This is a genomic window from Synechococcus sp. W60.1, from assembly GCF_047461575.1.
Classification (GTDB): domain Bacteria; phylum Cyanobacteriota; class Cyanobacteriia; order Thermostichales; family Thermostichaceae; genus Thermostichus.
In genome coordinates this window covers 112580-170250 of the sequence record NZ_JANSHL010000004.1, presented here as the reverse complement: position 1 = coordinate 170250, position 57671 = coordinate 112580, and the positions used below count along the sequence as shown (strand labels likewise).

49 protein-coding genes, 1 pseudogene and 2 CRISPR repeat arrays (1 of these 52 cut by a window edge) are annotated in these 57671 nt (G+C 56.2%); of the genes and pseudogenes, 27 read left to right on the top strand and 23 right to left on the bottom strand.

The window, feature by feature from the left end; all coding sequences use genetic code 11:
• Positions 1–985, bottom strand: the 5' portion of a protein-coding gene (locus NW805_RS06295; protein WP_414421990.1) for a S8 family serine peptidase. Its footprint begins 869 nt before the window's first position; the window shows 985 of its 1854 coding nt (coding positions 1–985); it begins with the start codon at positions 983–985; its stop codon lies off the left edge, out of view.
• Positions 986–1208: 223 nt separating this feature from the next.
• Here NW805_RS06295 and NW805_RS06290 point away from each other — a divergent pair, with 223 nt between their 5' ends.
• Both NW805_RS06290 and NW805_RS06285 read left to right on the top strand, forming a co-directional pair.
• Positions 1209–1901 carry a MotA/TolQ/ExbB proton channel family protein gene (locus NW805_RS06290; RefSeq protein ID WP_414422000.1) on the top strand — a complete coding sequence of 231 codons (693 nt, stop codon included), beginning with the start codon at positions 1209–1211 and terminating at the stop codon, positions 1899–1901.
• A gap of 3 nt (positions 1902–1904) precedes the next feature.
• The gene (locus NW805_RS06285) at positions 1905–2330 is read left to right on the top strand and encodes an ExbD/TolR family protein (RefSeq protein ID WP_414421989.1); all 426 of its coding nucleotides are present in this window, start codon (positions 1905–1907) and stop codon (positions 2328–2330) included.
• Between the two features lie 120 nt (positions 2331–2450).
• On the opposite strand, the gene argF is transcribed toward NW805_RS06285, so the two are convergent.
• A complete protein-coding gene (gene argF / locus NW805_RS06280) occupies positions 2451–3368 on the bottom strand; it encodes an ornithine carbamoyltransferase (protein WP_414421999.1) in 918 nt (305 codons plus the stop codon).
• On the opposite strand from argF, the gene NW805_RS06275 reads away from it, so the two are divergent.
• Entirely contained in the window at positions 3340–3540 is a 201-nt protein-coding gene (locus NW805_RS06275; RefSeq protein ID WP_414383898.1) for a hypothetical protein, read from the top strand. The two genes, argF and NW805_RS06275, sit on opposite strands and share 29 nt — an antisense overlap.
• On the opposite strand, the gene ctpC is transcribed toward NW805_RS06275, so the two are convergent.
• On the bottom strand, positions 3537–4832 hold the full coding sequence (gene ctpC / locus NW805_RS06270) for a carboxyl-terminal processing protease CtpC (protein WP_414421988.1): 1296 nt from the start codon (positions 4830–4832) through the stop codon (positions 3537–3539). The two genes, NW805_RS06275 and ctpC, sit on opposite strands and share 4 nt — an antisense overlap.
• A gap of 321 nt (positions 4833–5153) precedes the next feature.
• Between ctpC and NW805_RS06265 the strand changes: the two genes are divergently transcribed.
• The 3 genes from NW805_RS06265 to NW805_RS06255 all read left to right on the top strand — a co-directional run bounded on the left by NW805_RS06265 (position 5154) and on the right by NW805_RS06255 (position 8200).
• Positions 5154–6521: a glutamate-5-semialdehyde dehydrogenase gene (locus NW805_RS06265; protein WP_414421987.1), complete on the top strand. Its 1368-nt coding sequence runs from the start codon at positions 5154–5156 to the stop codon at positions 6519–6521.
• Positions 6522–6774: 253 nt separating this feature from the next.
• Positions 6775–7302, top strand: a complete 528-nt coding sequence (locus tag NW805_RS06260; RefSeq protein WP_011432462.1) for an RNA recognition motif domain-containing protein — start codon at positions 6775–6777, stop codon at positions 7300–7302.
• Positions 7303–7405: 103 nt separating this feature from the next.
• Positions 7406–8200 (top strand): DsbA family protein, encoded by a 795-nt coding sequence (locus NW805_RS06255; protein ID WP_414421986.1) that lies wholly within the window; start codon positions 7406–7408, stop codon positions 8198–8200.
• A gap of 313 nt (positions 8201–8513) precedes the next feature.
• On the opposite strand, the gene NW805_RS06250 is transcribed toward NW805_RS06255, so the two are convergent.
• Both NW805_RS06250 and NW805_RS06245 read right to left on the bottom strand, forming a co-directional pair.
• Positions 8514–9932 carry an SPOR domain-containing protein gene (locus tag NW805_RS06250; RefSeq protein WP_414421985.1) on the bottom strand — a complete coding sequence of 473 codons (1419 nt, stop codon included), beginning with the start codon at positions 9930–9932 and terminating at the stop codon, positions 8514–8516.
• A 109-nt stretch (positions 9933–10041) separates the two neighbouring features.
• On the bottom strand, positions 10042–10470 hold the full coding sequence (locus NW805_RS06245) for a hypothetical protein (protein ID WP_414331038.1): 429 nt from the start codon (positions 10468–10470) through the stop codon (positions 10042–10044).
• A 112-nt stretch (positions 10471–10582) separates the two neighbouring features.
• On the opposite strand from NW805_RS06245, the gene recJ reads away from it, so the two are divergent.
• The 6 genes from recJ to NW805_RS06215 all read left to right on the top strand — a co-directional run bounded on the left by recJ (position 10583) and on the right by NW805_RS06215 (position 17763).
• Entirely contained in the window at positions 10583–13243 is a 2661-nt protein-coding gene (gene recJ, locus NW805_RS06240; RefSeq protein WP_414421984.1) for a single-stranded-DNA-specific exonuclease RecJ, read from the top strand.
• Positions 13233–13898: a metallophosphoesterase family protein gene (locus NW805_RS06235; protein WP_414421983.1), complete on the top strand. Its 666-nt coding sequence runs from the start codon at positions 13233–13235 to the stop codon at positions 13896–13898. Before recJ ends, NW805_RS06235 begins: the two co-directional genes overlap by 11 nt.
• A gap of 73 nt (positions 13899–13971) precedes the next feature.
• Positions 13972–14583: an RdgB/HAM1 family non-canonical purine NTP pyrophosphatase gene (gene rdgB, locus NW805_RS06230; RefSeq protein ID WP_414421982.1), complete on the top strand. Its 612-nt coding sequence runs from the start codon at positions 13972–13974 to the stop codon at positions 14581–14583.
• 111 nt (positions 14584–14694) lie between these two features.
• Entirely contained in the window at positions 14695–15945 is a 1251-nt protein-coding gene (locus NW805_RS06225) for a hypothetical protein (RefSeq protein ID WP_414421981.1), read from the top strand.
• Positions 15946–15967: 22 nt separating this feature from the next.
• Complete coding sequence (gene tmk, locus NW805_RS06220; protein WP_414421980.1) at positions 15968–16588, top strand: dTMP kinase; 621 nt, start codon at positions 15968–15970, stop codon at positions 16586–16588.
• Between the two features lie 197 nt (positions 16589–16785).
• Complete coding sequence (locus NW805_RS06215) at positions 16786–17763, top strand: CHAD domain-containing protein (protein ID WP_011432471.1); 978 nt, start codon at positions 16786–16788, stop codon at positions 17761–17763.
• A gap of 72 nt (positions 17764–17835) precedes the next feature.
• A CRISPR array of direct repeats spans positions 17836–22843; the repeat unit is 36 nt; unit sequence ATTTCCAATTTCTAAGGATCCCCCCGAAGGGGGAAC.
• A gap of 251 nt (positions 22844–23094) precedes the next feature.
• On the opposite strand, the gene cas2 is transcribed toward NW805_RS06215, so the two are convergent.
• The 10 genes from cas2 to csx2 all read right to left on the bottom strand — a co-directional run bounded on the left by cas2 (position 23095) and on the right by csx2 (position 34004).
• A complete protein-coding gene (cas2, locus tag NW805_RS06210; protein ID WP_414329659.1) occupies positions 23095–23373 on the bottom strand; it encodes a CRISPR-associated endonuclease Cas2 in 279 nt (92 codons plus the stop codon).
• Positions 23373–24362, bottom strand: a complete 990-nt coding sequence (gene cas1 / locus NW805_RS06205; RefSeq protein ID WP_414383084.1) for a CRISPR-associated endonuclease Cas1 — start codon at positions 24360–24362, stop codon at positions 23373–23375. The genes cas2 and cas1 overlap by 1 nt, the downstream gene beginning before the upstream one ends.
• Positions 24362–24661, bottom strand: coding sequence for a CRISPR-associated protein Csx18 (csx18, locus tag NW805_RS06200; RefSeq protein ID WP_414421979.1), 300 nt, complete (start codon positions 24659–24661; stop codon positions 24362–24364). The genes cas1 and csx18 overlap by 1 nt, the downstream gene beginning before the upstream one ends.
• Positions 24662–24690: 29 nt before the next feature.
• A complete protein-coding gene (locus NW805_RS06195) occupies positions 24691–26499 on the bottom strand; it encodes an RAMP superfamily CRISPR-associated protein (RefSeq protein WP_414421978.1) in 1809 nt (602 codons plus the stop codon).
• A gap of 30 nt (positions 26500–26529) precedes the next feature.
• Complete coding sequence (locus NW805_RS06190) at positions 26530–27171, bottom strand: Uma2 family endonuclease (RefSeq protein WP_414383078.1); 642 nt, start codon at positions 27169–27171, stop codon at positions 26530–26532.
• Entirely contained in the window at positions 27171–27563 is a 393-nt protein-coding gene (locus NW805_RS06185) for a hypothetical protein (protein WP_414383076.1), read from the bottom strand. Before NW805_RS06185 ends, NW805_RS06190 begins: the two co-directional genes overlap by 1 nt.
• Before the next feature lie 24 nt (positions 27564–27587).
• Positions 27588–28358 carry a type III-B CRISPR module RAMP protein Cmr4 gene (gene cmr4 / locus NW805_RS06180; RefSeq protein WP_414383074.1) on the bottom strand — a complete coding sequence of 257 codons (771 nt, stop codon included), beginning with the start codon at positions 28356–28358 and terminating at the stop codon, positions 27588–27590.
• Between the two features lie 48 nt (positions 28359–28406).
• The gene (locus NW805_RS06175; protein WP_414421977.1) at positions 28407–29546 is read right to left on the bottom strand and encodes a type III-B CRISPR module-associated protein Cmr3; all 1140 of its coding nucleotides are present in this window, start codon (positions 29544–29546) and stop codon (positions 28407–28409) included.
• On the bottom strand, positions 29543–32530 hold the full coding sequence (gene cas10, locus NW805_RS06170) for a type III-B CRISPR-associated protein Cas10/Cmr2 (RefSeq protein ID WP_414421976.1): 2988 nt from the start codon (positions 32528–32530) through the stop codon (positions 29543–29545). Before cas10 ends, NW805_RS06175 begins: the two co-directional genes overlap by 4 nt.
• Before the next feature lie 202 nt (positions 32531–32732).
• Positions 32733–34004 (bottom strand): TIGR02221 family CRISPR-associated protein, encoded by a 1272-nt coding sequence (gene csx2, locus NW805_RS06165; RefSeq protein ID WP_414328895.1) that lies wholly within the window; start codon positions 34002–34004, stop codon positions 32733–32735.
• A gap of 316 nt (positions 34005–34320) precedes the next feature.
• Between csx2 and NW805_RS06160 the strand changes: the two genes are divergently transcribed.
• Complete coding sequence (locus NW805_RS06160) at positions 34321–34920, top strand: Uma2 family endonuclease (protein ID WP_414399424.1); 600 nt, start codon at positions 34321–34323, stop codon at positions 34918–34920.
• 132 nt (positions 34921–35052) lie between these two features.
• On the opposite strand, the gene NW805_RS06155 is transcribed toward NW805_RS06160, so the two are convergent.
• A complete protein-coding gene (locus NW805_RS06155) occupies positions 35053–35613 on the bottom strand; it encodes a formylmethanofuran dehydrogenase subunit E family protein (RefSeq protein ID WP_414421975.1) in 561 nt (186 codons plus the stop codon).
• A 348-nt stretch (positions 35614–35961) separates the two neighbouring features.
• On the opposite strand from NW805_RS06155, the gene cas6 reads away from it, so the two are divergent.
• The 5 genes from cas6 to cas5 all read left to right on the top strand — a co-directional run bounded on the left by cas6 (position 35962) and on the right by cas5 (position 42210).
• On the top strand, positions 35962–36621 hold the full coding sequence (gene cas6 / locus NW805_RS06150) for a type I-MYXAN CRISPR-associated protein Cas6/Cmx6 (protein ID WP_414352074.1): 660 nt from the start codon (positions 35962–35964) through the stop codon (positions 36619–36621).
• Between the two features lie 13 nt (positions 36622–36634).
• A complete protein-coding gene (gene cas3, locus NW805_RS06145) occupies positions 36635–39046 on the top strand; it encodes a CRISPR-associated helicase Cas3' (RefSeq protein ID WP_414421974.1) in 2412 nt (803 codons plus the stop codon).
• Positions 39043–40602, top strand: a complete 1560-nt coding sequence (gene cas8a1, locus NW805_RS06140) for a type I-MYXAN CRISPR-associated Cas8a1/Cmx1 (RefSeq protein ID WP_414421973.1) — start codon at positions 39043–39045, stop codon at positions 40600–40602. The genes cas3 and cas8a1 overlap by 4 nt, the downstream gene beginning before the upstream one ends.
• A 91-nt stretch (positions 40603–40693) precedes the next feature.
• Entirely contained in the window at positions 40694–41614 is a 921-nt protein-coding gene (gene cas7i, locus NW805_RS06135) for a type I-B CRISPR-associated protein Cas7/Cst2/DevR (protein ID WP_414421972.1), read from the top strand.
• Positions 41611–42210 carry a type I-MYXAN CRISPR-associated protein Cas5/Cmx5/DevS gene (gene cas5 / locus NW805_RS06130; protein ID WP_414419138.1) on the top strand — a complete coding sequence of 200 codons (600 nt, stop codon included), beginning with the start codon at positions 41611–41613 and terminating at the stop codon, positions 42208–42210. The genes cas7i and cas5 overlap by 4 nt, the downstream gene beginning before the upstream one ends.
• A 461-nt stretch (positions 42211–42671) precedes the next feature.
• Positions 42672–42989: direct repeats of the CRISPR family, unit length 35 nt; unit sequence TGATTTTCCTCTGATTGCCGTAAGGCGTTGAGCAC.
• 43 nt (positions 42990–43032) lie between these two features.
• On the opposite strand, the gene NW805_RS06125 is transcribed toward cas5, so the two are convergent.
• Complete coding sequence (locus tag NW805_RS06125) at positions 43033–43947, bottom strand: S1 RNA-binding domain-containing protein (protein WP_414351627.1); 915 nt, start codon at positions 43945–43947, stop codon at positions 43033–43035.
• Positions 43948–44024: 77 nt separating this feature from the next.
• Positions 44025–44465: an RrF2 family transcriptional regulator gene (locus tag NW805_RS06120; RefSeq protein WP_414421971.1), complete on the bottom strand. Its 441-nt coding sequence runs from the start codon at positions 44463–44465 to the stop codon at positions 44025–44027.
• Between the two features lie 130 nt (positions 44466–44595).
• Between NW805_RS06120 and NW805_RS06115 the strand changes: the two are divergent.
• Positions 44596–45159, top strand: a pseudogene (locus NW805_RS06115) (AAA family ATPase); the annotation flags it as partial.
• A 169-nt stretch (positions 45160–45328) separates the two neighbouring features.
• Complete coding sequence (locus tag NW805_RS06110; RefSeq protein ID WP_414421970.1) at positions 45329–45592, top strand: hypothetical protein; 264 nt, start codon at positions 45329–45331, stop codon at positions 45590–45592.
• A gap of 24 nt (positions 45593–45616) precedes the next feature.
• Here NW805_RS06110 and NW805_RS06105 read toward each other — a convergent pair whose 3' ends face one another.
• Positions 45617–46645 (bottom strand): ABC transporter permease, encoded by a 1029-nt coding sequence (locus tag NW805_RS06105; RefSeq protein WP_011432487.1) that lies wholly within the window; start codon positions 46643–46645, stop codon positions 45617–45619.
• 209 nt (positions 46646–46854) lie between these two features.
• On the opposite strand from NW805_RS06105, the gene NW805_RS06100 reads away from it, so the two are divergent.
• Complete coding sequence (locus NW805_RS06100) at positions 46855–47811, top strand: NAD-dependent epimerase/dehydratase family protein (protein ID WP_414358402.1); 957 nt, start codon at positions 46855–46857, stop codon at positions 47809–47811.
• Positions 47812–47914: 103 nt separating this feature from the next.
• Here NW805_RS06100 and cobW read toward each other — a convergent pair whose 3' ends face one another.
• From cobW to psbD, 3 genes are all read right to left on the bottom strand, one after another.
• A complete protein-coding gene (cobW, locus tag NW805_RS06095; RefSeq protein WP_414421969.1) occupies positions 47915–48973 on the bottom strand; it encodes a cobalamin biosynthesis protein CobW in 1059 nt (352 codons plus the stop codon).
• A 137-nt stretch (positions 48974–49110) separates the two neighbouring features.
• Positions 49111–50490, bottom strand: coding sequence for a photosystem II reaction center protein CP43 (gene psbC, locus NW805_RS06090; RefSeq protein ID WP_414383044.1), 1380 nt, complete (start codon positions 50488–50490; stop codon positions 49111–49113).
• 193 nt (positions 50491–50683) lie between these two features.
• Entirely contained in the window at positions 50684–51742 is a 1059-nt protein-coding gene (gene psbD, locus NW805_RS06085; RefSeq protein ID WP_414332488.1) for a photosystem II D2 protein (photosystem q(a) protein), read from the bottom strand.
• Positions 51743–52218: 476 nt separating this feature from the next.
• Here psbD and NW805_RS06080 point away from each other — a divergent pair, with 476 nt between their 5' ends.
• The 6 genes from NW805_RS06080 to NW805_RS06055 all read left to right on the top strand — a co-directional run bounded on the left by NW805_RS06080 (position 52219) and on the right by NW805_RS06055 (position 56530).
• Positions 52219–52326, top strand: a complete 108-nt coding sequence (locus NW805_RS06080; protein ID WP_011432492.1) for a PetM family cytochrome b6-f complex subunit 7 — start codon at positions 52219–52221, stop codon at positions 52324–52326.
• A 113-nt stretch (positions 52327–52439) separates the two neighbouring features.
• Positions 52440–53414, top strand: a complete 975-nt coding sequence (locus NW805_RS06075) for a ketopantoate reductase family protein (RefSeq protein ID WP_414421968.1) — start codon at positions 52440–52442, stop codon at positions 53412–53414.
• A 194-nt stretch (positions 53415–53608) separates the two neighbouring features.
• Positions 53609–54376: an SDR family oxidoreductase gene (locus NW805_RS06070; protein ID WP_011432494.1), complete on the top strand. Its 768-nt coding sequence runs from the start codon at positions 53609–53611 to the stop codon at positions 54374–54376.
• Between the two features lie 72 nt (positions 54377–54448).
• Positions 54449–55708 carry a sensor histidine kinase gene (locus tag NW805_RS06065; RefSeq protein WP_414421967.1) on the top strand — a complete coding sequence of 420 codons (1260 nt, stop codon included), beginning with the start codon at positions 54449–54451 and terminating at the stop codon, positions 55706–55708.
• A gap of 154 nt (positions 55709–55862) precedes the next feature.
• Positions 55863–56126, top strand: coding sequence for a helix-turn-helix domain-containing protein (locus NW805_RS06060; RefSeq protein WP_011432496.1), 264 nt, complete (start codon positions 55863–55865; stop codon positions 56124–56126).
• A gap of 143 nt (positions 56127–56269) precedes the next feature.
• Positions 56270–56530, top strand: coding sequence for a hypothetical protein (locus NW805_RS06055; protein WP_414421966.1), 261 nt, complete (start codon positions 56270–56272; stop codon positions 56528–56530).
• 79 nt (positions 56531–56609) lie between these two features.
• On the opposite strand, the gene NW805_RS06050 is transcribed toward NW805_RS06055, so the two are convergent.
• Entirely contained in the window at positions 56610–57494 is an 885-nt protein-coding gene (locus NW805_RS06050; RefSeq protein ID WP_414421965.1) for an acyl-CoA desaturase, read from the bottom strand.
• Between the last annotated feature and the right edge of the window lie 177 nt (positions 57495–57671).

Genomic DNA, 57671 nt, shown 5'->3' with positions numbered 1-57671 from the left:
TTTGCTGCAGAATGCCGTACTCGGGGTGATCAGGCGTTTTGGCTCCGCCGGGAGCAGAGATGTCCACCCCCACCCCATAGTTGGAGTAGGGGGCTTTCTCCCCGTTGGGCCCCGTGGCCGAGACAGCGATCACATGCGGGTAGCGGGCCGGGTAGCTCACCTGGTTGGAGTTTTCGTTGCCGGCGGCTGCGATCACCGTCACCCCTTTGCTATGGGCATAGGCCACTGCCTCTTCCATCAGTTGGGCAGAAGCGCGGCTACCCAGGCTGAGGTTGATGATCGTAGCCCCGTGGTCGGCAGCATAGCGGATCCCTTCCACCACATCCGACAGGGATCCGAAGCCGTTGGCATCCAACACCCGCACCGGCATGATCTTGGCCTTGAAGGCGATGCCGGCTACACCCAAGACATTGTTGGTGGACTGGGCAATGGTTCCCGCCACATGGGTGCCGTGGCCGTTGAGGTCTTCCGGCTCCTCATCGTCGTCCACAAAGTCATAGCCCTTCACAAATTGGGTTTGGGCCAGGTCGGGAACTCGGGTTACTCCTGTGTCCACCACGGCTACCGTCACCCCTTCCCCTTGGGAGATGTCCCAGGCTTCTGGCATGTGGATGGCCCTGAGATTCCATTGCTGGGGATAGAGGCGGTCATTGGGCACGAAAGCCGCCTGGAATTGATAGTTGGGGTGAGCATACTCGATCAAAGCTTCGTCGGTGAGCCGCTTAACCAGCCGCCGCGTGGATCCCAGGTGGTCGGCATCCACGTCAAACAGATAGATCGCTTCTTGGCGGGCAAAAGCGCTGTCGCTGCTGGGGCGGAGCGTCAAATGATACTCTTTAGCGATAGCGGCAATCTGACTGGGGGTGGCTGTGTTCACAAAGTTGACCACGATGCTGTCGTAGGGGGTAGATCCCTTGCCGCAAGCCGTCAACAGCAAGGCCATCAAGCCGGCGCAGCAAAGACCCAACCAGCGTCTGAATTTCATAATTCACGCCCTCGGGATCCAAAAAATGTTGCAACCAGTATGCCCTCTGGATTGACAATTGACGAGATGAGAGCCGGCATGGGGGCAAAATTGCCAGAAGGTGCAACCTTCGCCGCGCAAGAAGGGATCCCAGCCCTGCCGAGAAAGTGCTATGACAAGATGAGCGTAAATTGCTGCTTGGAGGGGGGAATCAGGATCGATGGATAGAGTCTTGCAGCTCATGATCCAGGGTTGGTATTACTCCATCCCCCTGTTGACGTTCTCGGTCTTCTCAGTGGCCTGTTGCATTGAGCGGGTGCTGTTTTGGTGGAAGATCACCCATCGGCAGGAGGAGGTGGTGCAGCAAGCCCTGAGCCAGTACCGCCGCAACCCACGCGCTGCCCAGTATTTGCTGGAGCAAAATGCCGATCTGCCGATTGCCCGCATCTTTTTGGCCGGGTTGGAGCTGAACGAGGCCAGCCCGGAAGATTTTAAGCTGGCTCTGGAAACGGCCCTGGCGGCAGAAGTGCCTCTGCTGAAGCGCTTCAACACGGTCTTCGACACCGTAATCACCGTTGCCCCCTTCTTGGGCTTGTTGGGCACCGTCACCGGCATCATCCAGATCCTCAGCTCCATTCAACTGGGGGATATCGGCGGCACCGATACCCAGGGGGTAGGTCAGGGGATCGCCGAAGCCTTGTACTCGACGGCCTTTGGGCTGATCGTGGCCATTCCCACCCTGCTGATCTCCAATGTCTTCCGCTCTTTGTACCTGCGGCAACTCTCTAAGATCCAAGAGTACGGCGGCATGCTGGAGCTGCTGCATCGGCAGCGGCAAGAAATGCAGGCCCAGCAGCTTTCTCAGTACCCCTACACAAAGCCCAGCCCCAGCGGCAGCTCTACCCTTCCCCCTTACTCGTCGCTTGAGCCCTCGTAGCCTATGCGAATCCCGGAAGAAAACTTTAGATCCGGCGAGATCAACATCGTGCCTTTGATCGATGTCATTTTTTCGATCTTGGTGTTTTTCGTGATCGCCAGCTTGGTGCTCACCCGCTCCGAGGCTCTGGATGTGAACCTGCCGGACGCGACCACAGCCGAAGTTCGTCTGCAGCCGGATGTAACGGTGAGCGTGACGGCGGAAGGACAGATTGCCGTCAATCAGGAGAAAATTGCCGATATTTCTGCCCTGATCCCGGCAGTGGAACGCATCCTGGCCGAGAAGCCGGCTGAAGGGCGGCGCTTGGTGGTGATCAACGCTGATTTGGCCCTCTCCCACGGCAAGGTGGTGGAGGTGATGGATACTCTGCAGAGGGTGCCCAATGTCAGCCTGGCAATTGCCGCCCGCCGTCCTGCCAATAGCCGGTAGCTAGGTCTGGGCTAATTTGGGCCTCGGACCAAGTCCTGACGAGACAGAGGAACACGACGAGGCCATCCTCAACGACCGCAAAGCTGTTCGCTACGCCCCTCTCTGGCTCCCCAAAGGCTGTTATCCTGGGCCCAGCACCTGAATCAGGAGTGCCTTTTGCACATGTAGGCGATTTTCCGCCTGATCCCACACGCGGGACTGGGATCCCTCCAGTACTTCAGTGGTGATTTCCTCTTCCCGGTGGGCCGGCAGGCAGTGCAGCACAATGGCTTGCGGATCCGCCCGTTGCAGCAGCTCGGCATTGACCTGGTAGGGCAGAAAGGTGGCCTTGCGGGCCTCGGCCTCAGCTTCTTGACCCATGCTGGCCCACACGTCGGTATAGACCACCTGAGCTCCAGAGACGGCTTCCTGGGGATCCTGCAGCACCAACACCTGGGATCCCTGGGCCAGAGTGCGGGCTTGCTCCACCACTGCCGCATCCGGCTCGTAACCGGGGGGGGTGGCGACGCGGATGTGGATCCCGCTCATGGCACAGCCCAGCAGCAGGGAGTGGGCAACGTTATTGCCATCGCCGCAATAGGCCAGGGTCAGGCCCGCCAGTTGGCCAAAGTTCTCCTGAATGGTGAGCAGATCGGCCAACACCTGACAGGGGTGAAACTGATCGGTGAGGGCGTTGATCACCGGAATATCGGCATACTCGGCAAAGGTTTCCAGTTCCTTCTGGTCGTAGGTGCGAATGGCGATCACATCCAGGTAGCGGGAGAGGACGCGGGCCGTATCCTGCAGGGGTTCGCCGCGGCTCACCTGCATCACCGTCGGCACCAGATCCAGAGTGCTGCCTCCGCATTGGGCCATGGCTGCCGTAAAACTGGCGCGGGTGCGGGTAGAAGCTTTCTGAAACAACAGCCCCAACACCCGACCCCGCAGCTCCACCCGATAAGGATCCCGCTTTAATTCAGCCGCCTGGGCTAGCAGGGCCGACAGCTCTGCCGGGGTTAGGTCGCTGAGCTTGAGCAGATCCCGTCCGGCCAAGTTTATGGATCCCGCGATCTTCGACCCCGCCATTGTGCTACGCGCCACCTACAGAAACAATAAAAGCATTTTCAACCCAGGGTTGGTGGACAGTCCTCAAGGGTTTGGCCATTCCCTCAACCACGGCTTCAGGAATGTCCATCTCAAACCCATCAAAACCGCTCCCAACACCGGCTAACGTGAAGAAGAACGAATGGCCTCTTGGGCCTGCTGCCGACGGGCAGAGATCTGAGCCTGCAGAGCCTGGATGGCAGCAGCATACTGTGGGTCGGCTGGGGTGGCCACCAGCTCTCGGTTCTGGCTGAGCCGCTTCAGATCTTCCTCGGACAATTCCACCAAAATGTCGGGGGTAATGCCCTTGTGGTCAATGTCGTTGCCGTTGGGAGTGCGATAGCGGGCGATGGTCACCGCCAGCCCCGAGCCATCGGACAGGGGATGCACCGACTGCACCAGGCCCTTGCCGAAAGTTTGCGTGCCGACGATCACGGCGCGCCGGTTATCCTGCAGAGCCCCCGACAGAATCTCGCTGGCGCTGGCCGAGCCACCATCCACCAAAACGGCCAAAGGTTTATCGGTAAGGGCCGTGTTGTTGGCCGTCAGGCGATCCTGCTCCCCTTGGCGGTTCACCGTCGAGCCAATGCTGCCCCGGTTAATCCACATGCGGGCAATCTCGGCGCTGGAGTAGAGCAGGCCCCCTGGGTTGGCGCGCAAATCCAGAACGTAGGCGGCTACCCCTTGTTTTTCCAGCTCGCGAATGGCTTGGCGCATCTTCTCGGCGGCGTTGCCGGAAAACTGGGTAATCCGGATATAGCCAATGGGCAGGCCGCTTTCCTCGTGAACCTCGTAGCGCACGGTGGCCAGCTCAATTCTTTCCCGCACCAAATCGAACACCTTCAGCCCTTCCCCCTCGCGGCGAATGGTCAGCCGCACCCGCGTACCCGGCTCGCCCCGAATGAGGTTGACTGCAGCGTTGGTGTCCATGCCTTCGGTGGACTTGTCGTCGATGCGCACGATCACGTCTTTGGATTTGATCCCAGCCCGGTCGGCAGGAGACCCTTCAATGGGGGAGATCACCACCAGCTCGTTTGTCTCCTGATCCATGCCCAGCGTGATCCCCACCCCGGTCAGCTCACCGGATGTATCGATTTGCATGCTGGCAAACTGATCCGGATCCAGAAAGCGGGTGTAGGGATCGTTGAGTTTCTTCAAGGCTTCCCGGATGGCCTCATAGGCATCTTCTCGGGTGGCATACTCTCGGCTGAGCAGATCCCGCCGCACCGCTTCCCAATCCAGGGAATTAAAAGACGGATCCACATATTCCCGATTGACAATTTGCCAAACCTCGTCCACCACTTCCTTGGGATCCCGGCGAAACCCCGCCCAACCCGGCATAGATAGCTGCACGCCGACCAGCGACACCGCTGTCATCACCGCAGCCGTTGCACTAACCACAAACCCACGCTTTCTCATTGGCTCTCCTGGAAGGCGCTAAAAGTCAAGGTTGACGAGGTGGATCTCCAGAGGTGGATCTCTAATTGTCAGGGAACTGGGTTTCGAGCAAGGGTCTTCCCCTATCCAAACTTCAGCTTAGAAGCATCGAGAGCAAGGAAAGGCTCCCCTGCTGCAGCAAGTGGGATCCAGACTTTGGTAGGCTACAGATACCCCCAAGCGACTGTGCCCAACCTAGCATAGGGATCCCTTCTGGGGGTGCTCCTGGGATCACAGTTCAACACAACTTATCCTCACAGCTCTTCTTCATATCAATGGGCACCTTTGCCCCTGTTTGACTCTATGTCCCTCGCCACCGATTGCCCCAGCTCGCTTGCCTCTGCTTCAGACCGCCCGCTGCTGTCCCAAGTGCAGTTGGCCCGCGCTGCTGCCCAACACACGGCCACCTTGCCCACGGCTATTAAGAATGCCGCTCTAGAGGCCATGGCCACTGCCTTGGTGGAGCACCAAGAGCCTATCTTGGCCGCCAACCGGGCGGACTTGGAGCGGGCAGCAGAGATGGTGAAAGCCGGGGAGTTGTCGGCATCTGCCTATGCCCGCCTGAAGCTGGACGCCCACAAACTGGCAGATATGGTGGCCGGAGTGCGGCAGGTGATCCGGCTGGGGGATCCGGTGGGCCGAGCTTTGCTGATCCGGGAACTGGACGAGGGGCTAATTTTGGAACGGCGCACCTACCCTTTGGGGGTGCTGGGGGTGATCTTCGAGTCGCGGCCCGATGCTCTGGTGCAAATTGCTGCCCTGGCGGTGAAAACCGGCAATAGCGTCTTGCTCAAGGGGGGATCCGAAGCTTTGCTCTCCTGTCAAGCCTTGATGGCGGCCATCCAGGCGGGCCTGCAGCAGATCCCAGAGTTTCCCCAGGGATCCCTGCAGTTGCTCACCAGCCGCGCCGAGGTCAAGGCCCTACTGCAACTGGAGGGGCTGGTAGACCTGATCATCCCCCGCGGCTCCAGCAGCTTTGTCCGCTACATCCTGGAGAATACCCGCATCCCGGTATTGGGCCATGCCGATGGCCTGTGTCACCTGTACGTGGATCGGGCAGCGGATGTGGACATGGCGATCAAGCTGACGGTGGACAGCAAAACCCAGTACCCCGCTGCCTGCAATGCCATCGAGACCCTGTTGGTCCACAAGGCCATAGCCCCCCACTTTTTACCTCTAGCGGTCAAGGCCCTGCGGGAAAAGGGGGTGGAATTGCGGGGGGATCCCCTCTGCCGCGAGCTGGTGCCGGATCTGATCCCGGCCAGCGAAGCCGACTGGAGCACCGAGTATGCCGACTTGATCCTCGCGATCAAGATGGTTGACTCCCTTGACGAGGCCATTGCCCACATCCAGCAGTACGGATCCCGCCATACCGAAGCGATTGTAACCGAGGATGCCGCTGCTGCCCGGCGATTTTTGGATGAAGTGGATGCGGCAGGGGTCTTTCACAATGCTTCCACCCGCTTTGCCGACGGGTTTCGCTACGGCTTTGGGGCAGAAGTGGGCATCAGCACCCAAAAACTGCCGCCGCGCGGCCCGGTGGGCTTGGAAGGCTTGGTGACTTACCGCTACCAACTGCGAGGGCAAGGACATCTTGTAGCCGACTACACAGGCCCCCAGGCGCGACCTTTTCAACATCGGGATCGCCTGAACAACACCGGCTTAGCTTAGCTGCAAAAGCCGGCTGTACAAACCGGCTGTACAAAGCAGTCGTTCACAAAAACCGTTCTCCTCGTCTTCGCGGCTCCAGGTTGAGGTAAATTAAAAAATAGCTTCGTGATTGCCAAGGGTTGCGCTTTGCGGCGCGCTATGGTGTGACAATGGACTACCGGGTTCCGGGTTTGATGTTATGGGCTTGAGCGCCCTAGATGTAGCGCTTTGCATTTTGGCCTTTTGTTATTTCGATTAGGAGCTTCGCTGGATCATGCCTGTGCGTCTGTATGTTGGAAATCTGCCGGAAGAGGTGGATCGTCAGGCACTGGAGAAGCTCTTTCGCTCTGCCGGTGAGGTCATTTCCACCAAGGTGATCCGGGATCGGAAGACAGGCAAATGCCGCGGCTTCGGCTTTGTAACGGTGAACACCGAAGAGCAGGCGCAGCAGTACATCGAAAAGTTCAACGGCCACAGCTTTGGGGATGTCAACTTGCGCATTGAGCTCGCCCAGCCGCGCGACCGAGGGGAAGAAGGCGAATCCAAAACAGCGACCTCTGAGCCTTCATCCAAAGAGTCCAGAGGTTCCAAAGATTCCAGAGCGTCCAGAGATTCTGAGGCCAAGGGCTCTAAAGAGTCGGCAGAAAACCCTGCCCCCAGCAAAAAGCAACGCCAGCGCGGCAATAAGGGTGGGCGCTCCACCGTCGTCGCCGAAAGTGAGGCAGCCTCTGAGCCGGATCCCCGCTGGGCCAGCCAGTTGCAGCGGATCAAGGAGCAGCTTCTGCAGGTCACCAATTCCTAACCCCCCCGAACGAGTGATAGACACTGTTGGGATCTGACGGTAGGCTGGGTGAGTTGCGACGGCTTTAGGCATGTTTGAGAGGGGGGTTGGGATGCATAGGCTGGTGAGGATTTTTCGCGCTTGGGGGCGGAGCTTGGCCCGGGCTGGACTTTTGTTCGGGCTGACGGTTCTGCTGGGAGTGGGAAGTGGAGCTCCGGTTTTCCTACCAGCGGCGGCGGCTGCCCCGGCAGATTTGGAAGAGCAGGTGCTGCAGATCATTCGAAAGAACCCCCAGGTGATTCTGGAGGCCGTACAGGAATACCAGCAGCGACAGTACCAGGAGCAGCAGCAACAACAGCAGCGGCTGGCGGAAGAATTTGGCCATCAACTGCGGGAGAACCCACGCGCCGTCATCGGAGATTCCCCTCGACTGGGATCCGACGCTCTGCGGTTAGTGTTGGTGGAGTTCTCCGATTTTCAATGCCCCTTCTGCGCCCGCGCCCACAGCACCCTCAAGCAGTTCATGGCCGACCACGGGGATGAGGTGACCTTGGTGTACAAGCACCTGCCCCTGACCAGCATCCACCCAGAAGCGATGTCGGCTGCCCGGGCTGCTTGGGCCGCCCAACGTCAAGGTAAGTTCTGGGAGTTTCACGACGAGCTGTTTGCCAACCAATCTCAGCTTGGGGATGGGTTTTATGTGGCCACTGCTGAGAAGCTGGGCCTGAATATAGAAAAATTCAATCGGGATCGGCGCAGTCGGGCGGCAGAACGCGCCATTCAGCGAGATATTGACTTGGCCTCTCAACTGGGCATCGGTGGCACTCCCCATTTCATCTTGAACGGCATTGCCTTCTCCGGTGCGCAGCCGCTGGAGGTGTTTGAGCAGACGCTGCAGCAGGCTAAGCAAGCCCTCTAGGAAAAATGCTCCGCACTGCTATTGAAACAGGTGGTGTATTGCAAACAGGTGGTGCAACGGCTGGCCTATCCTTCTTACCAGCCTCGCCCAGTTGCCCAAACGCTCCGTCCTTGAGGAGGGCTTTACGGTAGGCTCAGGGCAGTGGCAGGGTAGTCAACCGCTCTATTCGCCCAAGCGGGCTGTAGGCTTTGACAAGCCAGTAGGGTGGGGAGTATGTCAAAAGCAGAAACTCACCCAAGTCGCCATTTGGGCCGAATGGGGATCCCCAACGGCAGGGAAGGAGGAGAGCGTTTATGGCGGAAGTGGCTCTTGGCTACTCCACGGGCAGGATGCGGGCATCGAACCCTGCTTCGGCCAGAGAGCGCCGCGCCTGTTCGGCGTTGGCCCGTTGCCGGTAGGTGCCCACCTGAATCACTGAGCCCCGCAGGAAGGCATCAGGGGCAAACTGTTGCAGCTTGGGTAGGGCCTCTTCCCCAGCCGGCACCACCACCCAAAATCCGCTGCCACCTTCTTCCCCAGGAGGAACAGCCTGGGCAGGCGAGGAGGAGACGGGATCCGCTTGCAAAAGAGGCTGAGAGCGGCGCAGATCGGCGGGGAAGATCCCCGCTTCATAGCCTTGGCCGGCCAAGTAACGCACCTGCTCGGCGGCAGCAGCAGGGTCGGCAAACCCACCTGTGCGCACCACCCGCAGGTCATCGTAGATCAAGGGCAGGGATCCTTCTAGGAGTTGTTTTAGCGCAGGCCATTTCTCCCCGGTGGGATCGGCCACCAACACCCAATAGCGCTCTCCTTGTGCTAGGTTGGAGATGGGATCCTGGCCAGCATTTTCTCCTACCAGCGACACCGCCACTGCCGGTAACCCCTGAGCGGTTAGCCAGCGGGCTTGATCCTGGGCCAACGACAGGCGGGAGAAGGTTCCCGTTTGCAAAGCAACCTGGCCGCGGTACTGCACCACAGTGGCTCCTGGAAAGAAGCGGCGCACCCGTTCCTCCAAACGGGGATCACCGGTGGGGTTGGGCACGTGGGTGGCAAAGGGACGCTGGGGATCCAAGGGGGGAGCCGTTGGCGTCGGCGGCACAGAGGCTTTTGAGCTGGCAGCAGGGCGGCTGGGTGCTGCTTGGGCAGGAAAAGCAGGGGGCAGAGGGGGATCCGTCTCTTGGCGGCTCACCACCCGCACCGATAACCCCAGCCGTTCCAAGTCGGCCTGACGGCGTTGAGCATGGCTACGGTTGATGAACGTCCCTGCCAGAATGAAAACCTGCCCATCCCCTTGCACAAAATAGGCATCCGGCACCTGGGTGCGCACCTGAGCCAACTCCGCCGCCCCATCCGCCAGTACATGCACTTGGTAACGGGTCAGGGCCAAAGCAGCCGGCAGGACGTTCCCATTAACGGCGTGGAGCACAAGGGCAAAGGCCGCCAGGGATCCGGCAAAGAGGGCCGGTTGCGCTGGCAACAGGAGTGCGGAGCACTTTGGCCAGCCGTAGTCCTTACGGGCGTTGCACATGGGATCCATCTCCTCTGGCGGGATTGGCGGCAACTCAAACCTCTGCATCCGGGATGGAGTCTTTGCCTGGGCCTGCGGGGATCCCCCACAGTGCCAGAGCTCGCAGTTCACCCCCTTGCGGGAAGGACAACTCAAAGCTAGCGTAAGCCGAAGTTTGGGCAAGGCTGTGCCAGGGATGGGCTTGCAGATGCCGCCCACCACCGATAGAATGCTCCGCACTGCCACCGCAAAGATGCAGCCCAGTTGGGTTCACGGGAGAAACACAGATCTAGTGCATCTCCAGTATAGATAGGCTGGCAAGACTCTATCGCTATGGCTTGTCGGGGAGTTTGTTTCAGAGGCGACGGCGGCGGGATGGAGTCCTCGCCACAAGGGTGCGGGATCCCCCCAGGGCAAAGCGGATGATCTCCGTCTTGTACTGCTGCGAGCCCTCTGTGTAGCGGGCAAGCTGAATGGCAGATCCCTGGCCGGAAGGAAGCAAGAACCGTTCGCGACAGTGGTGGGCAGCACTCTCTGGAGTTTCCGCTTCGAGGGCAATGAAAAACCGCAGACGCAGCAGCACTTCCAACTTGGACAAGTGCTCGGTTTGCTCTGGCACCAAGCGGCCTAACGAGATTTGTAGGCGCGGCCTGCGTCGCCGAGATCCGGGGCGGCCCCAAAGCTGCTGGGCCAGTGTCCACAGAGAGGTCTGCTCAGAGGACTTGACCAACAGCTTTAAGCCTGTCAGCGGGTTAAGACCATAGGTAAGCAGCAGAGAATACATCGGCGGCAGGAAAGATTCAGAGGAGCGTTTTGAGCTAACGTCAAAAGGATACCCTATAGGCCAACTGTAGCACTGCCTACCCTCTATCCCCATCCAAGCCCCACCCTTCCCTATGGCCGGGATCCCTGCTCAACGCTGGCTGTTTCATCCGGTGGACAAGTTGACTGCCCAGAGCTTGGCCGAGGCAGTGGGGATCTCGCCTGTGTTGGCCCAGATCTTGCTCAATCGCGGCCTCTCCAGCCCTGCTGCCGTGCAGCAGTACCTGCAGCCGGATCCCGCCCACCTGCCTCCACCCAGCCAGGATTTTGCCGATTTGCCCCTGGCGGTGGACTTGCTGGACGAGGCGATTCGCCGACAAGAGCCCATCGCCATTTGCGGCGACTACGATGCCGACGGCATGACCAGCACGGCCCTGCTGCTGCGGGCTTTGCAGGACGCTCCAGTGCATTACCGCATCCCCAGCCGCATGACGGAGGGCTATGGCCTCAACAGCCGCATGGTGCAAGAGCTGCACCGAGAGGGGGTGCGCCTCATTCTCACCGTGGACAACGGCATCTCCGCCCACGAGCCCATCCAACTGGCCAAAGCTCTGGGCTTGACGGTAATCGTGACGGATCACCACGATTTGCCGCCCCAGTTGCCCCCTGCCGATGCCATCCTCAATCCCAAGCAGCTCCCCGTTTCTTCTCCCTATCGGGGGATGGCCGGGGTGGGAGTTGCCTACCTCCTGGCCCAAGCGCTGGCCGAGCGCCGCGGTGATGGCCATCTGCAGCGGGTGGCCCTGGAACTGTTTACCGTGGGCACCATTGCCGATCTGGCGCCGCTGACGGGGGTTAACCGCCTTTGGGTGCGGCAGGGGCTGAACCTTTTGCCCACCTCCCAGGTGGCAGGGATCCGCGCCCTTCTGCAGGTGATGGGCATGCAGGGATCCCTGGAGGGGTTGCGGCCTGAGTGGATTGGGTTTGGCCTGGGGCCGCGCATCAATGCCGTTGGGCGAATTGGCCGGGCGAGAATGGGGATCCAGTTGCTGACCACCGACGATCCCCAGCAGGCAGAGAAGCTGGCCCGCCGCTGCGAACGGCTCAACCAGGTACGACAGCAGATGTGCGGGCGCATCGAGGCAGAAGCCCTCGAGCAAATTGCCCAGCAAGGCCGAGATCTGCAACAGGAGCGGGTGTTAACAATTTTGGGATCCCCTCAGCAGAAATGGCATAAAGGGGTGATCGGCATTGTGGCCTCGCGGTTGGCAGAGCGTTTTGGCTGTCCGGTGTTCATCGGCAGCCAGTCGCGGCAAGGGGAGATCAGTGGCTCGGCGCGGCAGGGGATCCCCGAGTTTGACGTGTTTCAAGCGTTGGAGTTTTGCAAGGATCTGTTCACCAAGCACGGCGGCCACCCCGCTGCCGGGGGATTTAGCCTGAGAGCAGAAGACTGGCCTTTTTTTGAAGAACGGTTGCGGCAGTTTGCCCAACAGCAGTTGCAGCCGGAGCAGATCCAGCCGCTGGTGCAAATCGATGCCGAAGTGTCGCTGTCAGATCTCACCCTTGACCTCTATCGAGAGCTCCAGCATCTGCAGCCCTGTGGCATCGGCAATCCTGAGCCGGTCTTCTACAGCCGCAACCTGCAGGTTCTGCAACAGCAGCGATTTGGTTCAGGGCCCGCCGAGTCCCTTCGCCCCCACCTGAAGCTGCTGCTCCGGGATCCTGCTCTCCCTACGCAACGCTCCCATGGGTTACGTGCTACTCGGACGGAGTCCTCTTGTCCGGGCAGGAGCGACTCAGCCGCCAAAACCCCCAGTGATGACTGCGGAGTGGCCAGCATCACCGATGCGTTGGTGGGGATCACAAACGCGAAGCCCCAGCGCCCTCTTTGGGCCATCCGTTGGCGGGGAGCGGAAACCCATCCGCTGCCGGAGCGAGTTGATGTAGCCTACACGCTCAAGGCCAAAACATGGCAGGGAGAAACCCAACTGGAGCTGGAAATTGTCGGGATCCGACCTGCCCAAGAGGCTGCCACTGCCGGCAACCCCCCTCTCGAGAAAACAGCGCACCGCACCCCTGATGGGAGCAAGTCTCCCATCTCCCCCGCCTCTCTGGATGCCACTCCTCCCATGCCCAACTCCAAGCCCTCGACTGGCTCCCAGAGGGGGACAGAGCCCTCACCTCTGTTGATCTGGCGCCCCACCCCCCAGCCCACCCAGCCTTTGCGTTGGCAAGCTGTAGACCGATTTTCTGTCCTCTGGCCTCAGGCGCAGGGAACCATCCTGTTCTACGGCTTCCGCCGCCCCTCGCTGGTCTTGTCTTCAAGGCCTACGGCCCGCTATCGCGAACGGCGGTACCTGACTCTCCACTACGACCGTCCCCAAGCCGGCCACCGCTATGATCAACTCTGGTTGTGGAGCTGGCCCCCTTCTCTGGATCACCTCAAGTGGCTGCTCTGTTGCACCCCCAGCAGCGAGCTGTTGATTGCCGTCCATCAGCAAGCGGTGCCCCTGCCCTCCGCCACCGGCTTGCAACGCCAGCTCCGCCAATACCTGCAAACCCACAGCCAGGTGGATCTGCTGCGCTTGGCCCAGCAGTGGTGGCTGTCTCCGGCAGTGTTGGTGGCAGGATTACGCTCCCTGGGGTACACCTGCCCAGATTTTGGCCCCACGGGATCCCTCGGCGAAGAACTGGAAGCCCAGCAAGCTTGGTACAGCAGCTCCTGGCAGCAGGTTGCCGCCCTGCTTCAGCGATCCCACCTGGATTCTTCTGCTGCAGAGGTCCATGGGGATTAAACTGCTGCTCGGCTCTGACTACCACGGCAGCGCTCGGCTGATCCGGCAGGCCCTTGCCCATCTGCCGGAGGTGGATGCTTACATCAACTGCGGGGATTTCTGTTCCAAGGCCGGCAAACCTTCCCGCAAGGCCACCCAGGGCTTTCATCCGGCAGCCCAAGCAGAGGTGGTTCATCTGCAATCCTTTTTGGCGGCAGTGGAGAGCCTGGGCAAACCCTGGCTCTTTTTACCTGGCAACCACGATCCAGCAGCTTCGGTTTTGAATTCGCTGGTTGGCCGTTGGGGACGGGCCATCACCCAGTCCTGCTGCTTTGAGTGGCTGGGGTTACAGGTTTTGGCTGTGCCCTGGACTCCCCCCTGTGGTTGGAGCTGGTCTCTGACCTCTGCCCATTTGCAGGAGCTGCTCACCCTCTACAGTCAGCCCCCCCGACCCATTGACCTGCTGCTGACCCACGCTCCGCCGCGAGGCTTTTTGGATGAAGGCGGGAAGTGGTATCACCGTCGCACACCCACCTTGCGCCCCCTTTTGGAACAGCTGCAGCCCCGCTACTACATCTGCGGACACATGCATTGGGATGGGGGCAAGGTAGAGCGATGGGGATCCACCCTGGTGATTAACACAGCCCTGCACAACATGGTTCTCGAGATCCATTAGGTAGGGATCCCTTGAGTCGTCTTCCGCCTCCTCAGCTTTCCGCTACATCCATACGATTCGTAGAAACCCTTCCATGCCCCGTCCTTTGATCTTGGCCAGCAGCAGCCCTGGCAAATGGCGCGAGTTCAACGCCTTCTTCCAGACCCATGCCCCCACTTGGGAGCTGCGCCGCATGCCTTCAGCAATCCAGGTGGAAGAAACCGGCACCACCTTTGCCGAAAATGCCCTTCTCAAAGCCAGAGCCGTGGCCAAGTCTCTGGGGGAGTGGGCCATTGCCGACGATTCCGGCCTAGCGGTAGAAGCCCTTGGCGGCGTCCCTGGGATCCGCTCGGCTCGCTATGCCCCCAACGATGCTGCCCGCATCGAGCGGTTGCTCAGGGAAATGGAAGGGATCCCAAATCGCCGGGCCACCTTTCACTGCGCCATCGCCCTGGTGGATCCCCAAGGTGTAGTGCATGCCCTGGTGGAAGGGGTATGCTCAGGAGAGATCTTGACCCAGCCGCGGGGAGAGGGGGGGTTTGGCTATGATCCCCTGTTTTGGGTGCCCGAAGTGGGGCTAACCTTTGCCGAGATGAGCCCAGCTCAAAAAGAGGCCATCGGCCACCGAGGCCGAGCCTTGCGCGCCTTGAAAGCGCAGTTGCCTCTCCTGGAGAAGCGTATGGGCTGGCTTGGATCCCAGCAATAGCCCCCGATGTCCTGGCTGGGGAGCTGCTAGGATACAGTAGTTGCTTCCCTTCGGGGGAGTGAAATTGAAAGCCGTCTTGCCTTGGCAGCTGAGGGGAGCGCTCGAAGAACTATGGGTTTTTCTGAGTTTGAGGATCAAGATCCCATTGCAGCAGCGGAACGGACTGCTGCCCCCGATCCCAGCCGCCATTCCCCGGATTCTGCCGGTGAGGAAGCCGCGATCTCCTCGGTTTCAAACTCTGGTGAAGGAAGGGAGCGGCAAAGTCGTCGTTCCCCACCCCCTTTGCCGGAAGAGGGCTCAACCTTTGTGGGCGCAGAGGATTGGCTGGACGATCGCGGTAGCGGGACGGAGTCCTTGGAGAATGGGCGGGATAGCTACAGGGAGTCCGCGCAAGGGGCCACTTCTCGCCCTTCCAACCGCTCCCCCCAGACTGGCCGAGACGAGGGGTCTCGTGTTGACAGCGAAAAGGGGGGGCAGAAAGCCGCTGCAGGATCCCCTGGAGCCGGTGAGCGTCCTGGGCAAGCCCTGGTTTCCCGCCGTTCTGTCTCCAGCAACCGCAGCTACGACGAATCCGCCCGTTCCTCTGCCTTTCGCGGTAGCGGGACGGAGTCCTTTGCTGGCCGCTCGCGTAAGCGGGACGGAGTCCTTGGGGAATCCGGCTACCGCAGTGACTACAGCCGTTCCGCGGCTTACGGCTACACCTCCAGCTATGTTGGCGGTGGGGGATATGGCGGTGGTGGGCGAGGCGGCAGCTCCAGCGGGGGGGTCTCCTCCTCCGATCTGATGATCCTGCTGGTGGTGGCCCTGCTGGCCTTCTTCGGGGGATTCGCTATCCGCAACATCTTCGCCGAGTCGGGCGGCTTTGACGATGAGCGCCCCATCCGCGCTGCCAATGTGCCCGCAGCCTTTCGCGATTTTTGCTTTGCCTATAACGGCACTGCCTCCTTTACTGTGGTGCAACTGACCAGCGTTTCTGCTCTGACCATGGCCTCAGTGCCCGTTTACAAGATGGATACTTGCACCATCCCCGTCAGCCAAACGGCCAATGCCCTCCAAGCTTTGGGCATCCGCGGCCGGGCCAACACCTTGGGCCCCCAGCTGGGGGGATCCAACCTCACCCTGATCCAGCTCCCCTTGGCCAGCAGCTTGGCGCGCGCCGTCTACAACCAGTTTCCTGGCTTGGCTACTCAGGGCAACGAGGCGCAGGTTTTGTCCCAACTGGAAGCCACCATCAACAACGCCCTGCGCTCCAACATCGAAGGGTTAGCCCTGCAAAGCCTGGAGCCCACCAACATCCCCGACGTCTACGTGATGGTGCCGGGGCACTCCTTTAATTTGCAGCCCCAACTCAACCTGCGCTAACCCTCTTGCAGAGGACGACGGTGTGTTCATCACCCTAGAAGGCGGGGAAGGGGTGGGCAAAACCACCCAACAGGCCCTCTTGGCTGAGCGACTGCGCCAAGAAGGCTACGCTTGCCTGTGTACCCGCGAGCCGGGGGGCACGGCGCTGGGCAAAACGCTGCGGGAGCTGTTGCTGCACGGGGATCCCTTTAGCCCTCTGGCGGAGTTGCTCCTGTACGCGGCGGATCGGGCTGAACACGTGAGCAAAGTCATCGCGCCGGCTCTAGCGGCAGGGCAGGTGGTGGTTTGCGACCGCTTTACCGATTCCACCCTGGCCTACCAGGGCTACGGTCGGGGGCTGGACTTGGAGAAGATCCGCCAGCTCAACCACTTAGCCACCGGCGGGTTGCAGCCGCACCTCACCCTGTGGCTGGATCTCCCCCCAGAGGTGGGGCTGGCGCGAACAGGGTCTTGCGACAAGCTCGAACAAGAACACCTGGAGTTCCACCGCCGCGTCTACCAAGGGTTCCAGGCTCTGGCTGCCGCAGAACCACAGCGGATTGTCCGCATTTCAGCCCAGGGATCCCCGGCAGAGGTGGCTGCCCGCCTCTGGTCAGTGGTCGAACCCCGCCTACCACTTGCGACAGCAGGCCGGGAGCCCTAGACTCTGTTCCGCTGACGGGAATGGCGCGACAGGCCAAAGCTCGCGACAGTTTCCCTGGCCACAGCCTGCTCGGTTTACCAAGGTTAAGATTAGGTTAAAAAGGAAGAGGCGGGGGTAACCTCAAGCTAGGCTGGATGACCTATGTGAAAAGAGCCTGCTGCCCTCTTGGTTCTCGTTTTGGGTAGAGGAGACTGGCTGTGGACGCTGTTGCTGCTGAGCTGAAAACCGATCGCGTCAGCGGGACGGAGTCCTTGCACTTGACCTTGCCCTCATCTGCGCCCTTGCCAACCGTGGCCGCCTGGGCCCACCAGCTGTTGAGCCAGCAATGGCAGCGGCTGCAGAAACACGTAAAGCGAGTTCTGACCCAGCATCCAGAAGCGGCAGAGTCTCTGCACCAAATCCGGGTGACCCTGCGCCGTATTGGCACCTGGGTGCAGGTATTTCAGGGATCCGTCCGGCTGCCCAAGCCTCTCAAGCCCAAACGCCTGCAAAAGCTGGCCAGTGCTTTGGGCAAGCAGCGGGATCTGGACGTGCTGCTGGAAATCCTGCAGGAACCTTGCTGGGAAGGGATCCCGGCAGCCCAGCAGGCAGAACTGGAGAAGCTAAAACAAGATCTGCAGCAACGTCGAACCCAAGCCGAGAAACGCTCCCGCCGCATTCTTGAAGATGCTGACTTCCTGGCGTTTCAAGCTGCCTGCGAGCAGTGGCTGGCTCACCCCCGCTATAAGCCCCAGGCGGAGCTGCCTTTGCCGGAAAGCTTGCCCCACTTGCTGACTCCCCTGCTGGCCCAGTGGCTGCTGCAGCCAGGCTGGCGGATCCCTGCTTTCCCCGCAACGGAAGCCCAGGCTGAGCAACTGCACGAGCTGCGCAAGGCCACCAAACGGCTGCGCTATCAGGTGGAGTTTTTTGCGCCCTTTTACGGGGAAACCATGCAAGATTGGATAGCAACCCTGAAGTGCTTGCAGGATCAACTGGGCCGCTTTAACGATTTGCAGGTTTTGCAAGGCGAGCTGCCTGCAGACTCAGACCTACAAACCCTTCTCCAGGAACAACAAAAACTAGCCCTCCAGGAGTGGCCTGAGCACCAACAGCGCTGCCTGGCCTCTGCCGAGCAGCACCGGCTTTACTCTAATCTTTTCTCTGTTTCCAATTTCTTTCCAACTGGGGATCCCTAGGTTTCCAATTCTATAGATCCCCCCGAAGGAAAAACCCCGCCTTATTGGCGGGGGATTTTTTGTGGCTATAGGGTTTCCAATTTCTAGGGATCCCCCCGAAGGGGGAACTACGGAAAGCCCAACGCCAAGAGCGGAAACGCTCAAGGTTGTTTCCAATTTCTAGGAACCCCCCCGAAGGGGGAACTGCCGGTTACTACTCCCCAGACCCAACCTTACCCGTGGAGGGTGTTTCCAGTTTCTAGGGATCCCCCCGAAGGGGGAACAACCCCTTTGCAAAAGGGGACTTCCTGAACAAAATCCCCCAAGGTTTCCAATTTCTAGGGATCCCCCCGAAGGGGGAACATAGCTTTATTGCGGAGAATTTCCTCTTTTGTGAACGTTTCCAATTTCTAGGGATCCCCCCGAAGGGGGAACTGCTTTCATACCTCGACTAAGGGAGTATGCGCCTATGTTTCCAATTTCTAGGGATCCCCCCGAAGGGGGAACAGATGATTTAGGTATTGAATATGAGGACCTTGCTCTAGTTTCCAATTTCTAGGGATCCCCCCGAAGGGGGAACGGGAAGCCTACAACCTATGTGCAAACATTGAGGACAACGCGTTTCCAATTTCTAGGGATCCCCCCGAAGGGGGAACTTGCACTAAACTGTCTCTCGACCAAGTGAGACAGCTAAACGTTTCCAATTTCTAGGGATCCCCCCGAAGGGGGAACTTGGTTTTCTACCTACCATCCAGGAGTTACCTACCGAGCATGTTTCCAATTTCTAGGGATCCCCCCGAAGGGGGAACAGGGTGTGGTGTACTCCCTTATGCAAGCTCTCGGATTACTTGTTTCCAATTTCTAGGGATCCCCCCGAAGGGGGAACAGGAAAATCCTGGGTGTCTTGTTGGGGGAGGTCTTTAGTTGGGTGGTTTCCAATTTCTAGGGATCCCCCCGAAGGGGGAACCCCCAAACACACCCAGGATTATCTCCTGGGTGTTCTTTATCGTTTCCAATTTCTAGGGATCCCCCCGAAGGGGGAACCACCTTAGTTAGGCCCCTATAAATATATAACACCCCTAGTTTCCAATTTCTAGGGATCCCCCCGAAGGGGGAACGACTGGTATAGCATACCAGGTGGTGTGGGTTACGTATAGTTTCCAATTTCTAAGGATCCCCCCGAAGGGGGAACACTTACCGTCTACTTCTGATGCAACAACGTCAGCTATGTTTCCAATTTCTAAGGATCCCCCCGAAGGGGGAACTAAACGTCCAAAAGGACAAAACTTCCCAAACCCTCCGTTTTCCAATTTCTAAGGATCCCCCCGAAGGGGGAACTCACCTACCCCAACCCACATGGGGGTTTGATCATGGTTTTCCAATTTCTAAGGATCCCCCCGAAGGGGGAACCAAATCAGTTCAAACTGTCCTGGGAGCAACTCCGCACCTTTTTTCCAATTTCTAAGGATCCCCCCGAAGGGGGAACAGTGTCCTTCAGAAGGGGAGCAGGTAGGAAGCTGTTCCATTTTTCCAATTTCTAAGGATCCCCCCGAAGGGGGAACTTATCTGAACCAATGACTAGTTCATGGTTGAGATCAATGCTATTTCCAATTTCTAAGGATCCCCCCGAAGGGGGAACACGATGGATGGCTAAACATGGCAACTGTAGCACTGAATGATTTCCAATTTCTAAGGATCCCCCCGAAGGGGGAACTTACAGACAAAAAGGTGGATAGACATCTATCCACCTTTTATTTCCAATTTCTAAGGATCCCCCCGAAGGGGGAACAAAATTAAAACCGGGACTAACAACTATGACCCCCTGAGCAAAATTTCCAATTTCTAAGGATCCCCCCGAAGGGGGAACCTGTCGTTCCAAGTCTGGCTTCTGACCACGGCTGCTGACTCGGAATTTCCAATTTCTAAGGATCCCCCCGAAGGGGGAACTTGAGTAATCCTTCCCCGCGGGGTGCTCGCCCCCTCATTTCCAATTTCTAAGGATCCCCCCGAAGGGGGAACTGATTGGGCTACCGCGTGTGAGCTGCCAGAGCTCGAATTTCCAATTTCTAAGGATCCCCCCGAAGGGGGAACAGGCACCACCTTCACAGCCTCATGCTGCCCTTACACAGCATTCGATTTCCAATTTCTAAGGATCCCCCCGAAGGGGGAACTTGAACACAGCACCCTGACTGATCAGCCTCACCCCTATTTCCAATTTCTAAGGATCCCCCCGAAGGGGGAACAAGACGAAATAGAAGCTGTCGGCCACAGCCGGAGTAGCCATATTTCCAATTTCTAAGGATCCCCCCGAAGGGGGAACCAACATTCTACCGTGAGTGGAGCAAGTTGATGTTAACTTATTTCCAATTTCTAAGGATCCCCCCGAAGGGGGAACTGTGCACCAATTGATTATAGCCCGTGGTGCTGGGGCTATGCAATTTCCAATTTCTAAGGATCCCCCCGAAGGGGGAACCACAGCTTTTACAAAGAGTGGAGCAAGTTGATGTTGGATTTCCAATTTCTAAGGATCCCCCCGAAGGGGGAACCGGATGTGGTGAAAGAGGTCATTCCCCAAGCCTTATTTCCAATTTCTAAGGATCCCCCCGAAGGGGGAACCAAGCTCGGTGGTCGCTGAAGCAGCTGAACGCTGTGGATATTTCCAATTTCTAAGGATCCCCCCGAAGGGGGAACGACAGCTTCCCAGTCGTCCACGCAGCTCTCGATGGCCCACATTTCCAATTTCTAAGGATCCCCCCGAAGGGGGAACTGGTTCTGATTGTCCGGGAAAACCGGAAGACTGCTCAATTTCCAATTTCTAAGGATCCCCCCGAAGGGGGAACTGAATCGTTACGCCCTTGCCCTTGGGGTTTGGTAACCTTACAATTTCCAATTTCTAAGGATCCCCCCGAAGGGGGAACAAAGCACCCAGGTATTTCACCTGGGTGTTGTTTATTATTTCCAATTTCTAAGGATCCCCCCGAAGGGGGAACCGGTTAAGTTGCGCATCGAGCGCGGGGAATACGAAAAAGCGCTATTTCCAATTTCTAAGGATCCCCCCGAAGGGGGAACAGCGGCTGTAGAGTTCCACTATTCTCGGTGTAGCCTGGTTATTTCCAATTTCTAAGGATCCCCCCGAAGGGGGAACTAACGGAGTCAAAGTTAGCGAGAATCAGTATCCACCCGAATTTCCAATTTCTAAGGATCCCCCCGAAGGGGGAACCTGGAGTTTATGAAGTCTTCCAAGGACGTTGCTACGTATTTCCAATTTCTAAGGATCCCCCCGAAGGGGGAACGCCGGACGGTTTGTCCGGTCTCATCTGATCAGCAACTCATTTCCAATTTCTAAGGATCCCCCCGAAGGGGGAACTTTAACTAGAGGACCGGGTTGTTTTGAAGGAACAACCAAATTTCCAATTTCTAAGGATCCCCCCGAAGGGGGAACCTGATTAGCCGTTGGAAACTCGCTCCAAAACCTGAGATTTCCAATTTCTAAGGATCCCCCCGAAGGGGGAACTTCAAATTCGCCAACCTGGACGGCCGCTACCTGGTAGCAGCAATTTCCAATTTCTAAGGATCCCCCCGAAGGGGGAACTTAGTTAAACCTCTCGGTTCAATATACTTTAGATAGATTTCCAATTTCTAAGGATCCCCCCGAAGGGGGAACATGCTTCTGCTGCAGGTTGGTAAGGCTCTGGGAGAGTATTTCCAATTTCTAAGGATCCCCCCGAAGGGGGAACAGGTTAGACTTGGACTTTACGTCCAAAGCATTGCTGATTTCCAATTTCTAAGGATCCCCCCGAAGGGGGAACTCAAGAGCGCACTAGTCGAAGTGCTAAAGCGGGAGATATTTCCAATTTCTAAGGATCCCCCCGAAGGGGGAACTCCTAAGGCAGGGAAAGACAAACCTGCCTCTAAAAATTTCCAATTTCTAAGGATCCCCCCGAAGGGGGAACTATTCTTCATCGTCGGTGTAAAAGCTTACACTAACAATTTCCAATTTCTAAGGATCCCCCCGAAGGGGGAACGGGATCCAAGTCGGATGATGGGATCCCGATCGCTTCCGATTTCCAATTTCTAAGGATCCCCCCGAAGGGGGAACACAGGATGTAGACGCACACACGTTGGGTGTGGTGTACTATTTCCAATTTCTAAGGATCCCCCCGAAGGGGGAACATTCAATACCAGTACGTCCCAGGTCAGGCGAAGATCCAGATTTCCAATTTCTAAGGATCCCCCCGAAGGGGGAACAGGAAACTGGGTGATCTTACAAGACGGGTTCATCGGAGAGATTTCCAATTTCTAAGGATCCCCCCGAAGGGGGAACCCTTTTTATTTTTAGGATAGGCAGGTTACTGTTAGAATTTCCAATTTCTAAGGATCCCCCCGAAGGGGGAACAGAGACTCGAGAAGGTTACCAATTCATCTTCGCAGATTACTGGGAGTACGAGTATTACTGTGCTCTCAAGATTTCCAATTTCTAAGGATCCCCCCGAAGGGGGAACTTATGACCGTTGACCGTAGATACGGTCACTGGTTAATCCTGTTTCCAATTTCTAAGGATCCCCCCGAAGGGGGAACGGTGCACCCAGAATGATTGGACGATTTACCAGCGCAGTCTTAAGTTTCCAATTTCTAAGGATCCCCCCGAAGGGGGAACTATGGTTCGCAATCTTTGCTAAGCCACTGCTTAACCAGTTTCCAATTTCTAAGGATCCCCCCGAAGGGGGAACCTCCCTAGCTTCAGGTTCTGGCGGTAGACGTCCGACCGTTTCCAATTTCTAAGGATCCCCCCGAAGGGGGAACTTCCATTGTCATCCGAGACCCCGTACCAGAACAAGTTGTTTCCAATTTCTAAGGATCCCCCCGAAGGGGGAACTCTCCTGGTTCATAACTAAACCCGGGTATTGCCCTAGTTTCCAATTTCTAAGGATCCCCCCGAAGGGGGAACACTCTAAGGGTCACAAGGTGCTCTCTTGACCAGTTTAAGTTTCCAATTTCTAAGGATCCCCCCGAAGGGGGAACAAAGTCGAGGTTTTATACAAAGGCCAAACTTATATTGGAAACCGTTTCCAATTTCTAAGGATCCCCCCGAAGGGGGAACCCCACCCCTATTAAACCCAAGCAGGGCAAGGAATGCAAGACCCATTTGCGAGGGATCCGGAAAAAAGTCGGCAAAAAGGGTGCTGGCGAGGGGGCTTTGGGGCCGGAAAGCCTTGTGGCGCAAGGCGTCGAGGGATCGGACGAAAGAATCGGCCTTTGCGGCTTTTGGCGGATCGCTCGCGCAGGCGTTGATACCGTTTGAGTGTGCTTTTGGAAACACCGAGTGCTTAAGTAGGAAGAGACTTGCCTGAGCTACACAATGACCGAGCTGGGGGGTGCAGTCAGGGCAGGCCCACCCCAGATTTCCACCTGGGCGAGGACATAGCTAGTGAGCGGATAGAAGCGGACGCTGTCTTCCTCGGGCTTGATCTTCTTGCGGAGCCGCAGTTTGAGCTCCTCGAACTTGTCTTTGTCGAGGACGCACTCAAACACGCTGTATTGCACGCGCTTGCCGTAGCCTTCTAGCAGGTCGGCAATTTTCTTGCGTCGCTTGTCGCAGGGAGTATCGTAGGTAACAACATAAAGAAACATCAGCGAATCCGGTAGGGCTGGTACAAATCTTGAGGATTATAGACGGATTGCTTAAACTTTTTAACTTGCTGCGTTAGCAGATCCCAGCGGGGTTGATCTCCGTCAGGGGTCTGGATGGATCCCTCCATTCTTTGGATGAAAGCTGTAAGGTACTTTTTCCTGCCACTATCACTTAGAAAACAGCCACCATCGCGATACTCAAAGTCTTCTTCGATGTTCATAATGCCCTTGTTGATCAGCCAGAGGACTATTGAATCTACAATAGGCGCCCGAAATTCTTCCAGTAAGTCCGAAACCAGAGCAGCATGGCGTTCACTGCTAGCGTGCAAGCAACCCTGATAGGGATCCAAATCTTGCAGCTCAATCAGGGTTAATAGATGGTTCCAGAGCACCATGTAGCCAAAGCTGAGCATGGCATTAACCGGGTTAGTGGGCGGCTGTCGAGTGCGGTTAAGCAAAACAAAGCCCCTTTGCTGAAGGCAATTTCCCAATTCCGGGAAATACAGAGCCGCAGCCGCTCCTTCAATGCCCCGCAATTGATCTAGAGACTTGGCCTCAAGAGCTTGAGCAGCCAAATGTTCCAGACTGCGCAGGGTCAGATCCCCTGTCTCAGTGGGGCGCTGCCTGAGCTGCCTCATCAGCAGCACTCGGCTATTGAGCAGCTTGGCTCGCACCATCTGGGCTGCTGTTTGCAATCGCCATGTCTCCGGTAGTGCTTGCTGCAAGTGGGCCAAGCGGCGGTAGCCCCTTGCAATGGGAATAAGGCGGCCGTAGCAGTAGCCCAGCCGCGAGAGATAGGCGATGGGGATATTACGCTTCAAGCACTCTCTCACCACATCGGTGGTTACCTGGGATCGGCCAAAGATTAAAATTTGCTCCAGCAAGGGTAGAGGCACCTCCTGCAAGAGCGACTCGCCCAAATAGACCATTACGAACTCTTGCTTAAGGCTTAGCCTACACCCCTGCTGAGAGACATATAAAGTTCGCATTATTCGTCATGACGACGCAGATCTTCAGCGCCTCGCCTCTGATCTATGGCGTTGCCGGGTTTAGAGCGGCCACGCTCCGGTAAAATCTCAACATCAATTTCGGGACTTGACAAGAAATCCATCACGATCTCGGCCAGAATGCCCGAAAAGAAGCTGGCAATCGCGACAAGAATGGTATTGGTAATCACGGCTGCCAATCCCAAAGGGGCAATTAGCAGGATGGCCAGCGTGATCGAGCCGTTGACCACAGCTGTAACAAGGTTTCTAAGAACTTTGGCATTGATCCTCTTTTTGGACATTTTATTCCTCTAGAGATTCTCCAAGATCTCTACTTCAAGGGCCAGATTATTCCAAAATCATCAGCATTTTTCCTGAGCTGTTCAAGATAACTTTTCCTAGGATTCGCAGTTGCCCCAAAAACGGTAACCACCTGATAGTCATCCAAATCTGCAATCCAAACAGGGGACGGCATGCCTGTGTCGCCGCAGAGAAACTTGTCGTATTTTCCTGGCGCTATCTTGCCTACCTTGTGCAAAACAGCCAAAGCATAGGGCTTATTAAACTCTTCTGGGCCGCTGCAGACTACAATCCTGCAATGGGCATCCACAGCTTCAGGCCACTTTTCTCTGCTGACCTGACCAAAGCTCCTGGGATTGCTGGGATCAATGGCCTGCCCAGTCAAGACCTGGAGCGCCTCAAAAAAGCCCTGCAGCCGCTTCTGAAAGAGTTTCTGGAATTCCTCTACCGACTCTGGCAGATTCCAAAATGAATCTTCGGAGTTAGGAATGAGGGTGGATCCCCGCCACCAAGGAGCTCTGTCGCGATTTTGGCGAGAGTAGCAGGGCCTTCTTGCCCCCTGGCCAATACCTCCCAGGTGAAACAGCATCCAGGTCAGATTCCGAAAGAGCTTTTGCACCGCTTTCTGGTTCTCCTTTGAAGCATGGTTGTGGCACTCCTCAGAAAGGCTGAGGATGAGGATCCCTTCTTGCTGTCCGGCAGGCTCCCCCCTTCCTGCTTGATTGGGTTCCGGCTCCGGTTGAGTTACTCGCCCCTTCAAAAGATCCACGTGGATCCAGCCGTGTTTTTGCTGGGGAGTGATGGCCCCAAAAAGTTGCCCCTCCCATTCCTGCACCTGCTTCACGGGCAAAACACCCAGGGCAAAGGTTCGAAACCAGTAGCGCAGCATGTTCTTAAAGGCTACCGGTCGCACTTCGGCAATTGATTTGTTGTCATACCGGTTCTTATCAGGTCTCCAGTTGACCACTTGCCGCCCGTGGATCAACTGACCCTCCAGCTCAAAAGGCAGCCGCAAGAATTCTCCCTTGTATTGAGATAGAGTTTTGCCAGTTTGAATCAGCCGACCGTAGCCGGTATTGACTTGGGATCCCACTCCTTGCTCCAGCCCGCGGATAAGCCATTCTTTCACTTGGGCTAACATCTCGTCGGTGCAGCCTGGGCCTTTGCGGATCCCGATTAAAAACGTGGCCTGTTTGAGAGAGAAAAAGACATTGGGATTTGCTTTATATTCCAAGCTGTTGCCATTCCATCTCCAAACGTTATTGGCAATATCAACAGCCAAGCCTCCCGACCTGGAGTTATCGGGATCCCCTTGTTTTTGAGTCCTGGTCGGCACAGGGTAGGCATCCAAAAAGATCACCTTGCCAGCACTATCTTTATCCTCAGCTTCTAGATGCCCAAGCCAGGGTGCCACTGCTTTATCTGCCTCCTCCCAAGACAGATTGTGCTTCTGCATCAACTCTCGAATAGCCTGGGCGCGGGCTACCCCCCGCAAGGTGGAGCTGGGAAGGTAAGGGATCCCTAAGTGATCAAAAGCGGGCAGCAGCATGCTCTCCGGGCCTTTGGCTCCGCCTACCCGAATTCGCCAGGGACAGGTGACCTGAAAAGTGTTTTTTTCTCCGGCAATGCGTTTGATGCGAGCATTCAGAACTTGAAGACGCGCTCCGTAGTTTGCCTTTGCTTCTGCCTGGTGCACCAGATCGACTTTGGCTCCGTCTTTGAAAGGAGTTGCTGGAGCCCTCATCCAACGCAGATATTCAATAAAGCTCGCTGTGGGATCTGGGCTGGGGTTGGGATCCAAGGGATGTCCTAACCAGGGAGCAGGACGATTGCTAGGCATTTGATCTTCTCCTAAAGCTGGAAAGCAGTATTAGGAATTGCGAAGCGTTTCCCGAAATTCGCGCAACATAGCGCTGGTGCCAATTTCTAAGGCGCGTCGAATAAGTTGAGGTACAAGACTGGAGATGTCGAAGTCTGGGAAAAGTCGGCTGCAGCTCGATTCTACGTAGTCTTCTCCCTGCAGAATAAACATCCGTAAACTTCGCTCACCCAAGAGCCAAACTTCCGGCACGCCAATAGCTTTATAGGCATCGATAAAGGTCCGGGAAGTAACGTCGGACTCAATGGCCAGATCAGGCGGGGGCAATAGATCAACATCAATTCTTCCCTCACACCCTCGCATCTGCTCCAGGTTATTGACATAGAAGCAGGTGTCAGGCTCTACTCCAACGCTGCCAGACTTTTTAAGGGTTGTTGAGCCAAAATCTTCCCAGTCTCTCCCCTGAGCATCCAGAATAGCTGAGACAATGTAGCCGGCAATGCGGTGAGGGCGCTCGTGTTTGGATAAGGGAGACATAATCTCTAAGGTGCCGTTGTAATAGGCAATGCGAGTGTGGCGATCTTCGCCCAGCTCTTCCAGAATGCTCTCAAAGTCTTGCCAAGTCAGCGAATGGATAACCACTTGGCTTCCTTCATACAGGGAAATAGACTGGATTGGAACAGCTACACTCATTAGTCCCCCCCGCTAACGTCATGGTAAATGGCTGTAGCCCAGAAGCTGAATTCTTGCGCCAAAGCAAGTCCCAGCCCTGTTAAACCCAGGTACTCTTCAACTTCTAATCTCATGAGGCGATCTAGGCCGTCGGATTTGGAGATTCCATTCTGACCGGAGATCTTTTCTAGGCAATCGAAAAACTCCTTGACCACCTCTTTTTTGCCCTCTTGGCTAAGGGCATCTTCTTCGGCCTTGAGGCGCAGCAAACCCCAGGTGGAAAGATAGGTGTACAGCTCCACAGCCTGGTTCTTCTGCTCTTTTAGCCTTTCTGTATCCTTGGTTTGTGCTCTGAGCTGGCACAGGGATTCGTAAACGGGCTTGGCCAATGTACGCGGGTCAAAGCTATTCATAAAACCTCCCTCCTAGGTTGAGATCTAGTTCAAAGACAGCTCCACAAAGCCTCGGCCCAAGCTTTCCTGGCCGCCAATCTGCATAATCTGGTTGGATTGCAGCAGATCTCGAAACTCTTTCATTGCCTCCTCAGAACTGCCATTTGCTTGGGCGGTAACCCCCCAGGTAAAGTACATCAAGCTGTCAGGAGGAATGGCCTCTTCATAGCGGAAGCCTCCTTCCACAACCTTGTGCTCGCTAAGCTTGACTTTCACCTGCCGCCACAGGCTCATTTGAATGAGGGTGGCACAGTGCTGATCTGGTAAAACAATCATGCGACTGATATTAGGATCTTTGGTGTAGCTCTTCCATTCCGACCATTGTCGAAGACCCTCTTTGAGAATGGCATCTTTGAGGTAAATGGGTCGGTCGGCCTTCAAGCTCGTACTATAGGGATCCGGCACTGACAGATTCTGGCCTGTTAGCCGCAGCCAGCGCTTGAGCAGAAGCGGGCAGCTTATCCACACCACCCCGTGGCTGAGGGAGGGCACCGGGATCCAAAGCAAGGAGCCATCTCCAATCCAAATGGATCCCTGGGTCAGCTGATCCCCTTCCCCAATTTCGTTGCCAAAGAGCTCAAATTTTTTGTGCTTATCAGTCACACTGGCCCGCAACCTGCCCCGGATGGTGCTGGAAGGGATGTAGGGCAAATGGGTGTGGGATTCGCGGGCAATGCCCAAGAGGTTGCCTTCTTGGGTGGTGCCGCCAGTGTGCAGGGGAGTCAACAGATGGAGGTAAACGATCTGAAAAGGCATACAAATCTCTCCTTTTTTGAGTAAGCATTGGAGGGTTGAAAGCAAAACTCAGTTCGCCCAGGGCAGCCATAAGAGCTCGCTATAGCCCAACAGCCGCCAGCGGTGGAACACGTTGAGCCGGCCATCTTCCAGCTCGGGCTCTTCTTGGTTGAGGGGGGCCGGTTGCTCTAGGTAGTAGACGCTACCAGGGGGCGCGGCAAAAACTTGGGGGGCAGGCAGGCTCATCTGCCGCTGCTCTTGGGGGCGATCCACCCGCAGGCGTCCACTGATGGGAACGGGCTTGCCGGTAGCTACACTCACTAAGGGGCCGGTGAGGGGATGGGCGGGGTGGGGGGTGGCCAATCTCCATTCCCAGGGCCAGGCACGGCATAGGGAACGTCCATCCACCTTCTTGATGAACACGCCTGGGGTCACCAAGTAGGCCAAAGCGCGTCGGGCTTGGCGAAAGGTAGCCTGAGAAAGGGTCTGCAACTGCTGCCACTGCTCCTGCAGCTTCGGACAGGGGGCCAGCAAAGCGCAGTGGCCTTCTCCCCCCAGCCGCACAACCACTTCTTGCTGCAGGGGCAAGGGATCCCAGGCTTCGCGATCGGGATCCCAGCCCTCGATGGAAAGGGCCAAACTCCAGCCCGGCTGAAGGCGGATGCAGGTCTCCACAAAGTAGCCATCGGCTTCTCGCACTTGCCGCTTGCTCACCTGCAGGGTGTTGTGGGGCCGCACTTCATACTTCAGCGGTGGCTTAACGGCCTGGCTGAGATCCCAGCCTTTGCCTTCCAGCGCCTTTTGCACCGCCTCGAAGGGCAGATAGCCTCCCGTTTTTTTCTTCTTGCTGCTCTGGCTGCCTTCGGGTTCCTCCTCTACCGGCCTCAAGGAAACCAAGGGGGCTGGCCGGGTGGGATCCCAGTGGCAATGGAAGTAGGGATCCCTCTCGTCCAACCAAGGCACAGGGACAAGGGGGGATCCGTCTTCCAGATGCAGAGGGGCGGGGAAATAGAGCCTTTCGTCGTGGCAGAGAAAGGGGCCCCGCAGCCGCAGCGTCATCGGCTGGCCCAGGTAGGCTTGAACAGCCCCGGCCAAGGTGTGGCCACTGGGGGGAAAGCTGCTATTGGCCCAGGCCCGCTCTCCCGGGGCAAAGGGCTTAGCATCTCGAAACATCCACACATTCAAGGGTGATAGGGTAAACCAACTCATCGGCCGTTCCTCCCCAATTTCACGGTGCGGTTGCGCAGCACAAAAGCCGCCAACTTGAACCAGTTTTTGATCTCCAGATCCCACGCCTGCGGCTGGGCGGGTAGGCTGTGCTGCCAAAAATGCTGGATAAACTCCACAAGCTTGTTCTGGAAGTGCTCTTTCTGCTCCGATTCCTGTTTGAAGAGATCCCGGCGGCTGCAGAACAACCGGGCCCACTCGCGCACTGCCTCTAGGCTCGGAGCTGGGTGTTGCTCCCAAAGCTGGGCCGCTTGTTCAAACAAAGAGCTTTGATCCTGCTGCTGGCCCATGAGCTTCCAGTCAAAATCAAGGAGGTCTTTCCACTTGTCGAAAGTGTCGAATTTGCAGGTGCTCACCAGTTGGTTGCCATTGGCAAACAGCACCCGCACCTGCACGCTGTCTTTGGGGCAGCCATGGGCATAGAGGTGGCCCTTGGCTTCTTCTTCCGCCTGCCAAAGGTTTTCCAGGGCAATGGCCAGAGGCACCGAGTGATGGGCAATCACCACGCCGAAGCTGATGGTGGCTGCGGATCCCAGGGTAAAGAGGGGGCGCCGGCTCAAACCTTCGGGAGGCCGCCCTTTTTTCCACTGCCAGTAGTCCCCCAGGTTCTCAAACTCCCGCCAGTCATCCTCTCCCCCCCGGAAACACTGGCGAATATCCCACAGCCAGCCATCCCACTCCCAGAGGTTGGTGTAGGCCAAAACGTCGTCCCCACCGGCGTAGATGAGCTTGCCTGCATAGCGTTGCTCTGTTAGGTAGGGCACCAACTGGCCGGAAAAATCCAGCAGGGCGCGGCTTAGGGCGCTGTGGGTGGCAGGCCCCATGCGCTTGCGGCTGTTTTTGACAAACTTCTGAAAAGCGTCTTTGACTTGCTCCAGCTCCTCCTTGTCCTTGCCAAAGACCTCGCCAATGGCTTCCGTTTGCCCGTTGGCCAGCCGCTGTAGGGGTTGAGGCAGATAGTCGTAGTAGGATTTCATCTTCTCGCCCCTGAGCCATTTGCCCATGTCGTCCCCATCCCCGGCAGCCAGCACGTACCAACTGGCGGGGTTAACGCTGGGGTAGTAGCGGCCTAGAAGCGTCTCGATGTCCTGCCGGTAGCTTCTTTGCGTTTCCTCGTCCAGCTCCAGGTCTTCCACCAGCCAACCAGCATTGAGCAGACGGGGATGGTAGCGCAGGTTCTGCCGGTCGGCCCACGGGATCCCCCATTTGCCCCGCATTTCCCGCAGCACCCCTCTGACCTCCGGGTAGCGGGCCTCCACTGCCTGACAGGCCTGCTCGAAGTGCTCTCGTTCCCGTTGCCCTTGGGTTTTGAGGTAGCCGGCTACGCCAGCGGTGAGATCCGGGTAGGAAGCGGCAATCTGGTCTTCATCCAGCTCGCGGAAGAGCTCCGGCAGCACTTTGTACAAGCCCCGCTTGAGGGTTTCGGTGGCATTGAGCTGTTCCCGGCCATCGAAGAGCCCGGCCTGCCGTTGCCAAAGCCGCCGACTCTCCCCTTCTGTTATCCACCCCTGCCGCGGCGAGGGATGCACCACCGGCCCCAAGCCCGAAACGGTGCTGCGCGGCCCAAAGGCAACGGGGAGCTGCCAATCGCGGGCCTGCTTACAAGCTGCCTGTAGGCGCCGAGTTTGCTCCACTGCAGCTGCCCACCAGGATCCGACGTTGAGTCCGGCTTTGTATTGGCGGCGCTGTTGTCTTTGGGGATCCCAAAAGCTAGCCCGCAGAAACTCCAGCTCCTCATCAGCAAAGAGCTTTTGCTTAGCCCCCAGGTGATAGGTGCGGTTTTGGGCACTGACCCAGGGATCCGCATCAATGGAAACATGAGGGGGCTTGAGGATGCCGGTATCCTTGAGAGAGTGAGCCGGGGATCCCAAGGGCACGGCTGCCCAGTAGTGCTGCCACTGGTGCTCTAGCCACCCTCCCCAGGAGGGATCCTCTGGGTGCAACTGCACCATCCAGTGGCGATCCGCCTGCAGGTGATCCAGCACCCTCTGGGCCAACTGCTTCCATTCTTCCTTGAGGGTCTGCTGGGCAAACTGCATGGCCGCCTCCACCCGCTCTTCTGGCAGCAGCAGCAGGAGCACATTGGGAAAGCCGGCGGTGAGCAGGGCGTTAGGCGAAGGCTGAGGGATCCATTCTTCAAATTCGGGGTACTTCTCCCGCAGCCAGTAGTCGATTAATGGCTGGCCATAGAGGCTGGGGTAGAGTAGGCAGTCGGGACCGTATTTTTCAGCTAGTCGCCAACTTATGCGAGCAGAAAGGTAGTGCAGCAGCCAGGAGCCAGCCCAGAAGTCCCGCATTTTGCGGCTGGCTTTGATCAGCTCCTGGATGGGGTTGAAGGTAAAGCTCACCAAGAAGGGACGCGCGAACTTGGGCTCGTCGTAGCCGGCCAAACATCCCGCTAGGGCTGCGGTGACGCTGGCGTGGCTCCACAGGGATCCGTCTGGCAGCCGGGTTTCTGCTGGCAATAACAGCAAGCTTTCATCCCCAAACTCCTGACAAATAGCTTGGGGAAAGCACCGCCAAAACCACCAAAACACTTTTTGGGGATCCGTCTCCTGCCGAACCCAATCAGGGATGGCGTTCTCCTCCCGTTCCATCAGGTAGTCTGCACGGGAGCGGGCATTCTTGAGGGCTTGGTGTTGCTCATTGGCCAATTGCCAAAAGTGCTTGCGCCCCGAGAGCAGATGGCTCATCTCCAGTCCAGAGCCTAACCCCTGGCCGCGATCCTCAACCTGGTAGTCGATGGCTACAGGCAAATGGCCAATGGCAGCCCGGTCGCTGGCCGAGGCGATGAGATCGGCATCGCCTATGGGAGAGGATCCCTCGGCTTTGGGAGAAGACCATCCCTGCATCGCCGCCAGTCTGGTCCACAGCCCTTCCTTGGAGCGGCCAGTCCTGTCGTGTAGGGCTTTGAGGGCGGGATCATGTAACAGACCCCAGAGCTTAGCTTGCCAGTAGTAAGACATGGTGTTTTCGCTGGAGAAACAGAACAGTTAGGAACTCCTCGAACAAGGAACAAAACCCCGCTAGCCACCCGATGTCGTGGCTACAGAAGCTACAAAACAAAATCGATCTGATCCCGGCCAGCCCTCAGTTTTCTTCAGTATTTCTCAATAGCCGTTGTTTGACCAAAAACCCAGAACCTGAGGGCGAACCGATGTCTTTAGCCTACGGAGAAGTGGAAAGATCCCCTTCCAACTTCCCTTCTGCCCAGGTCAATTTGGGAAACAGCTCTTCCAGGCCAGGCAGCAGGTCTTGCAAAACAAAGCTTTCTAGAGCTTCGCTGTTCAAAGGGTTTGGATTCATCTGCACATGGGCAACATCGTTGCGGTACTGGCTGAGGCGAGACCAGAGGTTGGCAAGTTTCTGCACATCGGGAACATGGGCAGCAATGTCAGGAGGCGCCTGGGGCTGGTCTTCCCGTGGAATGAGGGATCCCAGTTGGTGTTCGATCTCCTGCCGCGCTTCCCGCTGGCGGTAGTTGGGCAGCCCCTCACACAAGCAGAGGGCCGAGATCACCCACTCCCGAGCTAAGAGAATTGCCTGCGTGGTGAAGCGTTTCTCCACATACCAGCGCAGCAGTTGAAATTGCTTTTGAACTTGAGCCTTGGCATCCGTAGCTCTGTCTGCTGGCAAAGCCAGTTGGCTGTAGCTGTCTTGAATGCTTTGCAACAGCAAGCCAAAGGGCTTGGCAAATTGGCCCACCTCTTCTGCCAACTCCTGGGTGGAGTGCCTTTGCAACCTAAGCAAGTCATCCTCCAAAAGGCTGACCGGTCTTACCAGCTCCAGGGAACGAGAGATATTGCGGATGGCTTGGCCAAAGTTCTGCAGCCGGATGGGCTTGGGATCCCTTTTGCCGAGCTTTGGTTGGCGGTAAAAGTCCCGTTGAACTGTATCCAAAAGTTGGCCCAACTCCAAGGCCGAGCCGGTGCTAATGAATTTGTCGGTAGCCGTCAGCCAGTCCAAAAGACGAAGGGCGGGGGTGAGATCGATGATGGGTGTTTCCTGCTGGTCTTTGAGATAGAGACCGTAGTACAGCCCCTGAATATTTACATTCTTGGCCTTGCGCAAAAGGGCGGCTCCCAAGAGCACCAGTACGGGGATGGAGCGAAAGGCGTGGGTGATATCGAAAACCAGCCGCGTATGGGGCTCGATGCTATCGACCAGCACATCGAAGATCTCCCAGGTCTCTGCCTCGGTTTTCCCTTCAGGAATGGCCTTGGCAATTTTCTCCACGTGGGGGGGTAGGCAGTCCTGTAGATGCTTCCAATGGGTGTCATGTGCTTCTTGGGTTAGCAGCACAATCACCCTCTCGATGTCAAAGAGCTGACAGAGGGCTTTGGCAACATAACGGGTTCTATCGGCTTTCCGCTCCCCAAAAACATACACCGTCTCGCTGTAGGGGCTGGTGCCTAGAGTGGTCAAAAGGGTATTAGCCATAGGGATCCTCTCGATGACGGCTTTCAAGCATTGAAGCACGGGCATCTTCAAGCTACTGCAGCTTGGAAGCCCCCCCTTCTCAAGTTGTCTGGAGAGGGTTCTGGGTTGAATGTTGCCCTATCCTCTCCCGAAAAGTGGCATCCTCTGCTCAGCCGGTGCCAGAAAGATGGGGATCTCTACCCCCAAAATTGAGTGGAGCCATCTTGCCGCTGGATTTGGATCCCTGCTCGACAACTGTTTCAAAACGGTGAAGGTGGGGGATGTCAGAGCTAGCCTAGACAGAGATTCGGCCATCCTAAACAACGGGGATCCTGTGATGCTATCGACTCCAGAGTTGTCCATTTCAGGTCAAAAGCTAACTCCCGAACAGTTTCTGGCCTTGCCGGAGGGGGATATTGTCTATGAGCTAGTCGATGGGCGGGCCGTCTCCAAAAACGAACCCATGTCGCCAAAACGCTTCCATGCTCGTCTCCAACCGGTGTTGTGGCAAATTTTGGAGGACTGGTGCTCTAGCCCTGAGTGTCCTAAGCCTGGGTCAGCACATACTGAGTGGGCAGTTGTTTTAACACGAAAGGCAGAGCCCTGGATCCCAGTTCCTGATGTTACTTACATCTCTAACGAGCGGTTGCCGGTTGAGGCCATGACCGATGAACCTTGTTTTGCCATTCCCGAGTTGGTGATCGAGATCCTTTCTCCTGGCCAGAGTTTTGGAGCCATAGCTCAGAAGGCAACCGATTATCTAGAAGCTGGGATCCCCCGCGTTTGGGTTGTGGATCCCCAAGCCAAGAGCATCACGGTCTTCTATCCCGATGCCCCGCCGCGCACCTTTACGGGATCTCAAGCCATTCAAGATGATTTCCTGCCGGGTCTAAAGGTGATCCCTCAAGATGTATTCGCTCAAGCCCGGATCCCTTAGGGAGTACCTAGCGAGCCCACGATAATCAGAGTTAGTTCCAGAAAGAGAGCATCCGGCAGAGGTGGCCACCCGCTCGGGTCTGGAGCTGATTGGCTCAGGAATGCCGAAGGGATCCCGAAGCGATATTCCCTGCTATGGGCTAATGGCGAGACGGAAAAGCTTCTCATCGGCCAGTTGAAGAACTTCCTGCCCTGCAGCCGCCAGTTGTTCCGGGGGCAAGTTCCGGTATTTGGCGATAAACTCGGGCAAAACTTGAAACTCCACCCGCTTGCCGGTCTCTCGGTGGATGACCACACTGCGCATTTTTTCAAGAGATTCGACCTCCACCAGCTTCAAGTTCAACTTGCCCAAACTGGCCCCTGTTGCAGCATGCAAGCCATCCACAATGCACACAAACGGGATCTCTGCCGGCGACTCGTGAATGACCTCCACCAGAAAACGGTTCCTAGAAGTGTGGGGAGTTGGACTCATCAAGCCCAGCTCCTGCAGAGCGCGCATCCCCATGCGATAGCCGACCACGGCCCAAGGCCCAGCTCCGCCATGAATTTCCGTTACTCGCTGAATGGCCGCCGCCGTCGAGTCCGTTGCAGAACTGGTGACCGGATGAGCTGTCGCCGGCGCTCCCAGAGTTAGCTGAAGTGCAATCAGCAAAAGAGAAAGCTGCTGTGGCTTGGCAATGGATGACAGGTTCATAGGCAGCAAGAGAGCTGATAAAGAGGAGATGGGTCAAGCCATCCTAAGCTCTACCCTTCGAGGTTGCCTATGCGGGGGTAGGGGATCCAGCCCTCTTCTGGGAACTCTTCCGAAAATCACCTCCTGGCTGAAGAGGGCTAAGACCAATGGTATTGTCAGAGGTAAGCCCCTGGGCGTTGAGCACTTTCACGTGGCTGCTGTGGTCGAAAGTGCCTTGCTGCTGGCAGCAGGCCTTAGCACACCTGACTGCCCTTTCCACTGATCGCCCTGGGGCGCCGCGCGCTGCTTGACAGAAGCGAGCTGTGTTCACTAGCATTTCTTACATATGTTTCACGTGGCAGTTGTGTGATGAGCCACTCAATGACTGCTGAAGCTTCAATGGCAAACCCAACACATGTCCCTTACGAAGCTCCCGTAGTGGACCTATGCCTGCCCGTGCGAGGAACTACCCTCCCAGCAGATCACGGGTACGCTCTACTCGCGGCGCTATGCCACCAAGTACCAACACTGCACCGAAACCCTCACATCGGGATTTTGACAACAGCGGGAATTGGAGACAGACGAGGCAAAATCTTACTGACTCCGCACTCCCACATTAGAATTCGGCTGCCCATGGAAGCAGTGCCGGAGGTGTACAAGCTAGCCGGCAAGCAATTGAAGATTGGATCTCACGAAGTACAGCTAGGGATCCCCAGGATTTTTACTCTCAAACCAAGCACTTCCCTAAAAGCCCGAATTGTTACAATCAAGGGCTACACCGAGCCAGATCCATTTGTGCAAGCTGCCCAAGACCAGTTAGAGAAGCTTAAGATCTCAGGCCGGGTATCAGTACTGCAAGATAAAACTGGGAAACCCTTGCGCAAGACCTTGAGAATTAAAGGGCATACGATTGTAGGTTTCTCAACCTTAGTAGAGAACCTACAGGAAGAAGACTCAATTCGCCTCCAGCAGGTAGGGCTAGGTGGCCGGCGGCGCATGGGTTGTGGATTCTTTTTGCCGTGCAGGTGAGGATGACTCTACAATGTTTAAGTTTTTGCTAGCAAAATCGCTGGGAAAATGGGATCCCAGCTACCAATCTAAAGAAGAGTATGCTCAGGCAAGGGGCGCTGCTAAACTTGCAGGCCATGTTGCGGCTGTCTTGTCAGCGGCTGAAGTCTTCTCAGATCGCCTAGGACAGACTATTTGCAAGCAGTTAGGGTTAAGTGACTCAAATCGTTTGGGAGCTGTTGTCAAATTAGGAGCTTATCTGCACGACTGGGGTAAAGCCAATCAACATTTCCAGGAGATGGTTTATCTCAAGTCATCAATCTTAGACACTGAGTCAAAAGCAAAACTTGACAAAGCTTGGAAAGCTCACAATGGGCAACAACTCATTCGTCATGAGTTTTTAAGTGGCATACTTGCCCTACAAGTCAAAGAATTCCGCGAGTGGCTAGGGAAGGCATTTTCTGAAGAGGAGCTGATCTTAGCTACTTGGGCAGCAATTGGACATCACTTCAAAGCAGGAGTAGATTCCCAAGGTAGGGAATCGCATAGAATTACAGAGTTGCCTGATGGCGCAGGACTAGGGATCTACATTTACACTGAACATACAGACTTTGAATCTGTACTGAGACTGGGATCACAGAGACTTGGGCTACCGGCAGAGATTCCAAGGGTAGCTTCAAAAAACTGGGAAAAAGAATGTCTAGAAGATTGCCTAAAGGCTCTAGAAAGTCAATTTCGAGACTTTGCCAAAAGTTTAAGCCCTGAGCAGAAGGTGCTGGTGGCTGCTGCCAAAGCAACAGTAATTGCTGCAGATCTAGCAGGGTCAATCTTACCGACAGAGGGAGAAGATCTGCAAGATTGGATTTCTGGTGCACTAAGCTTGGTTCTTCGAGAGGAAGACCTAGAGCAACTCATTGCCCAAAAACTAGGAGAAAGCTCCCTACGTCCTTTCCAAGAGCAAATGGCTGCTGCCACTCATCGAGTAACACTGGTCAAGGCAGGCTGTGGTACAGGCAAGACCTTGGGAGCCTACGCTTGGGCGAAAAAGTGGGCATCGGGAAGGCGACTGTTTTTTGGCTATCCGACCACCGGGACAGCTACTCAGGGTTACCTGGACTATGCCGAGGGATCCCCAATAGAAAAGGCACTGATGCACTCACGAGCAGATTTGGATCGAGAACTTTTATTGACCGGCGAAGGCGAAGAGGATGAGGGTGCTTCGTTTCGTTTGGCAGCGTTGCAAGTATGGAGAAAGAAACTGGTTATCTGCACTGTAGACTCTATTTTAGGGTTAATCCAGAACAATAGAAGACCACTATTTTCTTGGCCAGCTCTAGTTCAATCTGCCTTCATTTTTGACGAGGTACATGCCTATGACAATCAGTTGTTTGGCTCTTTGCTGAGATTTTTACAGGCTTTTCGAGGCGCACCTATCCTACTGATGAGCGCCAGCTTCACCCCAGGGCGACTTGAGGCGATTAAACGGGTGATGAGTGAGTTGGGTGAACCTATTGGGGATCCCATTGAAGGGCCTCAAGAGCTAGAAGAGCTGAAGCGCTATCAAATACGAGAAATTCAACCAAAGGAGGATCCCATCAATTCCGAATCCATTTGGTCAGAAGTTACTAAGGCAGTTCAAGAGAACCAAAAGGTATTGTGGGTAACCAATTCAGTTGCCAGTTGCATTAACATTTATCGAGAGGCTCAGAAGAAGCTAAAAGACATTGAAGCCAAAGTTTTAATTTATCACAGTCGATTTCGTTATAAAGATAGACTTAGAAAGCATGAGCAGATTATTAACGCTTTTGGTCAACCAGGGCCTGTTCTCGCTGTTACTACACAGGTTTGTGAAATGTCCTTAGATTTAAGTGCAGACTTGCTTATCTCTGCTATGGCTCCAGCGACATCTTTAATTCAGCGACTAGGTCGCCTCAATCGAAGAATGAAAAGCGAGCAGGAGGGATCCCGTGTAGCTCTTTTCTACGAATGGAACGAACACCTCCCCTATGGCGCAGCAGAATTAGAAACTGGCCGGCAGCTGCTTGAACAGCTTAGAGAACTTGAGTATATTTCCCAGCGAGACCTGGCTGATATCATCTCTCAGCTCAGCCGGGAAGAGCCTGCCAGGGTGAAGTCAGCATGGCTTGATCAAAACTGGTGCACTTATCCAAGTTCCCTGCGAGAGGCCGGCTACACGATAACAGTGCTTCTGGCAGAAGATCAAGACGCTATTTGGAAGGCTGCTGAAGTCAGACAGAAGAAAGCTCTAGATAAGGGCCAAAAGCTATCGAGAATGCAAGCTTTTCTACAAGAAGCTCAAGCCTGGTCAATTCCAATTCGGATCCCAGATAAAAAGACAGAGTGGTGGAATTGGCAACGACGCGGGTTTTATTTCATCACAGAGCCTGGATATATCACCTACAGCGAGGAAGTTGGCACACCATGAGCGAATTAAAGTTGCACCTAGGACACCCCGGATTAACATTGCTGCATCGGGCGGGCTTAGCCGGACTATGGATGACTCTCAAGCAGCTGGAGCAGGAAATTCCACCAGAAAAGCGCCCAGGGTCACTAAGTTGGGAGTTGACGCCACGACAAGTTCAACTGTTCTGGGAAGGGAATGACTTTGAAGTGATTGATTGGTTGCTCAAAGAGTCCTTCCAGCTTGACAATGGGTTAATCGCACTGCGAGGGATCGACAGTAAGTCGATGCGAAAAGACTCCCAGGTAGTCATCCATCAAGGAATCCTGGGAACATTTCTACAACATGCCAAAACCCGTAAAGTTATTGGCGAGCAAACTCAATCTTTAGAGATTGATGAGGATCATCCACCTGTCATTATCAAGTATAAAGCTTTAGAAAGCTACGTCCATCAGGAATTTGCCAAAAATCTATGTGATAAAAACGGTAATTGGCTTAAGCAGCCAATTAGCATTGCTGGCTGGCTTAATCCTGGTGCAGTCGTTCGCCACAATGCATTTCCCTCGGATACAAGCTTTGAAGAGTCTCCAGAGATGGCCTTTATACTTCTCTACGCTCCTGTTTCTTGCTGCTACTACATACTTCGCTCGCGGCTGCGAGATCAGAAAGCTCAATATGCCCTGGTAGTTCCCGAGATTACCGATATGGAGGTCTATGCAAGCTACCGGCAAGATCCCCAGCTTCGTTATGCAGCCTACCAGGATTTTCATGCTTCGAGTTTGGGAGATGCTGGGCTTAGGTTTTTGACGTACCAAGGGATTGCAGAATCTGCTAGGGAATTTAAGGTAAAACGATGTCAGGTTCTAACTCTAGGTGTTGTTCCGTGGTCGACCCAACAAAAATCTCGCACAGATCTACTTACTGTAGAAGCAGAATATCGCGTCTGTAAAAACTACCAGATCTGCAAAGCAGTGTTACCAGATCGAGTTGTCGTCAAGGCAAAAGCAGAGGAAGGCAGTTTCATTGCAACAAGTTTTGCTCGTGAGATGATTGCTGAAAATCTGGCAAGGGGTTACTCTTGGTATGCCGGATTTGCAGAGCAGGTTAATAGCAACGAGCAGTTTAAGCAGCTATGTTACGAGCGCGGAGGTCTAAACGAAATGGTCATGAAAACCGAAATGGATGACAGAGAGCGCTGGTTTGTTCAGGCTTGTCATGAAGCCATTCGCTTTACCTATGGTCGGTTATCTCAGAAAACCCAGGATAGGGGAGAGTTTACTAACTTCGACAGAGAAAATATACGTATTCGCACTGGTCTGACTCGATGCAAAAACGCGGAAAGCTTCCGCGAGTTTATTACTAGCTTTTGGGCGCGGGCTGGAAGAATACCGACACTGCAAGAGCATTGGGATGACTTGATGGATTTAGTTATGGATCCCAAGGAATGGAAAAAAGCGCGAGACTTAGCTCTTCTAGCGTTGGCCAGCTACAAAGGCAAGGAGCGACAGGAAGAACTTCAGGATGAGCTTGACGAGGATGATGTTGACTTGATTGTACTTGCCGAGCTAGAGGAGGACTGAAAGTGTAAAGCAAGAGCCAGAAAGTCAAGTGAAAAGTTGATGTAGCAACGACTTAACAGTTCAGTTTGAAGGACTAGCCTGGAGGAAGACTATGACTTTGCACCTGTTTGGCAACATCTTGACCAGCTACGGCACTGCTGCCAACAACCACGGTGAGAATGACGGCAACATCACTACCCTGCAAAAGATCCTCTGGAAAAATGAGGTGCACACTACCGTCTCTGCTGAAGCAATCCGTTGGGCCCTGCGTTACTATTGGCAGGTCTCAGGGAATGGCTGCGAAGTTAACCGACGTTGGAATGATCAAACCAACGACAACGAGTGGCAAGCGCCTAACTTTGATCCCGAGCGGTATATCGATGATGATGTCCTAGGCTTTATGCGTGCGGAAGGGGCTAAAGTAGATGCCTCAGACGAAAACTCATCCAGGAAGAAGGGAGAGAAGTTACCAAAGGGCACTACCACTGCTCGGCGAGGTGTTTTGGAAGTAACTCGGGCAGTTTCTACTCGACCCTACAGCGGAGATGTAACCTTCAACGCGAAAAGTGGCCAGAAGGGATCCACTTCTCTCTACGGAACGGAGGTTCATGCTACTCGCTATCAGTACGGCTTTGCAATGACTCCTGCTCGGCTTCACCGGCAAGACCGAGTAATCGAAGTGTTAAACGGACTGGTTTCGTTGGGGGAAGTAGCCGGCAATCACTCTCGCTTTCTCTATGACTTTTCACCGGATAGCATAGTCCTGCGCTGGACACACGACTTTTCGCCACGCCTGCTCTACTCTTTTGAAGAAAACTCTGATGGAGAAATCAGCATGCCGGACTTAGTGCGTCGAGTGCAAGTGGGGGATATAGCTCCTCAAGAGCTGTGGCTAGCAGGAGCTGCTGCCGAAACTGAGGACGGGAAGAAGCTAGCCCAGTTGGGTGCTCATGTAAGTCCAGGCATTAAGTCAACAGTTAATCAACTTATTAGCTTAATTAGGCAGCAAATTTCTTGTGAGGAGGCAGCATGATTCGGCTCCACGTTGAGGTGCCTATCGCCTGTTTTCGTCAATCTTGGGCCAGGGAGTTTGCCGAAACTTATCCGGTGCCGCCACCGGCTACTGTTTATGGAATGTTGCTTTCCCTGCTGGGAGAATGGGATCGGCATCGATATTGCGGATCCCAACTGGCAATTGCTCTCCTGAGCCAACCCCAGCTTTCTACAGTGATCCGTACCTTTCGTCGTTTTAAGACAAAAGATATTCAGCATCCAAACAATGCCCGTCCTGACTACCAACAATTGCTGACCGATGTGCAAATCGCAGTTTTGGTCAATGGATCCCTTGCTCATGACTTGGAAAGAGCCTTTGAAAATCCTGAATTAATTGACCGATCTGGGGGACTAAGCCTAGGAGAGAGTCGTGACTTAGTTAACTCGGTAAGACCAATTCAGAAAGTCCCTTCAGGGGGAAGATGGCTAATTCAAGATGAGGATGGGATCCTGACCTTGCCGTATTGGGTTGATCACGTGGGATCGCGGGATACTCGCTGGCGAAGATACTCACTCCGAACTCTTGAAGGTGATGATGTGCCGGAGTTAGCCTGGACGGAAATTTGCCCAAACTAAGCCGTGAGAATTCCAAGCTGTTGGTTCTAGACTTATCAACCTTAGGTCGAAGGCTTATTTCCGAACAGCCTATTAACCCTGCCAGGAGAAGATCTTGCGTGGAGCCTGAGTTTTGTCTCTGCTCAAAGAGAAAGCTGTTCTAAGATTGCTGAAGAACTCTATATTTTCATATTTCGGAGTATCAGATTATGCCGGCATCACTAATCGATTTCCCCGCACAGATAGATTCAGATTTGATTCGTGTTTCAGCACTGCACGCATTGGCCTACTGCCCACGACTATTTTATCTAGAGGAGGTCGAGGAGCTCTATACGGAAAACGCAGCTATTTTTGCCGGTCGGCGGTTACACACAGAGCTGGAAAAGCAAGAGGGAGAGGAGTGGGAGGATCTATTTCTAGAAAGCGAAGAACTGGGCTTGCGGGGAAGAGTGGATGCTTTGCGCACTCGTGATGGACAGATGTGATTTTCCTCTGATTGCCGTAAGGCGTTGAGCACCCAGTGCTTCTGCAGAGTTTCTCCCCACCCAAATCCATGATTTTCCTCTGATTGCCGTAAGGCGTTGAGCACAGCATCAGCACATGGAAGTGTGGGTGCGCAGATCGTGATTTTCCTCTGATTGCCGTAAGGCGTTGAGCACTATCCGTCGCACGTGACATACCACGATTTGATGGGATATGATTTTCCTCTGATTGCCGTAAGGCGTTGAGCACGAGGGATAGCTAGCGGGTATTTCTTGCCGCGTGTGATTTTCCTCTGATTGCCGTAAGGCGTCTTGCTTTCCCTCTGCAGGTTTTGCATCCGAACTCGAGGCAGAGATGGGATCAGATGACTTGGCCGTCGGATGTTATTCTCCCCTTGAGTTTACCGGCCCGCTCTTCGGCCTCCTCCATAACCCTGTCCAGCTGTTCCAGCACCTCGCCCGGATGCTTTTCCAGCACCCGCAGGGAGAGGGCCATCCGTCCCTTGGCCTCATCCACATCGATGACAACAGCTTTGATGCGTTGGCCTGGTTTGAACAAATCCGGTAGCGAGGCTACAAAACTTTGGCTGACCTGCTTGATGTGCAACAGCCCGGTTACCCCTTCTTCCAAGTCCACAAACACACCGAAGGGTTTTAGTCCGCTGACTTTGCCTTCCACCACTTGGCCACTGGTGTAGCGGCTCAGGTTCTCGGATTTTACAGCCGCCCTTTGGGAGAGCACCAGCTTGTTGGCTTCTGGGTTCACCTCGATAAAGCTTGCTGTCAAGGATTGCCCCACCAACTCCTCCAGACTTTCCCGTTGGCTGAGGTGGGAGCGGGGAATGAAGCCGCGCAGCCCCTGCACATCCACCACCACCCCCCCTTTGTTGGTGGCGATCACCGGAACGGTTACCGTCTGGCCGTTGGCTTGCTTCTGGGCCAGCTCTTCCCAAAGCCGCTTCAGCCTCAGCCGCCGCGCCGAGAGCACAATTTGTCCTTCTGCATCTTCCCGCAGGATGAGAAACTCGGCTTCTGTCTTTAAAGGAAAGAGCGCACTCAAATCTTCCCCTGGGCGGATCCCTGCTTCCTTGAGGGGCAAAAAGGCCGGGGATTTGCCGCCAATATCCACCAGAGCGCCATCGTTCTGATGTTGGAAGATGCGGCCTTGCACCACCTGCCCCGGTTGAAAGCTGAGGTTTTGCTTGTCTAAAGCCTGGGCAAAATCTTCCGCGGAAAACGTATCGGCAGCCTGAGAGCGAGAAGAGCGAACGGTCATGGAAGGGCTCAATTCGAAAAGCAATGTGTTTCAGGATAACCCAAAACTTGCCAGGGATCCCAGCTCCAGCCTCTGGCCTAGATGTAGTACATGAGCCGAGCCTGTTGCTGTTGTGCCTGCCGGTCGCAGAGGTCTTGCAGGGTGGTCTTTTGGAGAATGGCTACCGCCGCAGCTTGGGCATCTTGCCAGGCCTTCAGGAGCACTTCCCGCTCTGGGGTGAGATCGCCCGAGGGCAAGTCGCGGAAGCGGGTGAGATCTTCCCCCTCGATGGCCTGGATAACATCCAGCAGCGAGATCTGCCAGGGTGCTCGGGCCAGGAAGTAGCCTCCCTTGGATCCCCGTTGGCTGCGCACCAACCCCTGTCTGCGCAAGGTGGCCAGCAATTGCTCCAAGTAGCGGTCGGGTATGGACTGATGAGCCGCAATTTCTTTGATCTGCAGCACCTGGCCATCGCTGTAGTGCTGGGCCAATTCCAGAAGGGCCAGGAGAGCATATTCACTTTTGCAAGACAGTTCCAAGATATCCATCCTTGTGGAGGGCTTAGGTCTATGATACTCCGGTTTTTCACTGGGGTTTAGCGGGATCCCGCCCTGAGCTGGCAATGGGATCCAGCCTGTAAGGTGGAATAGGCCCCTTTGGGAATGGTTTATGGCGAGTGTCAGCACCCGGTCTGGTTCAGCACGGATCCCAGCGGAGCGATTACAAACCTTGCACCAACAGATTGGCAAGCTGATTGCCAATATCGAATCCGTGTTTCAGGGCAAATCGCAGGTGGTGCAGGCGGTGGTCACGGCCTTGGTTGCGGAAGGTCATGTTTTGCTTGAAGATGTGCCCGGTGTAGGCAAGACCACTTTGGCGCGGGCCATCGCCCACAGTTTGGGAGCCAAGTTTCAGCGGATTCAATTTACCAGCGACCTATTGCCGACAGATATCCTTGGCCTCACCCTTTTCAACAAAGAAAAAGGGGATTTTGAATTTCGTCCCGGCCCCATTTTTGCCCACGTGGTCTTGGCGGATGAAATCAATCGCACCTCGCCCCGCACCCAAAGTGCCCTGCTGGAGGCAATGGCGGAAAAGCAGGTTTCGCTGGACGATCGCACCTACCCGCTGCCCAGCCCATTTATGGTGTTGGCCACCCAAAATCCTTTGGAGTACCACGGCACCTATCCCCTCCCAGAAAGCCAGTTGGATCGGTTTTTGGTACGGCTGTCGATTGGCTACCCCAGCCCTGAGGTAGAGCGAGCTTTACTCTTGCAACGGCAACAGGCCGAGCCGGTGGATGCTCTGCAGCCGGTTCTCTCCCTGATGGAGTTGCGAGAGATTCAGTCGGCGGTGGATCAGGTGTATTTGGAATGGATCCCTGGCGGACTATCTTCTGCAGGTGGTGCAGGCCACTCGCGTGTCCAAGCTGCTGCGGTCGGGGGTATCCACCCGTGGAGCCCTGGCCTTGGCGCGGGCAGCACGGGCTCAGGCGCTGGTGAAAGGGCGCAGCTTTTGTCTACCAGAAGATCTGCAAGCAATGTTCGTGCCGGTACTGACCCATCGGGTTTCTCTGGCCGGGTCGGGAGAGATGGCCGGCAACCGACGGCAAGAGGCTGAGGCGGTGATTCGGGATATTGTCTCCACAATTGAGCCGCCTGTTTGAGGGATCCGTAGCAGCAATGGTTAACTACAGCAGTGAGTCGGGTCGGATCCGGGGATCCACCCACATCAGGAGCAGATCGGCCAACAAATTGCCCAGAATGAGCATCACGGCCCCCAGCAGAAGCCCCGCCATCACCACATTGATATCGAAACTTTGAACAGCTTCCAAGAGCAGCTTGCCCAGCCCCGGCCAATTGAAGAAAAACTCGGCGATAAAGGAACCGCTGAGCAGATTGGCAAACTCAAAGCCCAAGATCGTGATCAAGGGGTTGACGGCGTTGCGCAGCGCGTGCAACCAGATCACCCGCCACTCCGGGATCCCACGGGCCCGCGCCGCCTGGATGTATTCCTGCCGCAGCACATCCAAGAAATTGCCGCGCGTAATCCGCTGCAGCCCGGCAAAGCTGGTGATGCTCAGGGCCAGCGTGGGCAGGAGCAGGTGGCGGCCCAGATCCAGCAACTTTTCCCCCAAACTAAGCTCGGCAAAATAAACACTGGTCATCCCCCCTACCGGCAGCCAGCTCACGTTTTGGGCCACAATTAGCAGCAAAATGGCCAGCACGAAGCTGGGCATGGCCTGGCCCAGGTAGCTGAGCAACTGCAACGCCCGATCCAGGGGGGTGTTCTGCCGCAGCGCCCCCAGGATCCCTAGGGGAATGGCGACCAGCCAAGTCAGCACCACAGAGGACACCGCCAACAGCAAGGTAGCGCCGGCGCGGGAGAGGATGAGCTGTGCTACCGGCACGCGATAGGTGTAGCTCACCCCGAAATCCCCTTGCAGCAGGTTGCCCAGCCAGGTCAAGTACTGCCAAACCAAGGGCTTATCCAACCCCAGCCGCGCTTCCTCTTGGGCAATAAACTCCTGGCTGACACTGGGATCCGCCCGCAAGGGATCCAAAAAATCTCCGGGGGCCAGCTGCAAGAGCAAAAAGCTGAGCACCGTGATCAACAGCAGCACCGGCACCGCTTGGGTCAGCCGCTGCAAAACCAAGGCCAGCGGCGGCCAAAGGCCAAAAGCGCGGGAACGGGAAGGCGGAGAAGAGGTTACAGCCACAGATGCAGATGGATATTCGGATATGCTCTTTGAGTTGGATTCTTGTCGAACTATGCTGACATCCTTGCGGCCAGATTTCCAGTGTGGGGTTTGCCAAGCCGAGCGGCTCTCTTGCAGGGGAATTGAGGGCTCAGGCAGTCCGGCAGACAGAAGCTGAAGCGGTACACTAGTCAGAAGCTTTTTTCATCGAGTCCCGTTGGGAAGACCTCTTGCGAAACCTGTTTCTTACCGGCGCTAGCGGCTGCCTGGGGCACTATGTGTTGGAGCGCCTGGCCCAGCAAAGGGATCCCGAGTTTCCGGAGCGGCCCGCCTACCACCTGTACGTTCTCATCCGCGAGACCAGCCGCCTGCGGCTGCCCCTAGAACGGCTGCCCGCCCCTATCACCCTAGTACCCGGCGATCTCCTGCGCATCCGGGAACACGCCGCTCTGCTGCGCCAGATGGATGGGCTGATCCACATGGCAGCGGCTTGGGGGGATCCCGCCCTGGCTTGGGCCGTGAATGTTACCCACACCCTGGAGCTCTTTCAGTTGTTGGATCCGGAGCGCTGTCAGCAGGTGATCTACTTTTCCACGGCCAGCCTTTTGAACCAGGACCTGGAGCCTTTGGCCATTGCCGGACGGGCCGGCACCGACTACATCCGCAGCAAGTACGAGATGCTGCTGCGGCGGCAGGAAAGCGGCTTCTGGCCGGAGCGCCTGCTCACCCTTTATCCCACCCTGCTCTTTGGCGGCAGCCCCCACCACCCCTACTCCCACATCACTGCCGGCCTCAAGGACGTTCTCCGCTGGCTGGATCTGATCCGCTTTTTGCGGGTGGATGCCAGCTTCCACTTTATCCACGCTGCCGATGTGGCCGAGATGGTGGCCTATTGGGTGGCCCATCTGCCTGGTGGCGGCGATTGGGTGTTGGGCAATCCCCCCCTCTCCTGGGATGAATGTGTGGAACAGATGTGTGCTTATTTCAAAAAACGGATCTATTTCCGAGTGCCTCTGCCCCCGGCTCTCGTTCGCGGCTTGGCCTTTCTATTTCGGGTGCGGCTTTCAGCCTGGGATGAGTTCTGTCTGCGCCAGCGCCATTTTGTTTACCCGGCCATTTCCCCAGAAACCCTGGGTTTGCGCTGCCACTTCCCCACCGTGGCCTCTCTTTTGGATACCTACCTCTAGACCACCTTTGAGTAACAGTAGAACTGGACGCTACTTCCTTTCCCTCTGGGACTGGGGGATGAGAGCCGAGGACCCAAGGGATCCCACTCGCCTCCGACAGGGATCAGCCGGTGGGGGCCACCGTTTCTCTGATGGCCAAGGCCTGGAGCTGGGCGGCAATGCGCTCGCGGTTGAGGTTTTGCCCAATCAGCACCAGTCGGGTCAAGCGCGGCTCCTGGGGTCGCCAGGGGCGGTCGTAGTAGGTTTCAAATCGGGATCCCACCCCCTGCAGCACCAGGCGCATCGGCTTGTAGGGGACGGCCACAAACCCTTTTATCCGGTAAAGACATTCCTCTTGGGCCAACTGGCGTAGCTGAGCCACCAGGGATCCCGGCTCATAACCTCCCTCCAAGCTGAGGTAGAAAGACTCAAAAGCTTCGTGCTCATGCTCCTCCCCGTGATCGTGGTGGCTGGGGCGGCACTCGAGCTGGTCTTCCACCGCTGCATTAAAGCCCAAGAGCACTTCTGGGGGAACCTGCCCCCGCTCACAAGGGAGGATTTGAACCTCAGGGCGCAAGTGGTGCCGCAGCCAGCTTTCCACCCGAGCTTGCTCCTCTTGGGTAATCTGATCCACCTTGGTGAGCACCACCAAATCGGCACAACTCAACTGATCCTCAAACAATTCCTCAAGCGGAGTCTCATGGTCCAAACTTTCGTCAGCCTGCCGCTGCGCCTCCAGGGCCGCCAGATCGCCCACCAGTTGCCCAGAGGCCAGAGCCTGACCATCCACCACCGTAATCACCGCATCTACCGTGGCACCTGTACGGATGGTGGGCCAGCGGAAAGCCTGCACCAGGGGCTTGGGCAAGGCCAATCCTGAAGTCTCGATCAGGATGCAGTCCAGCTCTGCCCGCCGTTGCAACAAAGCTTCCATGGTGGGCAAAAACTCCTCCTGCACCGTGCAGCAGAGACAGCCGTTGGCCAGCTCCAAAATGGGGATGGATCCCTCCCCCTCACACCGTTGGCAGTCCCGCAGCAACTCGCCGTCGATGCCCACTTCGCCAAACTCATTCACCAACACGGCAATGCGGCGGCCCTGGTTGTTGAGCAAAAGGTGACGGATCAAAGTGGTCTTGCCGGATCCCAGAAATCCGGTGATGACGGTAACAGGGATCTTGTGCATCTGCTCTGATGACTCAGCGCTCTTCAGTTTCCACCCCAAACTTTCTTTCTGCCAATCCTTGAGGGGGGGATGCCCAAAAAAAGGCCCCCGGTATGGGGGCCAAGCCAAACCATTGAGACCGTTGTGCTAACCCAAAGTTAGCGGATCGGCTTCATCCGGTAAACCGGCTCGTTCTCGCGGTTGATCCCTTTCTCAAAACCGGCAGCAGCGGCGCGGGCGCGACCGGCATGCCACAGGTGACCCACGAAGAACAGGAAGCCGAAGATGAAGTTGTGAGCAGCCAACCAGGTGCGCGGGCTGGTGAAGTTCACCGTGTTGATCTCGGTAGCCACACCCCCCACCGAGTTCAGGGATCCCAGCGGCGCGTGGGTCATGTACTCCACCGCACGGCGAGCTTGCCAAGGTTGGATGTCGTTCTTCAGCTTATCCAAGTCCAGGCCATTGGGGCCCAGCAGCGGCTCTTTCCAAGGAGCGCGCACATCCCAGAAGCGCATCGTCTCACCGCCAAAGATGATCTCGCCCGTGGGGGAGCGCATCAGGTATTTACCCAGACCGGTCGGCCCCTGCGCTTGGCCGATGTTGGCCCCCAAGCGCTGGTCGCGCACGATGAAAGTGAGAGCCTGAGCCTGAGATGCTTCTGGGCCAGTGGGGCCGTAGAACTCGCTCGGGTAAACGGTGTTGTTGAACCAAATGTAGCAAGTGGCAATGAAGCTCATCAGCGAAACCGCCGCCAAGCTGTAGGAGAGATAGGCCTCCCCAGACCAGATAAAGGCGCGGCGGGCCCAACCGAAGGGCTTGGTGAGGATGTGCCAGATCCCACCGGCAATGCAGATAATGCCGATGTAAATGTGGCCACCGATCACATCCTCCATGTTGTCAACGCTGATGATCCAGCCTTCCCCACCAAAGGGAGATTTGAACAAGTAGCCGAAGATCACGGCGGGGTTCAAGGTGGGGTTGGTGATCACCCGCACATCGCCACCTCCTGGAGCCCAGGTGTCATAGACACCGCCAAACCACATGGCCTTGGCCACCAACAAGAAAGCCCCCAACCCCAACAGGATCAGGTGGATCCCCAGGATGGTGGTCATCTTGTTCTTGTCTTTCCAGTCGTAGCCGAAGAAGGGGAAAGACTGCTCCAGAGTTTCTGGGCCGCGAATGGCGTGATAAATGCCCCCCAACCCCAGCACGGCGCTGGAGATCAGGTGCAGCACCCCGATGACAAAGTAGGGGTAGGTGTCAATCACCTCGCCGCCCGGGCCAACCCCCCAGCCCAGAGTGGCCACGTGGGGCATCAGGATCAGGCCCTGCTCATACATAGGCCGATCCGGCGTGAAGTGAGCCACCTCAAACAGCAGCATCGCCCCCGCCCAGAAGACGATCAGGCCAGCGTGGGCCACATGGGCGCCCAAAAGCCGACCGGAGAGATTAATCAAGCGGGCATTCCCAGCCCACCAGGCAAATCCGCCTTGGGTGCGATCTTGCACCACTGCAGAACCAAATGTTGTCGAGGTCACAGAGACCAACCTCCAATGATAGTCAGGAACAAGAGACACCAAAAAAAGTTTAGTTAACGTTAACGCGAGCGCCTGCCGTTGGGCTCCCTGTCCACTGGGATCCGCGGCAGGGGATCCCTTGGGCAAGCGCTCATCCTCACAGAGCAGATCTCTAGGGATCTACCGCAGCTAAAGTCGAGCGAGCTCAGTGGGTTTAGAGCGCATTGCCGCGGGGGAGGACTTCTTCAGGGAACTCAAAGCGCTCATGGGGCTGGTCCTGCGGCGCCATCCACGCCCGAATCCCCTCGTTCAGCAAAATGTTCTTCGTGTAAAACGTCTCAAACTCAGGGTCTTCCGCTGCCCGCACCTCCTGACTGATAAAGTCATACGCCCGCAGGTTCAGCGCCAACCCCACTACCCCAATGCTCGACATCCACAAACCCGTCACCGGCACAAACAACATGAAAAAGTGCAGCCACCGCTTGTTGGAAAACGCTATCCCAAAAATCTGGCTCCAGTACCGGTTCGCCGTCACCATCGAGTAGGTCTCCTCCGACTGCGTCGGCTCAAAAGCCCGAAAGGTGCTGGCCGCATCCCCATCCTGAAACAGGGTGTTCTCCACCGTCGCCCCGTGAATGGCACACAGCAGCGCTCCACCCAAAACGCCAGCCACCCCCATCATGTGGAACGGGTTCAGCGTCCAGTTGTGGAACCCCTGGAAAAACAGCAAAAAGCGGAAAATCCCCGCCACCCCAAAGCTGGGCGCAAAAAACCAGCTGCTCTGCCCCAGCGGGTAAATCAAAAACACGCTCACAAACACCGCTATCGGCGCGCTAAACGCAATGGCGTTGTAGGGCCGCACCCCCACCAGCCGGGCAATCTCAAATTGCCGCAGCATAAAGCCAATCAGCCCCAGCGCTCCGTGCAGGGCCACAAAGGTCCACAGCCCCCCAATCTGGCACCAGCGGGTGAAGTCCCCCTGGGCTTCGGGGCCCCACAGCAGCAGCAGGCTGTGCCCCATGCTGTCGGCGGGGGTGGAGACGGCTACGGTCAAAAAGTTGCACCCTTCCAGGTAGGAGCTGGCCAACCCGTGGGTGTACCAGGAAGTTACAAAGGTGGTGCCGGTGAGCCAGCCGCCCAGGGCTAGGTAAGCGCAGGGGAACAGCAGCAGCCCGGACCAGCCGATAAACACGAATCTGTCGCGCTTGAGCCAGTCATCGACGATGTCGAACCATCCTCGCTCCTGACGCACGCGCCCTACCGCTATGGTCATCTGAACTACTCCTTAAAGACATCTAAATGAATGAGGACATTAATGAAACTACAAAGTTTGCTTCTTCGAAGCAGGAGCGGAGCCTAGGTATAAAGACTCAACTCCTGGGTCTTTTGCCTCAGTTTCCTTGAACGGCTCTTTGGCAAGAACTGCTCAGGAGTTTCCCGTTAAGTCAGGATCCCTAGCGCTTCAAGACCCTACTTAGAACCGTTTCCACAACTCGCGAGGCCCAACGGGCCATTCGAGAGCCACCAAACAAGCTTTACGGCTGTAGGCATTACAATTTAGCCTATGCCGGTAAAGACTTGTAAATTGCTTTCATTATAGAGGCGGATAGCCGGATCTCATCAAGTCTGGGAGAACGACTGTTTTTCGAGGAGTTGGGTTTGGGCCGCTACACCCTTGGAGTGAAGGCCAGGGCTTGGGATCCGATATCCTGAGAAGGCGATGTAACCCATGTGCGAGGAATCTAATCTATGGCTGGCGAGATCTTCACCACTGCTGGACTCTGCATTGTGCTGACCCTGGTGGGTGTGGCGCTTGGATATGGGATCCTAAGGGTGACCCAAGGGGGGGCAGAGTAAAGCTGTCGAGGATTTCTCCCGGGCCCGGTATCGGGCCTTGTTACAGCTCCATGTCAATTCCATGTCAATTGGCCACCTGGATATGAGGTGGGTGGCGGAAAGATGATAAACTCATGAAGATTTGTATCGTTGGCGCTGGGGCGGTGGGAAGTCACTTGGCCATATGCCTGGCTCGGTCTGGCTTTCCCGTCAGTGTCGTGGCCCGTGGAGCTCACCTGCAGGCCATTCGCACCCAAGGTCTGAAGCTCATCCGGCAGGGGGATCCCTCCCAAACCTGGGTAGAGCGGTTGACAGCCACCGACGATCCGGCTGCCCTGGGCCCACAGGACTGGCTGATAGTGACGGTCAAGGCCCACAGCTTGCCGCAGCTTGCCCCTCGACTGGGATCCCTGTGTGGCCCCGACACCCCCATTGTGATTGCCCAGAATGGTATCCCCTGGTGGTACTTTTACCGGCATGGGGGCGAGTTTGAGGGGCATTCCCTGACTTCCGTGGATCCAGAAGGGGTTATCGCTGCCCATCTGCCGATAGAGCGGGTGATTGGCTGTGTGGTGTATATCGCCGTGCAGTTGGCAGAGCCAGGAGTGGTCTTGCACACAGGGGGTGGGCGCTACATTCTGGGGGAGCCGGATGGATCCCTGTCAGGACGGCTGCAGTCCTTGGCCGCCATCTTTGAACAGGCGCAGCTTTCCACCACCCTCACCTCGCAGATTCGGGCCGAGATCTGGCAGAAACTGTGGGGCAACGCTGCCTTCAATCCCATCAGCGCCCTCACCCGAGCTGCTCAAGATGAAATTGCCCAATACCCACCCACCCGTGCTTTGGTTCGGTCGGTGATGCAGGAAGTTGAGGCTGTGGCCCAAGCTCTAGGGATCCGGCTGCCGGTCTCTTTGGAAGAGCGGCTAGAAGATGCAGCCCGCGTGGGATCCCATCGCACCTCGATGCTGCAGGATGTTGAGCTGGGGCGACGGACGGAGATCGAGGCCATTGTGGGATCCATCACCGAGCTGGGGCGTTTAGTGGGCGTGCCCACTCCCCATTTGGATACCCTGTACGCTTGTGTCAAGCTGCTGGAGCGCTCTCTTTAGGCTCTTGCAGGGAGCGGTAGGGTCGCTACCGAACAGCAGAGAAACGATTCGTTTGCTGGATCCCAGGCTCCCCCCTGGGGAAGTGGCTCGAACTCCTAGAATGGCTGTAGCCTCGAACTGACGAGGAAGCTGAAGGTGGCTGTCCATTTTTCTCCGACTCAACCCAACTGAAATCACAGCATTTGAATTAGCAAATGATGCTTGAAAACTCCATCGTGCTCATCACCGGAGCCAGTAGCGGCATTGGGGCCGCTTGTGCCACCCTTTTTGCCCGTTCTGGAGCCCGCCTGATTCTGGTGGCCCGCCGTCAGGATCGGCTGCAGGAACTGGCTGGGGAATTGCAGCAGGCTTACGGCACTCCTTCCTACCTGCTGGCTTTGGATGTGCGGGATGGGGCAGCCGTGCAGCAGGCGCTTCAATCTTTGCCCTCGCCGTGGGCCAACATCGACATCTTGGTCAACAATGCCGGTTTAAGTCGTGGCTTGGACAAGCTCCACATGGGGGCCTTGCAAGACTGGGAAGAGATGATCGATACCAACCTCAAGGGTCTGCTCTATGTTACCCGCGCCGTTTTGCCCGGCATGGTGGAGCGAGGTCGAGGCCATGTGGTGAACATCGGCTCCATTGCCGGTCGGCAGACCTACCCAGGTGGCGCTGTGTATTGCGCTTCTAAGGCCGCCGTGCGGGCCATCTCTGAGGGGCTGAAGCTGGATTTACTGGGCACCCCCATTCGCGTCACCGAGATTCAGCCGGGCCTGGTGGAAACCGAGTTCAGCCAAGTGCGCTTCCGTGGGGATCGCGCCCGCGCGGCAGCAGTGTATCAGGGCCTCACCCCCTTGACGGCGATGGATGTAGCTGAAGTGGTGGTGTTTGCGGCAACCCGTCCCCCCCACGTGAACATCAGCGAGATCTTGCTTGTGCCCACCGACCAAGCCAGTACCACCCTCGTACATCGTCGATAAGAGGCCGGCAACCGGGCTTTCGCCTCCACTCTTGCTTCCCTGAGCGACAATGGCAGCAAAGGTGGTGGGAACATGGGACTGGAAGCCGGGATCCTGATCGGGTTGGGAATCGGTTTGCTTTGCACGTTGCTCCTGCTGTGGCAGACTCGGCGCCGTTTCAGACGCGAATTGCAGCGGTTGGGATCCCTGGTGCATCTGGCCATGCCCCTCCACTCCCTGGAACAGATGCTCAGCTTGCTCAGCCGTTATCTTCGCCAACAAGATCTGGATTGGGCCAACCAAAAACAGCAACTGCAAAACTGGCAATACCTGAGTCAGCGGCTCCCTTGGGGATATCTGCGGGTAGACGAAAACAACGTGGTGCTGGAGTGCAATCCTGCCGCCCAGCGTCTGCTGCGCATCAGCCAATGGCAGCCGGGCATCAAGCTCTTGCTGGAATGGGTGCGCTCCTATGAGTTGGATCAGCTCATCGAGGCTACCCGCCGACAGGAGACCGCTGCTCCTGTCCAAAGTCGCGAATGGATTTTCTACCCTTCCGGTGGGGATGGCAAACCGATTCCGCTGCGGGCTTGGGGGCTGCTGCTGCCGCAAGCGCACGTGGCCATTTTTTTGGAAGACCGGCTGGAAGCAAAAATGCTGGCCCAACAGCGGGATCGCTGGGCTTCGGATGTGGCTCACGAGCTGAAAACCCCCCTCACCTCCATTCGCTTGCTGGCCGAAACTTTACAAAGCCGGGTCGATGCCGCTCAGGCAGTCTGGGTAGAACGATTGCTGAATGAGACTCTGCGCCTGAGCCGTTTGGTTCAAGACTTGCTCGAACTCAGTGCCCTCAATCTGGGAGCCGCATCCCGCTCTCAGTGGCGCTGGGTGGATCTGGCAAGTTTGGTGCGCGAGGCCTGGCAAAGTTTGGAGCCGTTGGCCAAACCCCGCCACCAGGAACTGCACCTGAGGGGATCGTCCCAGATCTATCTCTGGGGGGATGAGCAACGCCTATACCGCCTCGTTCTCAATCTCTTGGACAACGCCGTCAAGTATGGCAAGCCCGACTCTCCTATCCACGTGGTGCTTTCGGAGCAGGGATCCCAGGTGCGGCTAGAGGTGTACGACCACGGCCCCGGCCTGCCAGAGGATCAATTTGAGTTGGTCTTCCAGCCCTTTTACCGCACCGACACTGCGCGGGCCCGCAGCAAAGGCGGAACTGGCCTAGGGCTGGCAATTGTGCGACAAATTGTCGAAGTTCACGGGGGCACCATCCAACTGCGCAATCACCCGCAAACCGGTGGGCTGTGGGTTCAGGTGGAACTGCCCCGGAAGCACCTGGATCCCTTGTGAAACCCGCCCGAAGACGCTCGCGTCAGTGGCCCGCAGCCAGAATCTGGACGAGAATCGCCTAAGATTTCCTTTCTTCAGGGCTGTCCATCTCAGGGGTGATCCCCTAGAATTGGGGTAGGTAATCCTTACAGTTCATCTTAAGCAGGCATTCGGAATGGGCACCGACTATCATTCCGCGGACTTGTTGTCCGAACGGGAACTGCAAGTCATCGAGTTGATTGCGGCAGGACTGACCAATCAGGACATTGCGGAACGCTTAGAGATCAGCAAGCGCACCGTTGACAATCACATCAGCAACATTTTGAGCAAGACCCGAACGGCAAATCGGGTTGCCTTAGTACGCTGGGCCTTGCAGTGGGGAAAGATTTGCCTGGATCAGGTAAACTGCTGCACTTTGGTCGATGACAAAATTGCTTAGTCCTATCCTGTTTTGCCGGTCAAGTCCTCGCCCCAGAGTTTTGCATAGAGGACTCTTTTACTTTTTGCAGTGATTGCATAATCCGGAAGTTACTTGGGTTGTCTTGAGTTATACCCTGGGCTACGTTGATCGGGCTGTCATTCGTGAGCACTCCCAAAATGAAGCGCTACGCTGTTCGCTACGATTCTATGCCCCTGATGGTTTATCGGGAATTGGCTGCCCATTTGGCTTGTGTTTCAGGGGTGAAAACGGAGCTGGAGTGGAAAAAAAACTCCACCTTTCGCTACCAAGACAGCCAAATAGAGGCATTGCATATTCATCAAGAACCCGATGCCGACATAGAACAAATTAAGCGTATTCTTGACCACTATGGAGCGTGGCAGTATAGCCCCTTAGAAGACTAGCTCTCTCTGCAACCCAAAAGGGATCCCTAGGGATAGGGATCCCCGGATGATTCCTCTGCAAGGTCTGGGAAAAACCAGTTCAGCGAGCAGCTTGGCCTTGGGCAGGCAGGTGCAGCTTACGAGCCAGGCCCAATCTCGCCAACAGCCAAATGGCCCAGTAGGTCATGTCGATCTCCCACCAACGTAAACCGGCCTTAACGCACTTCGGGTCGGCATGATGGTTGTTGTGCCAGCCTTCACCATAGGTTAGAATGGCCGCCCACCAAAGGTTACGGGCATTGTCGTTGCTCTCGAAAGTCCGGTAACCCCAGAAGTGGCTGGCCGAGTTGATCAACCAGGTACAATGCAGCAGCAGCACTGTCCGCACAAAGATACCGTACACGACGAATGACCAGCCCCCCAGCAGGTAGAGTATTGCAGCCAACGGCAGTTGCAAAAGCAGAGCATACCTATCCAGCCAGCGGTAGAAGGGATCCCGAGCCAAGTCGGGCGCAAAGGCAAAATACTTCTCAGGGTTAAAAAATTCTTCGCGGTGGTAGATCAGCCAGAGCACATGGCTCCACCAAAAGCCCTTACGAGCAGAATAGGGATCCTTCTCCTCGTCTTCGGTGAAGGCGTGGTGCTGACGATGGCCGCCCACCCAAAAGATCGGCCCCCCTTGAACGGCTAGGGCACCGAGAGTCGTGAAGACATATTCCAGCCACTTGGGCACCTGGAAACTACGATGGCTGAGCAGGCGGTGGTACCCCAAGCAGATGCCTAAGCTACCGAAACACCAGTGGAGAAACAGGGCTACCCCCAGAGCAGGCCAGGAGAAGAAGAAAATGCCTCCCACCAGGGCCACCACGTGAAAGATGGCAAAGAAGAGCACATGTTCCCAAGCAAACCGAAAGGACTCTTGGGGCTCGGGCCGATTGAGCGGAGCGGGATGATTCAGCGATTGGCGAGAAAAAGAAGTGGTCATGAACCCACAAAACCTCAGAAGAAGAAGTAGACTAGACTGACTAGGAAAGAGCCAAAACACAAAGCCCAAGCTAAGGCCGCCGGATAACAGCGGCCCAACGTGAAAACGGAGTCAAACCCCTGAAGACACCGCCATAGCCAGCGGTGACTTGCTATGTGCTCCGCTGTGATGAACTTG

Coding starts and splice junctions, on each gene's coding strand:
- NW805_RS06285 (WP_414421989.1), top strand. CDS start 1,905: ATGCGAATCCCGGAAGAAAACTTTAGATCCGGCGAGATCAACATCGTG.
- ctpC (WP_414421988.1), bottom strand. CDS start 4,832: ATGAGAAAGCGTGGGTTTGTGGTTAGTGCAACGGCTGCGGTGATGACA.
- NW805_RS06265 (WP_414421987.1), top strand. CDS start 5,154: ATGTCCCTCGCCACCGATTGCCCCAGCTCGCTTGCCTCTGCTTCAGAC.
- NW805_RS06260 (WP_011432462.1), top strand. CDS start 6,775: ATGCCTGTGCGTCTGTATGTTGGAAATCTGCCGGAAGAGGTGGATCGT.
- NW805_RS06245 (WP_414331038.1), bottom strand. CDS start 10,470: ATGTATTCTCTGCTGCTTACCTATGGTCTTAACCCGCTGACAGGCTTA.
- recJ (WP_414421984.1), top strand. CDS start 10,583: ATGGCCGGGATCCCTGCTCAACGCTGGCTGTTTCATCCGGTGGACAAG.
- NW805_RS06235 (WP_414421983.1), top strand. CDS start 13,233: ATGGGGATTAAACTGCTGCTCGGCTCTGACTACCACGGCAGCGCTCGG.
- rdgB (WP_414421982.1), top strand. CDS start 13,972: ATGCCCCGTCCTTTGATCTTGGCCAGCAGCAGCCCTGGCAAATGGCGC.
- NW805_RS06225 (WP_414421981.1), top strand. CDS start 14,695: ATGGGTTTTTCTGAGTTTGAGGATCAAGATCCCATTGCAGCAGCGGAA.
- cas2 (WP_414329659.1), bottom strand. CDS start 23,373: ATGTTTCTTTATGTTGTTACCTACGATACTCCCTGCGACAAGCGACGC.
- cas1 (WP_414383084.1), bottom strand. CDS start 24,362: ATGCGAACTTTATATGTCTCTCAGCAGGGGTGTAGGCTAAGCCTTAAG.
- csx18 (WP_414421979.1), bottom strand. CDS start 24,661: ATGTCCAAAAAGAGGATCAATGCCAAAGTTCTTAGAAACCTTGTTACA.
- NW805_RS06195 (WP_414421978.1), bottom strand. CDS start 26,499: ATGCCTAGCAATCGTCCTGCTCCCTGGTTAGGACATCCCTTGGATCCC.
- NW805_RS06190 (WP_414383078.1), bottom strand. CDS start 27,171: ATGAGTGTAGCTGTTCCAATCCAGTCTATTTCCCTGTATGAAGGAAGC.
- NW805_RS06185 (WP_414383076.1), bottom strand. CDS start 27,563: ATGAATAGCTTTGACCCGCGTACATTGGCCAAGCCCGTTTACGAATCC.
- cmr4 (WP_414383074.1), bottom strand. CDS start 28,358: ATGCCTTTTCAGATCGTTTACCTCCATCTGTTGACTCCCCTGCACACT.
- NW805_RS06175 (WP_414421977.1), bottom strand. CDS start 29,546: ATGAGTTGGTTTACCCTATCACCCTTGAATGTGTGGATGTTTCGAGAT.
- cas10 (WP_414421976.1), bottom strand. CDS start 32,530: ATGTCTTACTACTGGCAAGCTAAGCTCTGGGGTCTGTTACATGATCCC.
- csx2 (WP_414328895.1), bottom strand. CDS start 34,004: ATGGCTAATACCCTTTTGACCACTCTAGGCACCAGCCCCTACAGCGAG.
- NW805_RS06160 (WP_414399424.1), top strand. CDS start 34,321: ATGCTATCGACTCCAGAGTTGTCCATTTCAGGTCAAAAGCTAACTCCC.
- NW805_RS06155 (WP_414421975.1), bottom strand. CDS start 35,613: ATGAACCTGTCATCCATTGCCAAGCCACAGCAGCTTTCTCTTTTGCTG.
- cas6 (WP_414352074.1), top strand. CDS start 35,962: ATGAGCCACTCAATGACTGCTGAAGCTTCAATGGCAAACCCAACACAT.
- cas3 (WP_414421974.1), top strand. CDS start 36,635: ATGTTTAAGTTTTTGCTAGCAAAATCGCTGGGAAAATGGGATCCCAGC.
- cas8a1 (WP_414421973.1), top strand. CDS start 39,043: ATGAGCGAATTAAAGTTGCACCTAGGACACCCCGGATTAACATTGCTG.
- cas7i (WP_414421972.1), top strand. CDS start 40,694: ATGACTTTGCACCTGTTTGGCAACATCTTGACCAGCTACGGCACTGCT.
- cas5 (WP_414419138.1), top strand. CDS start 41,611: ATGATTCGGCTCCACGTTGAGGTGCCTATCGCCTGTTTTCGTCAATCT.
- NW805_RS06125 (WP_414351627.1), bottom strand. CDS start 43,947: ATGACCGTTCGCTCTTCTCGCTCTCAGGCTGCCGATACGTTTTCCGCG.
- cobW (WP_414421969.1), bottom strand. CDS start 48,973: ATGCACAAGATCCCTGTTACCGTCATCACCGGATTTCTGGGATCCGGC.
- psbD (WP_414332488.1), bottom strand. CDS start 51,742: ATGACCATAGCGGTAGGGCGCGTGCGTCAGGAGCGAGGATGGTTCGAC.
- NW805_RS06080 (WP_011432492.1), top strand. CDS start 52,219: ATGGCTGGCGAGATCTTCACCACTGCTGGACTCTGCATTGTGCTGACC.
- NW805_RS06075 (WP_414421968.1), top strand. CDS start 52,440: ATGAAGATTTGTATCGTTGGCGCTGGGGCGGTGGGAAGTCACTTGGCC.
- NW805_RS06070 (WP_011432494.1), top strand. CDS start 53,609: ATGATGCTTGAAAACTCCATCGTGCTCATCACCGGAGCCAGTAGCGGC.
- NW805_RS06065 (WP_414421967.1), top strand. CDS start 54,449: ATGGGACTGGAAGCCGGGATCCTGATCGGGTTGGGAATCGGTTTGCTT.
- NW805_RS06060 (WP_011432496.1), top strand. CDS start 55,863: ATGGGCACCGACTATCATTCCGCGGACTTGTTGTCCGAACGGGAACTG.
- NW805_RS06050 (WP_414421965.1), bottom strand. CDS start 57,494: ATGACCACTTCTTTTTCTCGCCAATCGCTGAATCATCCCGCTCCGCTC.